This is a genomic window from Marinobacterium sp. xm-m-383, assembly GCF_013283255.1.
Classification (GTDB): Bacteria; Pseudomonadota; Gammaproteobacteria; order Pseudomonadales; family Balneatricaceae; genus Marinobacterium_E.
Window position 1 is genome coordinate 228,964 of sequence record NZ_WBYT01000004.1, and the last position, 57,025, is coordinate 285,988.

The 57,025-nt window shown below is 45.9% G+C and carries 57 protein-coding genes (2 of these 57 running past the window's edge); 39 read left to right on the forward strand and 18 right to left on the reverse strand.

Annotated features, from left to right (window positions below; genetic code table 11):
* From infB to pnp, 5 genes are all read left to right on the forward strand, one after another.
* Window positions 1–1,649, forward strand: the 3' portion of a protein-coding gene (infB, locus tag XMM383_RS08600) for a translation initiation factor IF-2 (RefSeq protein WP_173494992.1). The gene continues 859 nt to the left of window position 1, outside the view; 1,649 of the gene's 2,508 nt are visible here — the last part of the coding sequence; its start codon lies beyond the left edge, outside the window; it ends in the stop codon at window positions 1,647–1,649.
* 8 nt (window positions 1,650–1,657) lie between these two features.
* Entirely contained in the window at window positions 1,658–2,038 is a 381-nt protein-coding gene (gene rbfA, locus XMM383_RS08605) for a 30S ribosome-binding factor RbfA (protein WP_173480243.1), read from the forward strand.
* A gap of 1 nt (window position 2,039) precedes the next feature.
* Window positions 2,040–2,984 (forward strand): tRNA pseudouridine(55) synthase TruB, encoded by a 945-nt coding sequence (gene truB, locus XMM383_RS08610; protein ID WP_173480244.1) that lies wholly within the window; start codon window positions 2,040–2,042, stop codon window positions 2,982–2,984.
* A 102-nt stretch (window positions 2,985–3,086) separates the two neighbouring features.
* Window positions 3,087–3,356 (forward strand): 30S ribosomal protein S15, encoded by a 270-nt coding sequence (gene rpsO / locus XMM383_RS08615; protein WP_173480245.1) that lies wholly within the window; start codon window positions 3,087–3,089, stop codon window positions 3,354–3,356.
* A 180-nt stretch (window positions 3,357–3,536) separates the two neighbouring features.
* Window positions 3,537–5,648: a polyribonucleotide nucleotidyltransferase gene (gene pnp, locus XMM383_RS08620; RefSeq protein WP_173482972.1), complete on the forward strand. Its 2,112-nt coding sequence runs from the start codon at window positions 3,537–3,539 to the stop codon at window positions 5,646–5,648.
* 362 nt (window positions 5,649–6,010) lie between these two features.
* Here pnp and XMM383_RS08625 read toward each other — a convergent pair whose 3' ends face one another.
* From XMM383_RS08625 to rsuA, 3 genes are read right to left on the reverse strand one after another with little or no spacing between them, the layout of a single operon-like run.
* Window positions 6,011–6,694, reverse strand: coding sequence for a YciC family protein (locus tag XMM383_RS08625; protein ID WP_173480247.1), 684 nt, complete (start codon window positions 6,692–6,694; stop codon window positions 6,011–6,013).
* A 6-nt stretch (window positions 6,695–6,700) separates the two neighbouring features.
* The gene (locus tag XMM383_RS08630) at window positions 6,701–7,735 is read right to left on the reverse strand and encodes a methyltransferase (RefSeq protein WP_173494993.1); all 1,035 of its coding nucleotides are present in this window, start codon (window positions 7,733–7,735) and stop codon (window positions 6,701–6,703) included.
* A complete protein-coding gene (gene rsuA / locus XMM383_RS08635; RefSeq protein WP_173482970.1) occupies window positions 7,728–8,426 on the reverse strand; it encodes a 16S rRNA pseudouridine(516) synthase RsuA in 699 nt (232 codons plus the stop codon). The genes XMM383_RS08630 and rsuA overlap by 8 nt, the downstream gene beginning before the upstream one ends.
* Window positions 8,427–8,548: 122 nt before the next feature.
* On the opposite strand from rsuA, the gene XMM383_RS08640 reads away from it, so the two are divergent.
* A complete protein-coding gene (locus tag XMM383_RS08640; protein WP_173494994.1) occupies window positions 8,549–9,382 on the forward strand; it encodes a 6-carboxytetrahydropterin synthase in 834 nt (277 codons plus the stop codon).
* Here XMM383_RS08640 and panC read toward each other — a convergent pair.
* The 6 genes from panC to dksA form a co-directional block, all read right to left on the reverse strand.
* Complete coding sequence (gene panC, locus XMM383_RS08645; protein ID WP_173482968.1) at window positions 9,379–10,227, reverse strand: pantoate--beta-alanine ligase; 849 nt, start codon at window positions 10,225–10,227, stop codon at window positions 9,379–9,381. The genes XMM383_RS08640 and panC overlap by 4 nt on opposite strands.
* Window positions 10,228–10,230: 3 nt before the next feature.
* Complete coding sequence (gene panB, locus XMM383_RS08650) at window positions 10,231–11,025, reverse strand: 3-methyl-2-oxobutanoate hydroxymethyltransferase (RefSeq protein ID WP_173482967.1); 795 nt, start codon at window positions 11,023–11,025, stop codon at window positions 10,231–10,233.
* Between the two features lie 35 nt (window positions 11,026–11,060).
* Window positions 11,061–11,543, reverse strand: a complete 483-nt coding sequence (gene folK / locus XMM383_RS08655; protein WP_173494995.1) for a 2-amino-4-hydroxy-6-hydroxymethyldihydropteridine diphosphokinase — start codon at window positions 11,541–11,543, stop codon at window positions 11,061–11,063.
* A gap of 1 nt (window position 11,544) precedes the next feature.
* Entirely contained in the window at window positions 11,545–12,978 is a 1,434-nt protein-coding gene (gene pcnB, locus XMM383_RS08660) for a polynucleotide adenylyltransferase PcnB (protein WP_173482965.1), read from the reverse strand.
* 386 nt (window positions 12,979–13,364) lie between these two features.
* Window positions 13,365–14,234 carry a tRNA glutamyl-Q(34) synthetase GluQRS gene (gene gluQRS, locus XMM383_RS08665; RefSeq protein WP_173494996.1) on the reverse strand — a complete coding sequence of 290 codons (870 nt, stop codon included), beginning with the start codon at window positions 14,232–14,234 and terminating at the stop codon, window positions 13,365–13,367.
* 49 nt (window positions 14,235–14,283) lie between these two features.
* Window positions 14,284–14,715, reverse strand: a complete 432-nt coding sequence (dksA, locus tag XMM383_RS08670; RefSeq protein WP_173480256.1) for an RNA polymerase-binding protein DksA — start codon at window positions 14,713–14,715, stop codon at window positions 14,284–14,286.
* A 171-nt stretch (window positions 14,716–14,886) separates the two neighbouring features.
* On the opposite strand from dksA, the gene XMM383_RS08675 reads away from it, so the two are divergent.
* Complete coding sequence (locus XMM383_RS08675) at window positions 14,887–16,059, forward strand: aminotransferase class I/II-fold pyridoxal phosphate-dependent enzyme (RefSeq protein ID WP_173480257.1); 1,173 nt, start codon at window positions 14,887–14,889, stop codon at window positions 16,057–16,059.
* On the opposite strand, the gene XMM383_RS08680 is transcribed toward XMM383_RS08675, so the two are convergent.
* Entirely contained in the window at window positions 16,056–16,370 is a 315-nt protein-coding gene (locus XMM383_RS08680; protein ID WP_173480258.1) for a Rieske 2Fe-2S domain-containing protein, read from the reverse strand. The two genes, XMM383_RS08675 and XMM383_RS08680, sit on opposite strands and share 4 nt — an antisense overlap.
* Before the next feature lie 52 nt (window positions 16,371–16,422).
* On the opposite strand from XMM383_RS08680, the gene XMM383_RS08685 reads away from it, so the two are divergent.
* A complete protein-coding gene (locus tag XMM383_RS08685) occupies window positions 16,423–17,049 on the forward strand; it encodes a hypothetical protein (RefSeq protein WP_173483794.1) in 627 nt (208 codons plus the stop codon).
* On the opposite strand, the gene XMM383_RS08690 is transcribed toward XMM383_RS08685, so the two are convergent.
* On the reverse strand, window positions 17,013–18,557 hold the full coding sequence (locus tag XMM383_RS08690) for a bifunctional aminoglycoside phosphotransferase/ATP-binding protein (RefSeq protein WP_173483795.1): 1,545 nt from the start codon (window positions 18,555–18,557) through the stop codon (window positions 17,013–17,015). The two genes, XMM383_RS08685 and XMM383_RS08690, sit on opposite strands and share 37 nt — an antisense overlap.
* An 80-nt stretch (window positions 18,558–18,637) precedes the next feature.
* Between XMM383_RS08690 and mrcB the strand changes: the two genes are divergently transcribed.
* On the forward strand, window positions 18,638–20,974 hold the full coding sequence (gene mrcB, locus XMM383_RS08695) for a penicillin-binding protein 1B (RefSeq protein ID WP_173483796.1): 2,337 nt from the start codon (window positions 18,638–18,640) through the stop codon (window positions 20,972–20,974).
* Between the two features lie 62 nt (window positions 20,975–21,036).
* The gene (locus tag XMM383_RS08700) at window positions 21,037–21,621 is read left to right on the forward strand and encodes a type IV pilus biogenesis/stability protein PilW (protein ID WP_173494997.1); all 585 of its coding nucleotides are present in this window, start codon (window positions 21,037–21,039) and stop codon (window positions 21,619–21,621) included.
* A gap of 42 nt (window positions 21,622–21,663) precedes the next feature.
* Here XMM383_RS08700 and XMM383_RS08705 read toward each other — a convergent pair whose 3' ends face one another.
* The 6 genes from XMM383_RS08705 to XMM383_RS08730 form a co-directional block, all read right to left on the reverse strand.
* Window positions 21,664–21,978: a type II toxin-antitoxin system RelE/ParE family toxin gene (locus XMM383_RS08705; protein ID WP_173494998.1), complete on the reverse strand. Its 315-nt coding sequence runs from the start codon at window positions 21,976–21,978 to the stop codon at window positions 21,664–21,666.
* Complete coding sequence (locus tag XMM383_RS08710; protein WP_173480264.1) at window positions 21,966–22,223, reverse strand: type II toxin-antitoxin system Phd/YefM family antitoxin; 258 nt, start codon at window positions 22,221–22,223, stop codon at window positions 21,966–21,968. The genes XMM383_RS08705 and XMM383_RS08710 overlap by 13 nt, the downstream gene beginning before the upstream one ends.
* 117 nt (window positions 22,224–22,340) lie before the next feature.
* Window positions 22,341–26,087, reverse strand: coding sequence for a calcium-binding protein (locus tag XMM383_RS08715; protein WP_173494999.1), 3,747 nt, complete (start codon window positions 26,085–26,087; stop codon window positions 22,341–22,343).
* 283 nt (window positions 26,088–26,370) lie between these two features.
* Window positions 26,371–26,619 carry a hypothetical protein gene (locus tag XMM383_RS08720; RefSeq protein ID WP_173483800.1) on the reverse strand — a complete coding sequence of 83 codons (249 nt, stop codon included), beginning with the start codon at window positions 26,617–26,619 and terminating at the stop codon, window positions 26,371–26,373.
* Window positions 26,620–27,927 carry an HlyD family type I secretion periplasmic adaptor subunit gene (locus XMM383_RS08725; RefSeq protein ID WP_173495000.1) on the reverse strand — a complete coding sequence of 436 codons (1,308 nt, stop codon included), beginning with the start codon at window positions 27,925–27,927 and terminating at the stop codon, window positions 26,620–26,622.
* A complete protein-coding gene (locus tag XMM383_RS08730; RefSeq protein WP_371744232.1) occupies window positions 27,924–30,077 on the reverse strand; it encodes a type I secretion system permease/ATPase in 2,154 nt (717 codons plus the stop codon). Before XMM383_RS08730 ends, XMM383_RS08725 begins: the two co-directional genes overlap by 4 nt.
* A 1,173-nt stretch (window positions 30,078–31,250) precedes the next feature.
* Here XMM383_RS08730 and rfaH point away from each other — a divergent pair.
* The 3 genes from rfaH to XMM383_RS08745 all read left to right on the forward strand — a co-directional run bounded on the left by rfaH (window position 31,251) and on the right by XMM383_RS08745 (window position 32,633).
* Window positions 31,251–31,730: a transcription/translation regulatory transformer protein RfaH gene (gene rfaH / locus XMM383_RS08735; protein ID WP_173495001.1), complete on the forward strand. Its 480-nt coding sequence runs from the start codon at window positions 31,251–31,253 to the stop codon at window positions 31,728–31,730.
* Window positions 31,731–31,879: 149 nt separating this feature from the next.
* Window positions 31,880–32,152, forward strand: coding sequence for a DUF1778 domain-containing protein (locus tag XMM383_RS08740; RefSeq protein WP_173480269.1), 273 nt, complete (start codon window positions 31,880–31,882; stop codon window positions 32,150–32,152).
* The gene (locus XMM383_RS08745; protein ID WP_173480270.1) at window positions 32,142–32,633 is read left to right on the forward strand and encodes a GNAT family N-acetyltransferase; all 492 of its coding nucleotides are present in this window, start codon (window positions 32,142–32,144) and stop codon (window positions 32,631–32,633) included. Before XMM383_RS08740 ends, XMM383_RS08745 begins: the two co-directional genes overlap by 11 nt.
* On the opposite strand, the gene XMM383_RS08750 is transcribed toward XMM383_RS08745, so the two are convergent.
* The gene (locus tag XMM383_RS08750; RefSeq protein ID WP_173480271.1) at window positions 32,630–33,580 is read right to left on the reverse strand and encodes a tyrosine-type recombinase/integrase; all 951 of its coding nucleotides are present in this window, start codon (window positions 33,578–33,580) and stop codon (window positions 32,630–32,632) included. The genes XMM383_RS08745 and XMM383_RS08750 overlap by 4 nt on opposite strands.
* Before the next feature lie 142 nt (window positions 33,581–33,722).
* Between XMM383_RS08750 and XMM383_RS08755 the strand changes: the two genes are divergently transcribed.
* The 26 genes from XMM383_RS08755 to XMM383_RS08880 all read left to right on the forward strand — a co-directional run.
* On the forward strand, window positions 33,723–34,151 hold the full coding sequence (locus XMM383_RS08755) for a helix-turn-helix domain-containing protein (protein ID WP_173480272.1): 429 nt from the start codon (window positions 33,723–33,725) through the stop codon (window positions 34,149–34,151).
* Window positions 34,148–34,879 (forward strand): nucleotidyl transferase AbiEii/AbiGii toxin family protein, encoded by a 732-nt coding sequence (locus XMM383_RS08760; RefSeq protein WP_173480273.1) that lies wholly within the window; start codon window positions 34,148–34,150, stop codon window positions 34,877–34,879. The genes XMM383_RS08755 and XMM383_RS08760 overlap by 4 nt, the downstream gene beginning before the upstream one ends.
* Before the next feature lie 172 nt (window positions 34,880–35,051).
* Entirely contained in the window at window positions 35,052–35,384 is a 333-nt protein-coding gene (locus tag XMM383_RS08765) for a MarR family EPS-associated transcriptional regulator (RefSeq protein WP_173495002.1), read from the forward strand.
* A gap of 145 nt (window positions 35,385–35,529) precedes the next feature.
* On the forward strand, window positions 35,530–35,796 hold the full coding sequence (locus tag XMM383_RS08770; RefSeq protein WP_173495003.1) for a type II toxin-antitoxin system Phd/YefM family antitoxin: 267 nt from the start codon (window positions 35,530–35,532) through the stop codon (window positions 35,794–35,796).
* Complete coding sequence (locus XMM383_RS08775) at window positions 35,793–36,116, forward strand: type II toxin-antitoxin system RelE/ParE family toxin (protein ID WP_173495004.1); 324 nt, start codon at window positions 35,793–35,795, stop codon at window positions 36,114–36,116. Before XMM383_RS08770 ends, XMM383_RS08775 begins: the two co-directional genes overlap by 4 nt.
* Before the next feature lie 193 nt (window positions 36,117–36,309).
* The gene (gene metK, locus XMM383_RS08780; protein ID WP_173495005.1) at window positions 36,310–37,485 is read left to right on the forward strand and encodes a methionine adenosyltransferase; all 1,176 of its coding nucleotides are present in this window, start codon (window positions 36,310–36,312) and stop codon (window positions 37,483–37,485) included.
* A gap of 57 nt (window positions 37,486–37,542) precedes the next feature.
* Window positions 37,543–38,829 (forward strand): Vi polysaccharide biosynthesis UDP-N-acetylglucosamine C-6 dehydrogenase TviB, encoded by a 1,287-nt coding sequence (gene tviB / locus XMM383_RS08785; RefSeq protein ID WP_173495006.1) that lies wholly within the window; start codon window positions 37,543–37,545, stop codon window positions 38,827–38,829.
* 44 nt (window positions 38,830–38,873) lie between these two features.
* On the forward strand, window positions 38,874–39,902 hold the full coding sequence (locus XMM383_RS08790; protein WP_173495007.1) for an NAD-dependent epimerase/dehydratase family protein: 1,029 nt from the start codon (window positions 38,874–38,876) through the stop codon (window positions 39,900–39,902).
* Window positions 39,899–40,972: a dTDP-glucose 4,6-dehydratase gene (rfbB, locus tag XMM383_RS08795; RefSeq protein WP_173495008.1), complete on the forward strand. Its 1,074-nt coding sequence runs from the start codon at window positions 39,899–39,901 to the stop codon at window positions 40,970–40,972. The genes XMM383_RS08790 and rfbB overlap by 4 nt, the downstream gene beginning before the upstream one ends.
* Before the next feature lie 9 nt (window positions 40,973–40,981).
* The gene (gene rfbA, locus XMM383_RS08800; protein ID WP_173495009.1) at window positions 40,982–41,857 is read left to right on the forward strand and encodes a glucose-1-phosphate thymidylyltransferase RfbA; all 876 of its coding nucleotides are present in this window, start codon (window positions 40,982–40,984) and stop codon (window positions 41,855–41,857) included.
* 16 nt (window positions 41,858–41,873) lie between these two features.
* A complete protein-coding gene (locus XMM383_RS08805) occupies window positions 41,874–42,944 on the forward strand; it encodes a DegT/DnrJ/EryC1/StrS aminotransferase family protein (RefSeq protein ID WP_173495010.1) in 1,071 nt (356 codons plus the stop codon).
* A gap of 11 nt (window positions 42,945–42,955) precedes the next feature.
* Window positions 42,956–43,645: a WbqC family protein gene (locus XMM383_RS08810; RefSeq protein ID WP_217363629.1), complete on the forward strand. Its 690-nt coding sequence runs from the start codon at window positions 42,956–42,958 to the stop codon at window positions 43,643–43,645.
* 29 nt (window positions 43,646–43,674) lie between these two features.
* Window positions 43,675–44,637, forward strand: coding sequence for a glycosylase (locus XMM383_RS08815; protein ID WP_173495012.1), 963 nt, complete (start codon window positions 43,675–43,677; stop codon window positions 44,635–44,637).
* Window positions 44,638–44,662: 25 nt separating this feature from the next.
* Window positions 44,663–45,610 (forward strand): hypothetical protein, encoded by a 948-nt coding sequence (locus XMM383_RS08820; RefSeq protein WP_217363630.1) that lies wholly within the window; start codon window positions 44,663–44,665, stop codon window positions 45,608–45,610.
* Window positions 45,603–46,040 (forward strand): GNAT family N-acetyltransferase, encoded by a 438-nt coding sequence (locus XMM383_RS08825; RefSeq protein WP_173495014.1) that lies wholly within the window; start codon window positions 45,603–45,605, stop codon window positions 46,038–46,040. The genes XMM383_RS08820 and XMM383_RS08825 overlap by 8 nt, the downstream gene beginning before the upstream one ends.
* Window positions 46,033–46,776 (forward strand): bifunctional 2-polyprenyl-6-hydroxyphenol methylase/3-demethylubiquinol 3-O-methyltransferase UbiG, encoded by a 744-nt coding sequence (locus XMM383_RS08830; RefSeq protein WP_173495015.1) that lies wholly within the window; start codon window positions 46,033–46,035, stop codon window positions 46,774–46,776. The genes XMM383_RS08825 and XMM383_RS08830 overlap by 8 nt, the downstream gene beginning before the upstream one ends.
* Window positions 46,777–46,806: 30 nt before the next feature.
* The gene (locus XMM383_RS08835; RefSeq protein WP_173495016.1) at window positions 46,807–48,330 is read left to right on the forward strand and encodes a lipopolysaccharide biosynthesis protein; all 1,524 of its coding nucleotides are present in this window, start codon (window positions 46,807–46,809) and stop codon (window positions 48,328–48,330) included.
* On the forward strand, window positions 48,320–49,300 hold the full coding sequence (locus XMM383_RS08840; RefSeq protein ID WP_173495017.1) for a glycosyltransferase: 981 nt from the start codon (window positions 48,320–48,322) through the stop codon (window positions 49,298–49,300). Before XMM383_RS08835 ends, XMM383_RS08840 begins: the two co-directional genes overlap by 11 nt.
* The gene (wzy, locus tag XMM383_RS08845; RefSeq protein ID WP_173495018.1) at window positions 49,297–50,583 is read left to right on the forward strand and encodes an oligosaccharide repeat unit polymerase; all 1,287 of its coding nucleotides are present in this window, start codon (window positions 49,297–49,299) and stop codon (window positions 50,581–50,583) included. Before XMM383_RS08840 ends, wzy begins: the two co-directional genes overlap by 4 nt.
* Window positions 50,580–51,002, forward strand: a complete 423-nt coding sequence (locus tag XMM383_RS08850; protein WP_173495019.1) for an adenylyltransferase/cytidyltransferase family protein — start codon at window positions 50,580–50,582, stop codon at window positions 51,000–51,002. The genes wzy and XMM383_RS08850 overlap by 4 nt, the downstream gene beginning before the upstream one ends.
* A 14-nt stretch (window positions 51,003–51,016) precedes the next feature.
* The gene (gene asnB, locus XMM383_RS08855; RefSeq protein ID WP_173495020.1) at window positions 51,017–52,906 is read left to right on the forward strand and encodes an asparagine synthase (glutamine-hydrolyzing); all 1,890 of its coding nucleotides are present in this window, start codon (window positions 51,017–51,019) and stop codon (window positions 52,904–52,906) included.
* Window positions 52,903–54,012, forward strand: coding sequence for a glycosyltransferase family 4 protein (locus tag XMM383_RS08860; protein WP_173495021.1), 1,110 nt, complete (start codon window positions 52,903–52,905; stop codon window positions 54,010–54,012). Before asnB ends, XMM383_RS08860 begins: the two co-directional genes overlap by 4 nt.
* A complete protein-coding gene (locus XMM383_RS08865; RefSeq protein WP_173495022.1) occupies window positions 54,009–54,737 on the forward strand; it encodes a CDP-alcohol phosphatidyltransferase family protein in 729 nt (242 codons plus the stop codon). Before XMM383_RS08860 ends, XMM383_RS08865 begins: the two co-directional genes overlap by 4 nt.
* A 13-nt stretch (window positions 54,738–54,750) precedes the next feature.
* Window positions 54,751–55,278 (forward strand): hypothetical protein, encoded by a 528-nt coding sequence (locus tag XMM383_RS08870; RefSeq protein WP_173495023.1) that lies wholly within the window; start codon window positions 54,751–54,753, stop codon window positions 55,276–55,278.
* A 14-nt stretch (window positions 55,279–55,292) separates the two neighbouring features.
* Entirely contained in the window at window positions 55,293–56,444 is a 1,152-nt protein-coding gene (locus XMM383_RS08875) for a glycosyltransferase family 4 protein (RefSeq protein ID WP_254443121.1), read from the forward strand.
* A gap of 31 nt (window positions 56,445–56,475) precedes the next feature.
* A protein-coding gene (locus XMM383_RS08880) for an SDR family oxidoreductase (protein ID WP_173495025.1) crosses the window boundary here: on the forward strand, window positions 56,476–57,025 show its 5' portion. Its footprint extends 392 nt past the window's final position; only the first 550 of its 942 coding nucleotides appear in the window; the start codon lies at window positions 56,476–56,478; the stop codon falls past the right edge of the window.

Consider the following 57,025-nt stretch of genomic DNA (forward strand, 5'->3'; position numbering starts at 1 on the left):
TGGCAACCATCAACCAGCCAATCGACCAAGATACTGCGATCCTTGTGGTAGAAGAGATGGGCCACAAAGCGGTGCCTATGGTAGAGAACGCGATCGAAGATGAGTTGATGGAGTCGGTAGCCGCTCACAGCGGTGAGTCTGTGACACGTGCTCCGGTCGTTACCGTTATGGGTCACGTTGACCACGGTAAAACATCCCTGCTCGATTACATCCGTTCAACACGTGTAGCTTCTGGCGAGTCTGGCGGTATTACCCAGCACATCGGTGCTTACCACGTTGAGACTGACAACGGCATGGTGACCTTCCTAGATACTCCTGGACACGCCGCGTTCACCGCTATGCGTGCCCGTGGTGCCTCTTTGACGGATATCGTTGTTCTAGTAGTTGCCGCAGATGATGGTGTGATGCCACAGACTGAAGAGGCGGTTCAGCACGCTAAAGCGGCTGGTGTTCCTCTTGTTGTTGCGGTCAACAAGATCGATAAAGAGGAAGCGGATCCAGATCGAGTTAAGAACGAGCTGGCTCAACGTGATGTTATTCCTGAAGATTGGGGCGGCGATGTTCAGTTCTGTCCAGTCTCTGCTAAAACAGGTCAGGGCATTGATGAGCTGCTTGAAGCGATCCTTCTTCAATCAGAAATTCTTGAGCTTGAAGCAGTTCCAGATGCGCCAGGTACAGGTGTTGTCGTTGAATCACGTCTAGATAAAGGTCGTGGTCCGGTTGCTACGCTACTGGTTCAAAACGGTACCCTTAAGCGCGGTGATATCGTACTAGCTGGCCTTCACTACGGCCGTGTACGTGCGATGCTTGACGAAAACGGCAAGCCGCTAGAAGCGGGTGGTCCTGCGATTCCTGTTGAGATTCAAGGTCTAGACGGAACGCCAGATGCAGGTGAAGACTTCACCGTAGTATCCACCGAGAAGAAAGCGCGTGAAATCGCTCTATTCCGTCAGGGTAAATACCGTGAAGTTAAACTGCAGCGTCAGCAACAGGCGAAACTTGAGAACCTATTCTCGAACATGGAAGCGGGTGAAGTTAAGTCGCTTAACATCGTCCTTAAGACCGACGTTCGAGGCTCTCTAGAGGCGCTGACTAGCTCACTAGAAGATCTCTCTACCGATGAAGTAAAAGTGAACATCGTCTCTGGCGGTGTTGGTGGTATCGGTGAAACCGATGCTAACCTTGCGTTGGCCTCCTCAGCGATCCTAATCGGCTTTAACGTTCGTGCAGACGCTCAGGCGCGTGCGATTGTTGAGCGTGAAGAGATGGAGCTTCGCTACTACAGTGTTATCTACGACATCATCGATGACGTGAAACAGGCGATGAGTGGTCTACTCTCTCCTGAGTTCAAAGAGGAGATTGTTGGTATTGCTGAAGTTCGTGATGTCTTCCGTGCGCCTAAGATCGGTGCGGTTGCCGGTTGTATGGTTATCGAAGGTACAATCTTCCGTAATAAACGCATCCGTGTCCTACGTGATAACGTCGTTATCTACGAAGGTGAGCTTGAGTCACTGCGTCGCTTTAAAGACAACGTCAACGAAGTTCGTCAGAACATGGAGTGTGGTATCGGCGTGAAGAACTACAACGATGTTAAAGTCGGCGACCAGATTGAGGTTTACGACACAGTTGAAGTTCAACGTACCATCTAAGAGGTTGTATGGCTCGCGATTTTAAACGCACAGACCGAGTAGGGGACCAGATCCAGCGTGATTTGGCGACCCTTATTCAGCGTGAGATTAAAGATCCACGCATTGGAATGGTGACGATTAACCACGTCAAAGTAGCGAAAGACTTAGGCTATGCGGATGTCTACATTACCGTTCTCCCACTGGGTGAACAGGATGAGGCGGAAGCGACCAAGCAGAGTCTAGAGGTGCTTAAGCAGGCTGCAGGTTTCCTTCGTGCTGAACTGGCAAAAGGCATCTCACTGCGTGTCATGCCGGCGTTACGTTTCCATTATGACGAGAGCATTCATCGCGGTCGTCACCTAACGAGCTTGATCGAGAAGGCTCGCCGTCTCGAAGATAACGAGGGCTAACATGGCTCGACGTAAAAAAGGACGCCGCATTGACGGCGTCTTTTTGCTTGATAAGCCTCAGGGCATCAGCTCGAATGCTGCCCTGCAGAAGGTAAAACGTCTGTATGACGCAGCGAAAGCGGGTCACACAGGCGCACTAGACCCTCTAGCTACCGGTATGTTGCCCATCTGTTTGGGTGAAGCGACTAAGTTTTCACAGTTTCTTCTCGATTCTGATAAGCGCTATATCACAACGGCAAAGCTAGGGGTTCGCACTGACAGCAGTGATGCTGATGGCGAAGTGATCGAAACTAAGCCTGTTCCTGAGTTAGATCGAGACGCGTTAAACGATCTGATTCAAGCCAAATTCTCTGGCGAAATCGAACAGGTTCCATCGATGTTCTCGGCCTTAAAGCACAATGGCCAGCCGCTTTACAAGCTGGCGCGCAAAGGTGAAAAGGTCGAAGTTAAGCCGCGTCAGGTATGCATTTACGAGATCAAACTGCTGGATCTGCGTGCTGATGAGATTGATCTTGAGGTGCACTGTTCTAAAGGCACCTATATTCGCTCCATCGTCGAAGACCTAGGTCTGGCACTTGGCTGTGGTGCGCATGTCAGTATGTTGCGACGGCTTGCCGTGGCTACCTACGATCGAAGCGCAATGCTGACACTCGAACAGTTGAATGAGATTGCACAACATCGTGAGTCAGATCAGTCGTTAGAGTGCATACAAATGCGTTTAGATGCGCTATTATTGCCGCCCTGGAGTGCAGTGGAGTCATTGCCTTCAATCGAATTACCCGCAGATTTAGCAAATCGTCTTCTGCAGGGGCAACGTTTAGGGGAGTTATTCTCAGAGCGCGGCCTCGTCAGACTCTTTGCTGAAGAGCGATTCTTAGGTATGGCTGAAGTGGATGATGAGGGGCGATTACGCGCTCGTCGACTACTCGATACCTCTGAAAACTGATTTACCCTCAAGGGTATGACGCTTCACTGAAAATATGCTCGGTGTTGCGCGACTTAACCCGCAGTCTAGGCTGTGTGCATATTGCTAATAGGAGATAAAACAATGGCATTGTCTGTTGAAAAGAAAGCTGAAATCGTTGCAGCGTACGGTCGTGGTCAGAACGATACTGGTTCACCAGAAGTTCAAGTTGCCCTTCTAACTGCAAACATTGAAGGCCTTCAGGGTCACTTCAAAGCGAACAAGCAGGATCACCACTCACGTCGTGGTCTAATTCGTATGGTTAACCAGCGTCGTAAGCTGCTGGACTACCTTAAGAAGAAAGATGCTACTCGCTACGTTGAGTTGATCGGTCGTCTAGGTCTTCGTCGCTAAGAGCTAGATACCCAGTTAGGGCCATACTTAGTATGGCCCTTTCTACTTTTAAACCCTCCGCAAAACCAAATGATCTGACAGCCTGTACTCACTTGAGTTTACTGAATTCAACTGAGTACTGGCTTTAAAAGAGTGAAGATCAGGGGACGCGGAACATAGTTAATTACTAGGAGTTAATCGATGTTTAACACGGTTACTAAAACGTTCCAGTTCGGTAATGACACCGTAACGATCGAAACTGGTAAGGTCGCTCGTCAGGCGACTGGTGCAGTTATGGTTACTGTTAACGAAAAGACACAGGTTCTGTGTACTGTCGTTGGCGCAAAAACAGCGAAAGAGGGACAAGACTTCTTCCCACTTTCAGTGCACTACCAAGAGAAATACTACGCAGTTGGCCGTATCCCTGGTGGCTTCTTCAAACGTGAAGGCCGTCCAACTGAGAAAGAGACACTAACGTCTCGTCTAATCGACCGCCCAATTCGTCCACTGTTCCCTAAAGGGTTCATGAACGAAGTTCAGGTGGTGTGTACTGTGGTCTCTTCTGATAAGAATGTTGATCCAGATATCGCTGCAATGATCGGTACCTCTGCAGCACTCACCATCTCTGGTATCCCATTTGTTGGCCCAATCGGTGCAGCACGTGTGGGCTTCACGGAAGATGAAGGTTACATCCTTAACCCAACCTACGAAGCGCTAGCAAACTCTGAACTAGACATGGTCGTAGCGGGTACCAACGAAGCGGTACTGATGGTTGAGTCAGAAGCGAAAGAGCTTAGCGAAGATGAGATGCTAGGTGCGGTTCTATTTGCTCACCAAGAGATGCAAGTGGTTATCAACGCCGTTAACGAATTTGCCGCTGAAGCCGCTAAACCTAAGTGGGATTGGCAGCCAGCTGCTAAAAACGAAGCGCTGACTGATGCGATTACTGCTGCATTCGGTGCACAGGTTGAAGCAGCCTTCCAAGTAGCAGACAAGATGGAGCGTCAAGACACGCTTAAAGCACTTCGCGATGCCGCTGTAGAGCAGTTTGCAACAGGTGAAGAGGGCGCACCAGGCGCTGGTGAAGTCTCTAAAGTATTCGCGTCTATCGAGAAAGCAACTGTACGTGAACGTATCCTTAGCGGTCAGCCACGTATTGACGGTCGTGACGGTAAAACCGTTCGTCCAATCGAAGTGGAAGTGGGTGTTCTTAAAAACGTACACGGTTCAGCTCTGTTCACTCGTGGTGAAACTCAGGCAATCGTTACTTGTACACTGGGTACAAGCCGTGACGTACAGATCATCGATGCGCTTGAAGGCGAGCGTCGTGATCCATTCATGCTTCAGTACAACTTCCCTCCATACTCTGTTGGTGAAGCTGGCCGTATGGGTGGTGCAGGTCGTCGTGAAATCGGTCACGGTCGTCTGGCTCGTCGTGGTGTCTCTGCGGTACTTCCAACTCAGGAAGCCTTCCCATACACCATGCGTCTTGTTTCTGAGATCACTGAATCAAACGGTTCATCATCAATGGCCTCTGTCTGTGGCTCTTCACTTGCCATGATGGATGCGGGTGTACCAGTCAGTTCAGCAGTTGCCGGTATCGCAATGGGTCTGGTTAAAGAGGGCGATCGTTTCGCTGTCCTAACCGATATTCTGGGTGACGAAGACCACCTAGGTGATATGGACTTTAAAGTAGCAGGTACCGAAGCCGGTGTTACAGCACTGCAGATGGATATCAAGATCACGGGTATCACTGAAGAGATCATGGAGATCGCTCTAGAACAGGCACTGGACGCTCGTGTTCACATCCTACGTGAGATGGCGAAAGTGATCGGTTACGCTCGTCCAGAACTGGCTGACCACGCTCCTGCCATGACTCAGCTTAAAGTGAACCCAGAGAAGATCCGCGACGTTATCGGTAAAGGTGGTGCAACTATCCGCTCTATTACTGAAGAGACAGGCGCTTCAATCGATCTAGATGACGACGGTACTGTTCGTATCTACGCAGACAACAAAGCAGCTTCACAAGCAGCTGTTGACCGTGTTGTTGCGATCACTGCAGAAGCAGAGATCGGCAAGATCTACGAAGGTAAGGTTGTTCGCATCGAAGAGTTCGGCGCATTCGTTAACATTCTTCCTGGTAAAGATGGTCTAGTACACATTTCACAGATCGCTAAAGAGCGCGTGAACGCAGTAACTGACTACATCAACATGGATGACGTCATTAAAGTTAAGGTACTGGACGTCGATAACCGCGGCCGTATCAAGCTTTCAATGAAAGATCTTGAAGAGGACGAAACTGCAGAGAACTAATCACTGCTGATTCGCACTAAAAAAACCGCCTTTATGGCGGTTTTTTGTTGGTTCCATATCGAAGATGTGGCGATCTTTGCGGTGACTGGCCTTCAGCCTGTCATCCGCAGGTAGGCTTTACTCCTTTTCTGGAAAACGCTAAGAAAGCAGATGACAGGCTAAAGCCAGTCACTGGAGCGCTGATCTAGCTACGCAGTAGGGTGACTGGCCTTCAGCCTGTTACCCGCTGTTGAAATCGATCGGGGTTTCAGCAGAGCTGAATTCCCTCCTACAATAGGACTTCGCGATAAGCCCGCAACGGAGTCCTACTGTAGGAGCGAATTGCCCCGAAGGGCAAACCGCGAAAAGATGCTCCAACACCATTAGAGAACCGAAGGTTCATCCTCAACCGGTTCTTTGTCACGCCATGCGCGGTAGACGCGATAGGCGTAGATGGTGCCTAGGACATTTAGGAAGTCTAGGGTGACTGAGATCAGCATCGAGATCATGCTGCTTGGATCGACCATCGGCGATAGGATCACCTCTAGAATGAACAGGCCACCAAAGATCAGAGCCAGACCTTTGAACATGGTCCAGAACAGGCCGTCAGTGCCTTCCCAGCTCTCTTTCATCGAGTCGATTGGCCCTTTACCTTCAATGACACAGATGGCGTTAGCCAGGGCTAAGCGAACGGCTATATAGATACCGGGGGCGATCAGCAACATGAGTCCCAGTGCTGTTACCAATGCCGAAAGCACGAAGGTTAAAAATAGTCTGCCCCAGCAGCGGAATGCCATAAACCAGCTTTGCGTGGTTGTGATCGAACCTCCATCGATGACGGCTTGCATATAGAAGATGGTCGCCGCTAGGTAGATAGGAACAAACAGCATGTCCATACCGGTTAGCAGAATCAGCTGTGCCTGCATGTTGCTCGACTCATCCACTCCGGAAATAGTGCTCATCTGGATGATCATCAGAATGATCAGAAACGGCAGTTGAATGCTCAATAGAGCACTGAAGTTGGAACGGAAGAAGAAAAACGATTGTTGTAGATAATCTTTAGTCATAAAACTCTAGCGCTTAGGCTTAGTCAGTAAATAGGTGCAAAAATGTCCTGTATCTTGGTCAAGCTCGACAGACTCGAAGTAGCTTGATGCGATACGTTTCAGTGGTACATGCTGGTTCACGACGAAACAGGCTTTCCCCTCTGCTGCTAACAGTCTAGCGGCATTTCTCGAAAAGCGGTCAGTTAAATCGTAATCGATCCCAAAACCACTATGAAAGGGCGGGTTACATAGTATCAGATCGTACTCAGAGGCCAACTCTTCACCGGCATTGGTTAAGCAAACTTCAGCCTGAAAGTTCGCTGCTGCCAAGGTTGCTTGCGTCGCTTTGATTGCTGCTGCGTTATTGTCAGTCGCTGTGATGAAAGATGCTTGGCTACAGGAAGCGAGAGTAAGATAACCTGATCCACAGCCCAGGTCTAACACACGATCGGCTCCAATCGGTAGCTGACGATTGAGGATATAAGGTAGGCGCTCAATCAGCTGCTGGCTACCTTGGTCGATTTTTTTCCAACCATACACACCGGGCTTTGATAGTAGTGAGTATTCACTTACTTTTATAACCTCTCGGACTTGATGATAGTCTTGATCATCTAACGGTGTGCCTGTTGCCTGGCCTACTGTGAGTTCGACCCTCCAGCTATCGCCGCCCAATTTAACCTCAGAGCGATCACCGTTTAGGCATTTTTGGCCATTTTTGGCGTAGCTTTTGATTCCCTCGGATTTATCACCTAATAAGATAAGGCGAGCACCGGGCTTTAACTGCTCTGCCGCCAAATTGATGAGATGATTAACAACCGCCTTCTCTTTGCTAATGCGAAACAGAATAAAATCAGTGGTTAAGTCTGTAGGCCACTCAAAGTCAGAGAGCCTGCATTGCCAGCCTTGAGCGCAAAGTGCTTGCTGCTGATCAAAGCGATTGGTCAGAGCCTGCCAACCGGAGGCGGCTTGAAGTGATTTGGGGTTGAGGTTTTCATCAACAATCAGAAGTCCGTTTGGACTAGCCTGAACCTCCTGATTGATGAGCGATTCGAAGTTAGCCATTAAAGATGCTGGCTACCTCGTCGTCAGTGAGCTCTCGCCACTCACCCTCATAGAGATCATCATCCAGTGCGATCGGTCCAATCGATTCGCGATGCAGCTCTTCTACTTTGTTACCCAGTGCTGCGAACATGCGCTTTACTTGGTGGTAGCGTCCTTCGAACAGCTCCACTCTGGCTACCTGCTCAGAGAGAATCTCTAATTTTGCCGGTTTAGTGAGCTCTTTCTCACCATTAAGCTGAATACCGCGCTCGAATTTCTCGATGTAGCTCTCATCAATCGGGTCTGCCAAGGTCGCTTCATAGATCTTACCCAGCTTATGACGTGGCGAGGTGATACGGTGACACCACTGCCCGTTATCACTGAGCAGTACTAACCCTGTTGTATCAACATCTAACCGACCGGCAATCGTGAGGTTATCGACACGTGGAAGTTCGATAAGGCCCAGCACGGACGCATGATCACCCTCATCGTGTGAGCAGACATAACCCAGGGGCTTATTAAGCATGATGTAGCGATCACGCGGGGCTTCAATTTCGTAGCCGTCCAGAATGACTTCATCCTCATCAGCCACTTTGCGTGCGGGGTTCTTTTCAAGTTCGCCATTCACTCGTACCTCTTCGGCGTGCAGCATACGCTTCACCTCTTTACGAGAGAAACCGGTGGATTGAGCAAGGTACTTATCGAGTCGCATAGGAAGGGTTCACCTGAATTAAGATCATTGCATTATACCGGAGCAACCGATGGCTGCGAACAATCAGGTGATTTCTTATCCCGATTCGCTAAAATAGCTGCACAAACTGTTAGGAGTCGTGTGTGAAGCTATTTGTTGATGATCTTACCCATGTTGATTTTACCTATCTGGACGCGCAACGCGGTCTTGTGGGTGAATCCTGGGCTGTCCGTTTAGAGCTGGACGGCCAATTAAACGATGAGGGGATGATTGTCGATTTTGGCATCGTTAAAAAGCGCGTGAAACAGTGGTTTGATGCTGGCTTAGATCACTCGTTAGTGATTGCTGATAAGACACCTAACCTAAAGGTGACTTTAGCCGAACAGAACACGACTGTGGAGTGGCTCTACCCATCGGGTGAGCCCCTTCGTTGCAGCGCGCCACATCAAGCGTTTGAGATCCTTCCCGTGGATGCGATAGAGCCTGAACCCGTCGCTCGTTGGTGTGAACAGGAGTTATCTGCGATCTTTCCAACGGTCAGTGGTATCAAAGTGACCCTATACCCGGAAGTGATTGACGGTGCCTACTACCATTACACACACGGTCTACAGAAGCATGACGGTAACTGCCAACGTATCGCTCATGGACACCGCTCAAGAATCCACATTCTAGTTGATGGTGAGCGTGATCTAGCACTTGAAGCGCAGTGGGCAAAGCGCTTTGAAGATATCTACATAGGGACAGAAGATCACGTTGTCAGTCGCACTGAACAGTCTGTCGATTTTGCCTACCAAGCACCCCAGGGGACATTCAGCCTAACGCTTCCTACCTCAGTGGTCTACATGATCGACACGGAATCTACCGTGGAGTTGATCGCCAATCACCTGGCGCAAACCATTGCTGCAACCCTACCTGGCAAACAGATTGAAGTGCGTGCGTTTGAGGGGATTGGTAAGGGTTCGATCGCAACGGCTTAGCGATCGAACTCCAGATTATCAATTAGACGAGCGTGACCCAAATAGGCGGCCGCTAAAATCACCAATTGAGTGTCATCCGGTGTCGCCGGCTGAAGCGTATTGCGATTAACGATATGCACGTAATCACGACGGAACCCTGCCTCTTCTAGTGCTTCACTCGCTTTGACCTGTAGCACTGCAAACTCATTGCTACCCGCTTGAACCTGATCACGGATTTGGCTCAGTTGCTGGTAGAGCGCTGGCGCTGCAGCCAGTTCGCTGTCGGTTAGATAACCGTTACGAGAGCTCAGGGCTAAACCTGATTCAGCACGGGCTGTCTCTTCCCCAACAATCTCAATGGGCATCGATAGATCATCGACCATACGGCGGATCACGTGCAGCTGTTGAAAGTCTTTCCGACCAAATACCGCTAGGTCAGGTTGGACCAAATTAAACAGTTTGTTGACGATGGTCGTGACACCGCGGAAGTGTCCGGGGCGGCTAGCACCGCAGTAAAGATTAGAGACTTCTGGTACTTCAACAAAGGTCTGTGAATCACGACCCTTTGGGTAGACCTCTGCCTCAGCTGGCGCAAACAGCAGATCACAGCCAAACTCTTTCAGACTTGCCTGATCCTCTTCAAGGGTGCGCGGGTATCGTTCCAAGTCGTCAGCGTTATTAAACTGTAACGGGTTAACGAAGATCGATGAGACAACAAAGTCTGAAAGCTCGCGAGCCCGAATCAAAAGATTTAAGTGACCTTGATGAAGGTTGCCCATGGTCGGCACGAAGCCGATCTTTTTACCTGCAGCACGTGCTGCAGTGACCGCAGCTCGAAGCTCGGCAATGGTCGTAACGGTTTTCATAGATTATTCGAAACTGTGCTCTGGGCCAGGGAATGTGCCGCTTTTAACGTCGGCAACGTACTGTTCAATCGCCTCTTGGATCGAGCCAGCACCTTCCATAAAGTTTTTAACGAATTTGGGACGCCGTCCAGGTGTAATACCTAGCAGATCATGCATTACAAGCACTTGAGCATCGGTAAGATTACCTGCACCGATGCCAATCACTGGGATGTCGAGGTTTTTAGTGATTTCACAGGCCAGTAGGGTTGGCACACACTCTAACACCAGCATATCTGCGCCTGCGTCCTGTAAGCGCTGAGCGTCCTCAAGCATCAACGTCGCAGCATGATTGTCGCGTCCCTGTACCTTGTATCCACCCAATTTATTGACCGATTGTGGTGTTAAACCTAGGTGTGCGCAGACAGGTACGCCTTGGCGGCTGAGTGCTGAAATGGTGTCAGTTAACCAAGCACCGCCTTCCAATTTGACTATGTGAGCACCTGCACGCATCAGTTTTGCGGCACTCTCTTCCGCTTGCTGAGTGTTTGAGTAGCTCATAAAGGGCAGGTCAGACACGATCAGCGACCCTTGGTTGCCCATAGCCACCGCGCGAGTGTGGTAGGCCATATCGTCAACCGTTACCGGCAGTGTGCTGGATTCACCTTGCAGAACCATGCCCAATGAATCACCGACCAGTATCAGGTCTACGCCAGCACTGCTGGCGACATGGGCGAAGGTTGCATCGTAAGCAGTTAGAACCGCAAACTTCTCTCCCGCCTGTTTTTTCTCAATTAAACGGTGCAGGCTTGGTGTGCTCATTTAATCAGTCTCTCTATTCGATAAGATGCGCACTATTATAGTGCGATTGGTTCCAGTGTGCCCATAGGACATTCCAGCAAAATTTCGCTTAGGTGATCACCATTTGGTAGCACTAAATTGGGTTCAATCTCAGCGAGAGGGTAGAGGACAAAGCTTCTCTCACGCATAAAAGCGTGGGGTACAGTAAGTCGCTCAGTGTTAATGGCTTGATCACCAAAGAGTAAAATATCCAGATCTAAGGTTCTCGGCCCCCAGTGTTGCACTCGAACACGATCATGGGACTGCTCTATCGCTTGCAGTTCATCCAACAGTTGTTCAGCTTCTAAGCTTGTCTCGAGGCAAGCAGCCGCATTGATGTAGTCGGGTTGTCCAGGAGGACCCACTGGGTCGGAGCGATAGAGTCTGGAGTGCTCTACTAGCTTAGAGTTGGGAATCGCCTGAAGTTCTCGCAGAGCGTCAGCCACCTGCTGTAGAGGATTCTCTAAATTGCTGCCCAATCCAATATAGGCGCGAATCATCTTATGACTGCTCTTTTGGCTTACGATTAGGACGGCGACGGCGAGAGCGTTTGCGGCGCTCTTCAGCGGGTATCTGAGGACGAGCATTGGGTTGGCTGTTCTGGTATTCGGTCCACCAACCACTGATTCCGTTAAGATCTTCACCACTCTCTTCACGCAACACTAATAGATCGTAGCCAGCACGGAAGCGAGGGTGCTCCATTAGTTGATCGGCACGATCGCGGCGCATTAGACGGTGCTGCATCTCCCAGATTTCACGAATCGTCGTGGAGAAACGTCTTGGAATGGCAGTCGCTCGGACCTGTTCACCTAGGATCTGATTAGCGGCCTCGTGAAGTCGCTGTAGAGGCGGTAGGTCTTTATGTCCTTCAAGATCACGCATGCGATCCACCAGCGGGTACCAAAGCATCGCTGCAAATAGAAAAGCGGGGTTGACGCTCTTATCCTGAGCAAGACGGCGATCAGTATTGCGTAACGCATTGTTAACGAGCTGCTCGACTGGGTACTCATCGCTACCTAACATGCGATCAGTGGCCGGTAGAAGGTACTTAAATAGATCAAAACGGAGCAGTTGGCGAAGGCAGGCTTCGCCGTAGCCGGTTTGTAATAGCTTAAGTACTTCATCAAACATGCGAGCAGGAGCGACTTTGCTGATCAAGCCACCCAGTTTATGAATCGGTTGGGCGGTGTCGGGGTCGATATCAAAGCTCAGTTTTGCAGCAAAGCGAGCGGCGCGCAGCATGCGAACAGGGTCTTCACGGTAGCGCTCTTCAGCATCGCCGATGATGCGAATGCGTTTTTCCAGAAGATCTGGGTAGCCATTAGCGAAGTCGTAAACGGAGTTGTCTTCAACGTTGTAGTAGAGCGCGTTAATCGAGAAGTCGCGGCGCTTTGCATCCTCTTCGATCGTGCCGTAGACATTATCACGCAGCAGCATGCCAGAGGCGGCCTGTCGTGATTGATCCTTAGAGGTTGAAACGCTGTCGTGTCCGGCACGGAAAGTGGTGACTTCGATGATCTCTCGACCAAAACGGACGTGGACGATCTTGAAGCGGCGACCAATAAGTCGAGCACGGTTAAATAGGGGTTCTGCTTGCTCAGGGGTTGCGGAGGTAGCAACGTCAAAATCTTTAGGGTTTTTGCCGACCAGAAGATCGCGTACACAGCCACCGACTAGATAGCCATCGTAGCCGTTATCAAGCAAACGGTAGACGACACGCATGGCATTGTCATCCAGAGCGTGGCGAGGAATGTTATGGATCGACTCGGGAACAACGCGACGTTCACCTTCCGGCAAAATGGCTGTGACTAGATCATCCGCTTGGGTGTTTTCAATATTGGCTTCAGTGATCGGTGCCGCTTTAGTACGAAGCGCAAAATAGAGGCCAGCAATCGCGGCAATGCCCAAAAGGAACAGAACAATTTGAGAAGTCATTTAAAAACAGTTCGAGTCAAAATACAAAGGCGCTAGTCTACCAGTAGTTAGTAAGAATTAATAACCGGTCTGAAAATGTCTTATATAAAATGAATTTTAGAGGGGTAGGATTTGCGTTTGGGGGTTCGAGCGTGAGGCTGCCACCAATAATTTGGTGTTATTTTTATTGTCCCTTGCGGTGACAGTCCTCACGATCGAGTAATGCTCCATTTTTATTTTTATTCGGAGCAGGTATTTCGTCGGCACCTTTTGCTCTTGTTATTTTTATTTGAGCTAAGTATTGCGCCGTCCTTTCTTGTTGTTGTGGAGCGACTATAGGTAATCCATTAGCTCTATTCAACCCTAAAGTGAAAAAAATTTAACACTTCATACCAAAGTCTAAATAACTAGCTGTTTTTAATAACTTTTGGAACTTTTTGTATATCCCAAACGTCTAGTGCGAACTGAATAAAAGTCTCTACATCGCTCGGTGTATCGCACTTTTCATCAATCTGCCCAAGCCTAACCATCGCCTTTTTAAGTTGTTTAATGATTTCCAATGGTTCTGTTGGCAAGGCGCACGCAAAGGTCTGTTTCGATAGTTTTTGTCCATCAGCGGCTAACACCAACGGCAAATGAGCATATTTCAGCAGAGGGTAGTCCTGTGTGAGCTGCAGTGCTCGCTGTTTATGCGTTTCATCAAGCAGATCTGACCCTCTAACAATGTCAGTCACTCCCTGTTCATAGTCATCCAGTACGACTGCAAGCTGATAAGCAACAATGCCATCACGACGGTAGAGAATGAAATCACCAACCCCTTCTGAAGGAGTCGGCTGAGAGCCTTGAAGGAGGTCATCAAACCCTGAACATTGCTCCACTTTAAATCGGACTGCGGTTGGCTCTTTATTGGCAGGGTGCAGCAAACAGTACCGATCGTAATGCGGTAAGGCGTGCCGACTCTTTAAGTCCGTTCGGCTACAACCACAGCGATATGCCTGCCCTTGAGCGATGAGCGACTGAAAGAGATCAGTGTAGCGATCGATTCGGTCAGTTTGACGCATGACCGTTTTATCCCAATGGAGACCGTAGGCTTCTAGCGCTTCAAGAATCGCCTTTTCATGCGCCTGCTGACAGCGTGGTTGATCAAGATCCTCTATTCGGACTAGCCAAAGTCCATGATGCTTTTTAGCTTCTAGGTAACTGGCCAGCGCGGTTAGCAGTGAGCCTTCGTGAAGAGGGCCTGTTGGAGAGGGGGCGAATCGACCAATGTAGTTCATTGTATGAATATAAAGGACATAAAAAAGCGCGGTACAAACCGCGCTTCTATTATTTGCCTGTCTGCTTTTCTTTTATCTCTGCAAGCGTCTTGCAGTCGATACAGAGAGTTGCCGTTGGTCGAGCTTCGAGTCGGCGAATACCGATCTCTACACCGCAGGCTTCACAATAGCCGAAATCGTCTTCATCGATTGACTCGAGTGCTTTATCGATCTTGCGAATCAGCTTGCGCTCACGATCTCGTGTGCGAAGTTCAAGGCTGAACTCCTCTTCCTGGCTGGCACGATCGGCAGGGTCAGCAAAGTTGCTAGCCTCTTCCTTAAGGTGGTTGATGGTCATATCGACCTCTTCCATCAGTTCGCGCTTCCACTCTTTAAGAATAAGTCGGAAGTGATCCTTCTGCGCATCGTTCATGTACTCTTCTGAGTCTTTGATGTCGTATGGCGCAATGTGAGTAAAAGATTCAGTATTACTGCTTGGCATAGTGTCTGCCTCGTACCCTGTGATTGTATTATTGCTCTCGATTATTGGGTAATACGTTGGATCGAGAGAGTCCGTTTTTTAGTAAGTCAGCGAAGTTACCAGAACAGTATAAAGATGGCTAGTCTCTGTTGGTGTAACAAGTATACTGTGTCGATTCGATCGGGAGGTGATATGTCTAAGAGTTGGAGTCAGCGTTCGCAGTTAATTGAATCCTTTAAAGTGATGGATCTGCTTAAACACGCTCATGCGTTAGCCGATCAGGGGCGCTCTATCATCCATTTAGGGGCGGGCGAACCCGATTTTGGTGCGGCACCCCAGGTGATCGAGGAGGCAAAACGTCTGCTGGACACTACCCCTATGACCTACACACCGGCAGCAGGTATTTCGGCTCTTCGTGAAAAAATTGCAGCCTTTCACCAACAGCGTTACGGGCAGAAGATCGCCGCAGACAATGTGTTAGTCACAGCAGGTGCTTCAGCTGCACTGCAATTGACCTTTGCCCTGTTAGCCAATCGTGATCAAAAGATATTGATGGCCGATCCAGGCTACCCCTGTAATCGTCAATTTTTGCGCATAGTGGAGGCCCAAGCGGTCTCTATTCCCGTGGATCATGAACAGAACTACCAATTAACCGCTGAATTGGTTGAGCAGCATTGGGATGAACAGACTGCAGGCGTTCTTATTGCCTCGCCAGCTAACCCAACCGGAGCGGTCATCGATCCACAAGAGCTTGCCAATATTGCAGCAACGGTCTCTCGTTTAGGTGGCACCTTGGTTGTTGATGAGATCTACCACGGCCTAACCTACGGTGCAGAGACTCCCAGTGCCTTTAGCATCGATACAAACTGCATCGTGATCAACTCGTTTTCAAAATATTTCGGCATGACGGGCTGGCGCTTGGGTTGGTTGGTAGCGGATGCATCAGCGGTGGCTGAAATGGAGAAGATGGCACAAAATCTCTACATTTCTCCCACGACCTTGTCTCAGTATGCTGCGCTCAGAGCATTCGAACCTGATGCGATTGAACTGTTCGAGTTGCGAAGAGAGGAGTTGCAGCAGCGACGTGATCGCCTGTTAGAAGGGCTCAAGCGAATTGGTTTTAAAGTCCCTAGAACGCCAGCGGGTGCTTTTTATATCTATGCCGATGCTTCAGACTTGTGTGATGACAGCTTTAGTTGGTGCTGGGAGTTACTAGAGAGGGCGGGCGTGGTCGCGACGCCTGGTGCCGATTTTGGTGAGTATCAGGCGCACAAATTTGTTCGCTTCGCTTACACCACCTCTTTGGCCAATATCGATGAGGCGCTTAACCGAATTGAACAGTTTGTCAGCGACACTAGAGGTTAAATCGTTAACCTAATATTCCCGTCGATGATTTCAAAGGGGATCGCCTCTAACCGTTCACCTGGGCAGGGGCCCGCAATGCATTCACCCTCGTTTATCGTGAAAAGTGCGCCATGCGTGGCGCATTGGATGAACTGCTTTTCGACATCCAAGAAAGTGTCTGGTTGCCACTCTAGGCGAATTCCGCGATGGGGGCAGCTGTTTTTGAAAATTGAGAGTTGGTCGCCCTGTTTTACAACAAAAAGGGATAGGCCCTCCCGTTCAAAACCACGGCTTTCACCGTCGACTAAATCCGATACACTGCAGAGAATCATGGGTTACACCTAAAATTTTTCCAAATTTTAATGCTTTACAGAGAGAAACGGTATGCCTGTTCATCCCTTTAAACGTCACAAAGTCAGTGTCATTTTACAGGCCTATGACGTGGATCTGTTTGGCCATTTTTCTGAGTTAAGCCAGTCTCTCTCAAAGTTTAATCTTGATCCTGATATGAATGTTTCGTCTCTGCTTCTGCAGGCCGGTCACTCTTCGGGTGCTGATGAAGTCTTTTTCGAATCGCGCAGTGAAAGGGTAAAAACTCAGTTGTTACTCGAATCAATATTGCAGCGCCCCTTTAAAACGCTCTCGAGAGGAGAGAGGCAGCGTGTGCAGCTGGCCTGTGATTTGGTGAGTCGCCCCAATGAGCCCAGCCTAATATTAATTGAAGAGCCTTGCACTGCCATGGATGCGGAGTTTAAACGCCGGGCAGGGGAGCTACTTAGATCATTTAAAGAGGAGGGCTATGCGGTTGTTGTGACCCTTCAAGAGGCGAGTTTGGCTTCACGAATGGGGGATTACTTTTACTTACTTGGCACCCAAGACTCTGTTGTCGAGGGTGACCACTCTGTTCTAACGGTCGCTCACTTAAGGCAACTGTTCGAGGTGGAAGTCGAGAGTGCAGAGCCCACTGAGGAGGGTTATCCGCAGTTTACCGTCTCTGGTAGCAGCTTCTGATCAATCAAGTATTGAATGATCTTAAGGTGCGCATTCTCTTCGCTGGTATCGATGTGAAGGGCGATCTTCTCTTCCTCTTCACTTAATGGCTCAGCGACGCGTTTTTGCGCTTGCATCACTTCAATAGTTGCATCTGTTGGGTCTTCACGCTCTTCAGATCGTTTAGCCAGGCGCGCCTCGATGACCTTTTCTGGGGGTTCACAAGCGATGATTCGTGCTGGGCAGCCCAGCTCTTCGGCCAGTTGCAGAAACTGTCGACGTGAACGTTGGCGAATGTATGCGGCATCCAGAATCAGAGTCTGGCCCGCTTCTAACAGAATGCCAGAGACGCGCTTCATCTCTAGGAAAGTGCGCATATTCATGTCTGCACCGTACATCTCAAGGCTTTCACCTTCGCGAGACGCTTTGCGATAGATCTTTTTACGCTCAGCACTTGATCGTACACGAACACCGGAGATCAGCTCGGCTAATTTGCTAGAGATATGTGATTTACCGGAGCCGCTAATCCCCTGCATCATCACCAACATCGGTAGTGGCGCAGCCGCGTATTCGGCGGTCAGTTTAAGGTAGTGTTGGAACTCAGCAAGATTGGGTTTCTCGCCCAACATGGCGACTTTCGCTCGTACCATCGCGCGGTGCGCTTTGTAGTAGGGCAGTAGAATTAACCCTTCGTAATCGCCGGTGATCTCCATATAGCGGTTAAGACAACGGTTCGCCCAACGAGGGTGGCCGTTAGCCTCTAGGTCCATCAACAGGAAGCCAAGGTCCGACATCTTATCGATCCAACGGAACTCTAGGTTGAACTCAATGCAGTCAAACACGAGGAGTGAATCACCATCTAAGGTGATGTTGCCCAGGTGAAGATCACCGTGACACTCACGAATCGAGCCATCGAGCTTGCGACGACGCATTAAGGGTTCAAGCAGTTGGTAACGATCTTTAATGTGCTGCCAAAGACGGTCGAGCTCTTTGGCATCCTCTTCGGGAATAAGCGAACGATCGATGTCCCTGTAGTTATCTTCGGAAATGGCGGCAATACTGTCGGGTTCGCCCCATGGACTTCCGGGGGCAACAATGGGTGCGCGCTGATGGAAGTCAGCAATTTTATCAGCCAGTTTATCGATCCAGTTGGGGTCGAATTTGTAGACGTTTAGTAGCTCGGAGAGCAGTAGCCCTGAAGCAAACTCACGCATTTTGACGGCGTATTCGATCGGCTCACCTGTCGCTCCAATCACTGGATCGCTCTCAGTACCGCCGATAGCCACAACTTCAATATAGGTATTTTCAGAAAGACGTTGATTGAGGCGAAGTTCCTCCTCACAAAAGTACTTTCGCTTCTCAAGTGTAGTAAAATCTAAAAATCCAAAGTTGACCGGCTTTTTGATTTTGTAGACGAACTCGCCGGTTCTGATAAGCCACGCGATGTGCGTCTCAATCACTTCAAACTCGCTCACCTCATGCGGGTAGCAAGCTGGATTGAGTAGATTGTTTACCAGCGTGGATTCCATAGTTCGACTAAACTGCCCTTACTAAACATAAGCTGGCCTAACGAAATACGCACCAGCGGGTCGAAGATTATACTGAGAAGATGACAAAAAAGAGACATCAATCTAAGCAAACCAAAGCAAAATCGAGCCGCAGTTGGGCTAAATCGCTGTTTTGGTTTCTTTTTAAATTGGGTTTAGTCGCCACGGTTGTTGCTGCGGTGGGTCTGGTCTACCTCGATGCGCAGGTGCGTGAAAAGTTTGAAGGCAAACGCTGGTCGTTGCCGGCTAAGGTCTATGCACGCCCATTAGAACTCTACCCAGGCCAACGCTTGGACTCTGCTGCTTTGCAGCTTGAACTAAAAGCGCTGGGTTACAGCATTGGTAATCAGGTCAATCGCCCTGGCACAGCGCGAGTCAGTGCCAATCGAGCCGACATCTACACTCGTGGCTTTGATTTTCCTGAGGGCGCTGAACGATCAAAACGCGTCACCCTTAGCTTTCAGCAAGGCCAGATAGCCCGCCTGATGGATGCTAATAATCGCTCCATGACGCTGGCGCGTTTAGAGCCAGTGCTGATAGGGGGGATCTACCCCGGTGATAATGAAGATCGTGAACTGGTGCGTATTCAAGATGTGCCCAGTCTACTGCCCCAGGCCCTAGTTGCCGTTGAAGATCGGGCCTTTTACGATCATTTCGGCATCTCTTTGAAAGGCATTGCCCGTGCGATGTGGGTCAATCTTCGTGCGGGTCGATTTGTTCAGGGGGGGAGTACCCTCACTCAGCAGTTGATCAAGAACTTCTACCTGACCTCTGAGAGAACCCTCTCGCGTAAATTGCTTGAACTGCCGATGGCGGTTCTGTTGGATCTTCACTACGAGAAAGATGAGATTCTTGAGGCCTATCTTAATGAGGTTTATCTGGGACAGGATGGCGCGCGTGCGATCCACGGTTTTGGTCAAGGTAGCCTCTTCTACTTCGGCCGTCCCGCCGCTGAACTCGAGCTGCATCACATTGCATTGCTAGCTGGGTTGGTTAAAGGGCCTTCTTATTATGATCCTCGGCGTCACCCAGAGAGAGCTCTAAAACGCCGTGATCTGGTACTGAAACTGCTGTTGGATCAAGCGATGATCAGCTCCAATCAGTATCAACGTGCGATACAACAACCGCTTGATGTCATTAAACGAGGCACCCGTTTAAAAGGGGCTTACCCAGCCTACCTCGATGTGGTTAAACGTCAGCTTCGACAGGAGTATCGCGAAGAGGATTTGAATTCTGAGGGGATTCGTATTTTTACAGCACTGGATCCTTTAGTGCAGCAGAATGCGGCTTCTGCGTTAAGTGAACGTATCGCGTTGTTAGAAAAACAGTACGGCAAAAAAGCACAGCCTCTGCAGGGCGCAACGGTGGTTACCGATCCGCAAACAGGAGAGTTGTTAGCGGTTATTGGTGGACGTAATGCCCGATTTGCTGGATTTAACCGGGCCTTGGATGCTCGCCGCCCGATTGGTTCCTTAGTTAAACCGGCCACCTTCTTGGCCGCGTTAGAGAAGGGGTACACCCTAACGACACTGATCGAAGACAGCGCCTTTCAGATGCAGCAGCCGGACGGGTCGGTCTGGTCACCTGAGAACTTTGACGGCAAAGAGAAGGGCATGGTGCCCCTGTATGAGGCCATTTCGCGCTCCTACAATCTCTCCTCAGCACGTTTAGGTCTGGATATAGGAGTCGATTCGGTCATCGATATGTTGAAGCGACTAGGCGTTGATTCAGAGATCAAACCCTACCCATCGCTGCTATTGGGAGCGCTAAACCTGGCGCCTATTGAAGTGGCACAGGTCTATCAAACGCTAGCCGCGAATGGGTTTAGAATGCCGCTTCGCGCCATTCGTCGAGTGACCGATGCCTATGGGCAAGAGCTCTCTCGCTACCCCTTTAAGCTCAATCAAGTCGTTGATCCTAAACAGGTTCACTTGATTCATTACGCAATGCAATCAGTGGCTCGTGAGGGTACGGCTAGATCGCTCTACAGAACCTTGCCCGCCAACTTAAATGTGGCGGGTAAAACAGGGACATCCGATCAGCAGCGAGATAGTTGGTTTGCAGGATTTACCGGCAGCCGTTTAGCCGTTGTTTGGGTTGGCCGTGATGATAATGCGACCTTACCCTTTACTGGATCAGGCGGCGCATTAAAGGTGTGGACGGATCTGATGAAGAGAGAGCAGCCCGAACCCTATTTAGCTTTAAAACCGAGAGAGGTGGAGTATGTTTGGGTCGATGCAGCGCAAAATGTTCAAACCGAACAGCAGTGTGAGGGGGCTCGTTCAGTTCCCTACATTCAAGGCACAGAACCTGTACAGCGAGTCAGCTGTGGTGGCAAACGCAAACCTGGGGAGGCGATTAAATCGCCATTAGACTGGTTCAAAGGTTGGTTTAATTAGATTTTCTGCAATCAACTGATTATTCTTAGTGCGTCTTAATCTTGAGAACATCGAGTCGGTTCATGAATCTGTACCAATCTTTATCCACTTCAGCTGTGCTGACCTTGCTGGTCGGTTGTGCAGGCCCAAGCCCTTACCTCACTCCGGTAGAGGAGCGTGATGTGTCGCCACGCAATGCAAAGGTTGCACCCGGCGCGGTTGTTCCGGTGGAACCCCGCGGTGATGTGAATGTTGCCCCCATCTACGATGTGCCGAACTTCGCACCAACTCAACCTTCACAACAACCCGCTCAAATTGCTCCCTCTGAGCCGCTCGCGATTGATGAAAGTTCCAACTCAGCAACAGTGTCGTTGCTCGCTGAAGCAAAACAGGCTGCGGATAGAGGTGATCTGGCAGCTGCTGAATCCCAAGTTGAACGCGCACTGCGTATCTCACCGCGCGATCCACAGGTCTATTTGCATTTAGCGTCTATTAAACGCCGCCAGTTGAATCTGATTCAGGCAGAGCAGGTTGCGCTAAGAGGTGTTGCCGTTGCAACGGGACTTCCCGATTATCAGCGCAAACTCTGGCGTGAACTGGCATTGATTCGCGAACAGGCAGGGGATGCAGCTGGCGCCGCTGCTGCACGCGCAGAAGCTACTCGATAAGTTGGAGCGGTCTTATTAAGGCCGCGATTTTATTTGAATGACTTATCGGTTATGAGTGTTAAGCCCTAGCATTAACCGCCTTAAATCGCGTTCTTGTCGTATCACCCTAATTACGAAGACATTTTCTTTCTCGATTCTGTAGACGATGCGTGAGGGTGGAGTGATCACTTCCCTGTAGTTTTGTAATGGAAGCTCAGGTAAGCGGCGACCTGATTCAGGATATTGTTCCAGTCGCCTGACGCTAGACAGTATTCTCTGCACTAACTGCTTTGCTGCGGCTCTGTCACTAATAGCAACATACTCTGCTAATTCTGAAAGGTCATCGATCGCTTTTTCTGTCCAGATTAGCTTAGCCATTTGTCCAACTTGGCTTCTACTTCAGCTTGAGTATGAACTTTGCCTTCAGCAACGTCTTTTTCACCAAGCGCAATCGCTTCAAGCAAAGCCAATCGGTTTTGCATGTACTCGTAATCTTCTACGTCTACTAGGTAGGCCGAAGGCTGTCCATGTTCTGTAATCAAGATAGGCTCCTTGTTGACGTGCAACTCACTAAGAATTTTAGTCGCGTGCCTTTTAAGGTTGGTTACTAACTCTGTTTTCATAGATAACCCCTGAGTTTTAAGTGATACAATTGTATCACTTTATCTAAATGGAATTCATCTCAGGGGTAACTTAAGGGGGCTGACCTTTCGGTCTGACCCCCTTATCGAGTATCAATATCACTCACTATGCCAGGCAGTCGCTAAGGTGTTGTTGAGGGTGTTTCTATCCTCCAACGTCACCTCTTCTTCATCGAGTGCATCAAACTGGGCAATTGCATGAATGATGGCGTTGATATCAGCCATATCAGCCCAGCCATCTTCAGTTTCTATCCTCTCAATGCCATCTTTATTAGCCGATTGAATAGTCACCTCGGTGCTGGAATCACGGTCTTTTATCAGTAGCGAATCATTAAGCATCTCCAACTGAAGACGCTCCCAATTGATGCCTTCCAATACAAGCGTATCACTCCCACTGCTATCCACTATTTGGTCTGATCCATCATCCGCTCGAATAATGTAAGTATCATCGCCTTTTCCGCCTTCCAGCAGGTCATCCCCTTTACCGCCGGTTAACTGGTCATCGCCATTGCCGCCCATAAGCCTGTCTTGGCCACTGCCCCCAAAGAGATGATCCGTGCCGTTGTCGCCTGATAGCTTATCGTTTCCGGATCCACCATAAAGTTGATCCGACTCGTTGCCGCCAAACAGGTGGTCCGAACCGCTACCGCCATGCAGACGATCTTCTCCCTGATCACCAAATAGTTCGTCATCGCCGGAATCGCCATAGATGAGATCGTTGTTCTGATCTCCGTGGATAAGATCATCACCGCCACCTCCGGATATAGTATCGTCACCACCATGACCACTGATGACATCAGCAGAGGCTAAGCCTTGGATATGATCATCGCCGTTGCTGGTCGCAAGCGTCTGCTGGGCAATGTCCGATAGATTCATCTGTTCACCGTTACTGAACTCAATCAATTTGATGGTGTCGAGTGAGATAAGATCGCCATTAAAGAAGGATTTGACGGTAATTAGATCCCCCGGCTGCCCTGTTTCGATTAAGAGATCATCGTTGATCCGGCTGATATCAACTTGCTTTTTGCTAATAGTGGAATCAAACAACACCCTATCGATGGAGTCACGGTCGCGGTTGTTGATCACATCTTGACCGTGACCTCGGCTAAAGAGGTAGGTGTCTTTGCCTTTACCTCCTTGCAAAACGTCAGCCCCTTCACCACCTACTAACAGGTCACCTCCTTCACCTCCAGATAAGTGATCATCTCCACGGTTACCTATTAAATGGTCGTCACCACCGGCGCCCTCTAGGTATGCATTGGCCTCTGTTCCAAGCAATGTATCATCCCCCTCAAGTCCATAGAGCCTATTGGAGTCGAGTGATTGGTAGAGGCTGTTAAGCTCAAAAATAGAGTGCTGTGTTGAAACCCCCTCCGCATTCACTAGTTCAATTGTTTCAATCAGATTGGGTGTGATAATACCTTTGTCATAGACCTGTTTGATGGTGATCTGATCTCCCTTCAATTGACCGTTTTGGTCTGAGAATTGGATCAGTAGATCCTCTCCAGAAGTTCCAATGCGTCGAAGAGTTAGCTGATCAGATTGCTCTATTCCAACGATGCGAATTGTGTCTCTGCCGGAATGTTCAATGTAGGTGTCTTGCCCATCCCCTTGAGTAAATAGGTAAAGATCATCCCCGGAACCACCGTAAACTGTGTCATTACCTTGATTGCCATGAAGTGTATCCGCCAGATCGGAACCGAATAAATAATCGTCGCTGTTGCCGCCTTTCGTCGAAAAGTGAGTGATCACTTCTGATAGATTAAGAGCTTTGCCATCATAAAAACGTAGGGTTTCAATGGTGCCCTCCTGAAGGCTGCCATCAAAGTCGAATACGTTTTCTAACCGAATAGCAGCGCCACTTTTTGCGCCATCTTCATTCAGCAGATGAATGTCGATGTGACTGATGCCTCGCTCAAATAGAAGGTTATCGGCCGAAATACCCTCGCCAAACAGAAGCACATCGTCCCCTTGGCTGTCATAGATTTGATCAGAGCCGTCTCCAATGCTGTAGTGGTAAATATCATTACCCACGCCGCCAAAGAGTTGGTCGTCGCCTAAACCACCGGTGATAAGATCATCATCATTTGAGCCTGTCAGTGTCTCAGAAGCATCTGTACCTGTAATCTGTGAATCAATAAGCCATGGGGCAAGAGTGGGGTGCTCTTTCAGATCATCTATTACAACGTCATAAGCCGGTGACAGGCTCGATAGCTGCTGCACTGTTTTGAAGAGTAAGTTGGCTTGTGACAGATCGTTTTGATCGATAAGGCTTTGCAGATGGGCTTCGAAATTGGCGGTATCTGGAGCGAACTGACCGGTGCTTGAATCAAATTTAACCCCAATCAACTCAAAAGCCTCGGCATAGTGGGTTTGGGCGTTGAGCTGCCCTTCGACATAGTCGCTAAACGCTTTGAATTGTGCGATCAAAACCGGCGCCGCGCGGCCATGTGGATTAGGGTCATGTTCGCCCCAGCACCAAGTGCCGACATAATCTTTTGCCGTTAACTCTTCTAACGCCTCAAGCTGTCGAGCATCCATGACGTGCCCATAAATTCGGCTGGGGTCACGACTGTAAGGATCGACGTCGGATACACCTGTCCACTGGTAGATGATCTCATTAACCAACGCAGATCGTGCAGCAGAGTCGGACTCCTGAATAAACTGGTCAATCATCGACTTAAGGTCTGTATTGTGTGCCATCACCTGTTGCAGGTTGGCAACATAACCCCAGCCTTTAATATCAGGGTAGTTGATTAAGTCATCTGCTGTTTGAGAGGAACCCTGATAGGTGGAATGCGTTTCATCAGTTTGAAACCAGACATCGATCAGCTCATTGGAAGGGCTATTTGTATTTGCAAACGAGCTCGTTTGAATGAAGTGGTTGCCTTGTTGTTGCTGTGAATCTTCAGAGTAGTCTAGGTTGATCGATGTGATTCCGAGCTCTTCTAGAGTTTTCAGTTCAAACTCTTGAGTTTGTCCATCTAAATTGAGGTCTTGCCAGACTTTAAGCGCTTGAAAATCTCGATCGAACTCATCGATGACCCCATCGAAATTGGAGTCGTACTCTTTTAGAGCCTCAAACCCATTGGCGGCCTTGTCTCCGTTAGATAGCTGGGTGTTATTACCAAACAGCTCGGTTCCGTCATCGATTTTGCCGTTGTTGTTCAGGTCGATGGCCAACATGCCATCATCAGGTGATACCCATCCAGTTTTTTCGGCAAAACCATCGCCAGCGTGATCGAAATAGACGCCTTGATCAATTCCAATAGTTTCGACGCCGTCGCCGTCCAGATCTAAAACGAGCGGTGAGGTAATCGATTCTGCATTGGCGAAACTGGGTGCTTCAACATATTGATCATTCGCTGCAAACTCCCAATCATTCCAAGTGAGTTCAACATCAGGCTGATGCAAAATCATGTCAAAGATAGGATCAAGAGCCCCTTGTTCAGCTAAGTGCTCTCCTAAATCAGTAGCTAATGGGTAACTGGTTAAAATAGAACCCAAAAGACGCGTCTGTGGAGTAGGGATTGCATACAGTATTGAGCCAAGTGTAGATATATAGTCTGATAAATTTGCTGTTCCTTCTTTGTGTTTATCTAATGTATCCGCTATGGAAGATGCAAAAGTTAAGCTGGCGAAATGGTGTTGTATAACCTTAAGAAGGGTGGATTTGTTGTTGTCTGGAATTGTATCTATCGTTGCGCCGATAAGGGCTATACCAGCCGCAGCAGCTTGTAGCGGTGTACTGTCCTTGCTCTCAAAAATACCTATAGCATCATCAAAACTTTTAATTGATTTAGCTAGCTCAAAAACATCCAGTAGTTCCTCGCGAAGATTGCTCATAGTAAAAGTCCTTTTTTACTTTGTTTAGTTTTTTATAAATTGTGTACTACTAGAAATACCCAGGTAGCCACTAAGATTTGTAGTAAGAAGAAAAGAATTTTCCCTAAAGTATTGATTCCAATTACCTTCCACTTAGTTAAGTAGATAGATATCAGCATCACAAAAAGGGTCATAAAAAACACCTTTGTATTGTGCTCTGGAGGTACAAAAAACATAGATATAAGGGTTATGACAAACGTTAGCTTCCATATCACAACATCTTTAACCGTTATGTTTTCTGTATTCATACCATCACCTTCAAAACACGCACCATCAATACAGGTATCAACAGGCCAATGAAAAATGGATTGGCGAAATCCACCCATCGTCCTACTTTGATTTTTTTATATTTGATGTAGCTACACAATCCGACAGCAGATGCTGTTGCGGCAGCGTAGAGGTTGAAGTTATCGGGTCTTATGAATACTAATAAGATCAGAAAACCCATAATGATTGAGGTGGTCCATTTCAGAATGGATAACAATTTTTTCATCTATCGCTCCTCTATTGAGTCAGTTTTCATTCTTAGTAACGGTGAAAGTAGATATTCGATGATCCTCCTTTTGCCTGTTTTTAATTCCGCGCTGACGCTCATCCCGGGTTGCAGGGTGTGGGAATTGCCGTCGATTTCTAAGGTTTCTGAGAAGAGTTTAAGTTCTGCAGGAAAGAGTAAAACGCCTTGTTCATTTTGTTGTGCATCGGCGCCAAGGTGAACGATCTCAGCATCGATTACGCCGTATTTTGTGAACGAGAATGCATCCACTTTAATTTCGGCGCGTTGGCCTGTTCGAATAAAGCCCACATCGCTGTTTTGTAGCCAGGCTTCGACTCTTAACGATTGATTCAGTGGCACAAGATTCATCAGAGTCTCAGCACTGGTAGCGACAGCGCCAACCGTGAACGCGTTGAGATCACTGACGATCCCGTCAATGGGTGCGCGAATGTTATGCTGCTCGATGAACCACTCTAATTGAGCGATATCCCCATATAGAAATCTGGCGGCCTCTTGCAGTCGATGCAGTTCATTCAACGTTTGCGCTTTGCTCTCTGCTTTAAATGCTTGGATCTGCTTTTGAATTGAAACGGCCTGGCTCAAGGTTGAAGCTACGTCCAGTTGTACAGCTCTTAGGCTACCCTCCACTTCAATAAGCCGTTGGCGCTGGGTGAGAAGAGCGCTGTTTGATGCAGCACCGTTGTTAACCAATGACTCAATCGCATCTGTCTCTGCCTCAACAATTGAGTAGAGTTGTGACATTGAATCGAGTTGCGTTTTAGCCTGTGAATGACTCAATTCTGAGCTGCGCAGTTGCGCGTTTAACTGTTCAACTTTTTGGGTATAACTCTCTATCTGTTCTGAGAAAAGCGCCTGTTGAGGGTTAGAGGATGACAAATACTTGACGTTGCCGTTCTCTAAATACTCAGCAAAGTGCCGGGTGCGTTCTATCTCGTGTTGCTTAAACTCATATTGCTCCAGCCTCTGTTGGAGTTGATTAAAGGGTTCCGTGGCATCCAGTTCAATGAGGGTTTCACCGGCTTGAACCTCATCACCATTGGTGATGTGGATGGCATCGATTTTCCCTGTGATAGACGATTGAACTCGTTTTGTTTGTCCAGTTGGAATGACTTTTCCAGATGCCCTTGCCACAATGTCGACCTCACCAATAGACGCCCAGGTGAGCCCTGACATCATCAGCAGGGCGATTAAGTAGGCAGTTACCCTCGGCCATTTCTTGGGTGGCCGTTCTTGAATCAGTAGCGCACCAGGTAAAAAATCGTGCAGTTCTTTTGATGTCAGCTTCATGCGATGGCCTCCTTAAATTCTGATGGTTGATCGGCCGATTGAAGACGAAACATTTCGGCGTAGCGACCGTTTAATCTCAACAGCTCTTGATGGGTGCCAGACTCAGCTAACTCGCCTTGATCAATTACAATAATTCGATCGCAGTGTCTTACTGTGTTTAGGCGGTGCGCGACGGTGATGACGGTGCGCCCTTTGCAGATCAAGTGCATCTGCTGACGGATTTTCTCTTCTGAAATGTAATCGAGCGCGCTCGTTGCTTCGTCAAAAATCAGAATTTTGGGATTGCTGATCAGGGCTCTCGCTATCGCGATTCGCTGGCGCTGCCCCCCTGAGAGGTTGCTGCCACGCTCACCCACCAAGGTGTCATAAGCGGCTGGAAGCTCAGTGATAAACGCGTGCGCACCGGCCAGTTTGGCGGCTTTGACAATGGTTTCTAGCGATTCACCGGGTGTGCGTATCGCAATGTTGTCGCGCACACTTTTATTGAATAAAAAGCTCTCTTGTGGAACGACGCTGATATTGGATCTAAGCCAATCAGTGTTGACCTGTGCTAAATCAACACCATCAATGAGCACCTTTCCTAAGTTGGGTAGGTAAGTCCGTTGAATCAGCTTGGTCAGTGTGCTTTTGCCAGAGCCTGAAGCGCCGACAATACCGATCGATTCTCCGGCGTTGATCTCAAGGTTGATCCTATTCAGAACCGTGGGGCTATTCAGACTGTAGCGAAAACTGACGTGTTGAAAGGCAATGGAGCCTTGCAAGCTAGGGAGAGACGCTTGGCTTGTCTGAGCGTCAGACTCAGAGGGCGTATTGAGTATATCGCCGAGACGTTTCAAGGATATACCCGCTTGTTGGACGTCTTGCCAGAGTTGAACCAGTTTCAAAATGGGTGCACTGACTCGACCCGCGATCATATTAAATGCGATCAATTCACCGATGGTTAACTGATTGTCCATGACCAGAAGGGCACCAAACCAGATAATTAACACCGTGGTGAACTTGCTAATAAATTGAGCAATTTGAGTCGCGATATTACCTAGGTTTTTAGCTTTGAAGCCGATGCTCGTTGCCTGGGCAATCTGCTTTTCCCAGCGTTGCTGCATCTTTGGTTCAAGTGCCATCGATTTAACGGTATCAATGCCCGTGATCGATTCAACCAGAAACGCCTGGTTTTCGGCACTGCGTTTGAAACTCTCATTTAAGCGATGGCGCAAAGTGGGTGTGATGAGTATAGATAACAGCAAGTAGCAAGGAAGTGAGCCAAGAACGATCCACGTGAGCGTTGGGCTAAACATCCAAAGCACAGCGATGAACAGCAGAAGAAAGCTAAGATCAATCATCAGGGTCAAAGCACCCCCCGTGATGAACTCCCTCAGTGTGTCTAACTCTTTTATTCTGGCTACCGTATGTCCCACTTGGCGTGAATCGAAATAGGCCGCAGGTAAGCGCATGACATGGTTAAAGAGCTTAGCGCCAAGCTCAACGTCAATTCGGCTGGTGGTATGGACCATCAGGTAGTTGCGAACGATGCCCATCACCAATTCAAACATCAGCAGTGCAGCAAATCCGATGGCCAGAATATCGAGAGTAGTGAAGCCTCTATGCACCAACACCTTGTCCATAACGATTTGAAAGAAAAAGGGCGTGGCTAAGGCAAATAGCTGAAGGAATACAGAAATTATGATGACTTCGGTAAAAATCCCTTTGTGTTTAATCAGGGAAGGGATAAACCATTTCAGATCAAATCGGCAATCAGAACCTGAGGCTTCTCGCTCTTTAATGAAAATAATTTTGCTATCCCAGAGCTGATCAAACTCTGCCAAATTGAGTTTTCTAGGTGTGGTCTCGCCAGGCTTGATGACTAAGCAAAACCAATCATGCCCTTTTTGATTAACTCGAAGAAGGGTTAGGTATTGCCCATCGGAGATAGGAGCTGCAACGGGCATGAATTCATTATTTAAATCACTGATTTTGCAGTTTTTTATCCCTGCTTTTAGGTTAAGTGAGTTTAGCGCTCTTATAAAATCCGTTTCTGTCAGTGTGGATTTGGATGTTTGCCATTGGTGGCGCAACTGCTCTGTATCACAAGCTTTATGTCTAAGCTTGGCTAAGGTCGTAATGCTGTATATGGCTGATTCAAATTGATTCACAATAACGATCCCTCCGTGGACACCTCATTAAGGTTTAGCAGAGGAATTGAAAATGTGCGTAATAATTTTTTCTTTTTATTCCACTAATTAGTCTTAGCTTTGCGACGGCCATCATTTTTAGAAAAAAACGACAAATTTTTTTAGTTTTTTAAAATCTGCTTGAAGACCAATATCCATAGGGGTTTGAGAGAGATGCTGCTCTGGGTTTGTGTAAAAAATTCGAACTTTTTTAAACTTTTTTTCATTTTTTATTACGCAAAAATTTAAATCTTGTTCTATACCTATATACATCCCCGACGGAATGGGGATAACGAGAGAGATCTCGAATCGGTTTTCCACCTAACCAATTCATCCAGGATAGTGGATTAGTTAGTGAGCTCCCCCTTCGCTCTGGAGAGCTGATTGAAATCGATATGTTGATCGATCAAGGATGATCCGATGCATGCAAATACCCAAAGGGATTTGGGTTTGGAGAGGGATCTTCGGCAATTGCCAAAATCCAACATCGATTAATGAGATGGAATTTATTAAACGATGCTAATGGTCTCGAAGGAGTGAGATCATCGAGAGGGATCTCGGGTTTCGGCCAAAATCTGATGCGCCGCGAAAAGAGGGAGTTTTTCAATGCGCATCAACCATATATTTAACCGTGTTATGAGGGCGGTTAAGGGTGCCGCAGGATGGGCACAGCAGGGAGGGATCCCTGAACGATAGACTCTGACTCTGTAGTGTTCCCTAGCAGGCACTACAGTTTTACAGGAATGAGTCCCTTCGATTGAGTCTGTCGTTTAATGTCCAGTGATGTGATCGGCTAAGGATGGCAATGATGCATTACACACAAACCTCAACGGAGTGAGGTTTGGAGAGGGATCTCAAGTTTCGACTAATATCTGTTGCGTGGCGAAAAGAGGGAATTTTTCAAAGCGCACACTATTTTGATTTAGTTACCTAGGTAGCTAAAGGAGCCAAAGGAGTGGCTCACATGGGAGTGATCCCAGTAAAGTGAACTGCAATGGAGTGTTGTTTGCTTTACAAACACTTCAAAGGATTGAAGTGATGAGAGGGATCTCAGGCAAATGCCAAAAATCTTACGCGCCGCGAGAAGATGGAATTTCTCAAGGCGCGTTCTTTTTTGTTTATAATGCTTTTAAGAATAGTTCTTGAGACAAAGTCATGTACAACTGGTTCGTCATTCAATCAAAGCCTGGTCAACTGTTTAAAGCCCAAGTTGAGCTTGAACAGCAGGGTTTTGAAACCTACCTGCCGCTGTTTAAAACTGAGCAGATCAAACAAGGAAAACGAACAGAAATCGAGACACCGCTTTTTCCAGGTTATCTATTTATTTATCTTTCCAAAGAAGAGAGCAATTGGCGCCCCATTCGATCAACACGTGGCGTGGCTAAACTTATTAGCTTTGGAAGTGAGCCGGCTATCGTGCCAACAGCTGCCGTCAATGCCATTCGAGCTCAGTTAAGGCACATCGATTCTGAAAAGCAGTTCACCAAAGACGATAAGGTTTCTATCAATGATGGGCCATTCAAAGACCTGCAAGCAGTGTTTTTAGAATACGACGGTGAACAAAGAGCGTTTGTCTTGCTCGAGTTATTGGGGCGTTGGCAGAAGATGTCCGTAGAGCTGTCAGTACTTAAATAAAATTCATCATTTCTAATTTCGCTTTTTGGAGGTTTGGATTTTCAAAAAGTAGTTAATTTGGATAATTCTGCCAAATCATTCGTGTTGACAATCGATATACGAGGTATTTATTCTTTGTGTATCGTTTGTACATACAAAGAGGTCTTGTTATGCGTGCTGCCGCTATAAATCTTCGTGCACTGCCTGAGCAGCGCGACTTGATTGATCATGCTGCCAATATGTTGGGTAAAAACCGGTCTGACTTTATGCTTGAAGCTGCTTGTGAGCGTGCACAGTCCGTTCTTCTGGACCAGGTTCATTTCTCCTTGGATGCGGAAAAATTTAAACAGTTTACAGATCTTCTGGATACACCTCCTAAACCCAATGCGGGCCTGAAGCGTTTGTTGGCTTTAGATCCCGTGTGGAACACAAGTGAAGCTTGATCTGCTTGCTCCCCAGCCGTTGGCATCCCATCACACCTATGCAGATTTTTGCTGTGTTGAGCGTATCCTTGATGACTGGTTAAAACGAAAAGCGTTGGTTAATCAGGCAAGTGGGGCCAGCCGTACATTTGTTGCTACTGACAGTGATCAGCGTGTATGGGGTTATTATGCGATGGCCGCTGGCGCCGTATCACATCAACTAGCAACTGGTAACATAAGAAGAAATATGCCAGATCCAGTGCCAGTGTTGGTGCTAGGAAGGCTTGCCGTTGATCGTCGCGCTCAAGGTATCAAACTTGGCGGTTCGCTTCTTCAAGATGCATTTAATAGAGCTATTAATGTTGCTGAGAATACAGGTGTCCGTGCTTTGCTTGTGCATGCGTTGAGCGAATCTGCTAAACGCTTTTACGAGTATTATGGTTTTAAAGAGTCACCAGCCGATCCATTGGTGCTGATGCTGAGGCTAAATCAGGCTTCTTAATTTTTCGAGCGGGTCACTTCCCAAACCGGCGTACACTCCTCAATTTGAAGTTCGGCTGGGTTTACGTTATCGACCCAACTCTGCAGATACCTTAATGTCGTTGTCTCTTTTCGCCATCCGCCACGCAGCATAATCTTCTCTAACGGCACGCCTGCATTCAACATATCCAGAGCAGCGCCTACTCGAAACGAGTGGCCGCTTAAGTGTGGCAGATCTCTACGCCTAGCCCTATATTGCAGATCGACCAGAATAATATTAATGGATGCCGGGTTGAGTTTGTCACCCAAGGTTTTGTTGTCTTTGCGGATGGATCGCAGAATACGCCCCTCTGTAGCACCGATTCGACGCTTCCATTTATTTATCTTGGTTGCTAGTAGATCGCTTATAGGGATGAGTTTGCCATCGCCCAACTGATCGGTTTTAGAGCGTTTAAGGTTTAACGCAAAGTGACCGTTTGGAAGTGTCTTTAAGTCCTCGAAACAGAATGAACAGATCTCTGAGGAGCGGCGCATGGTCTCATAACCGATTCTAAGCAGAAGTTCATTGCGCCGACCGGCTAGAGAGGAGTCACATTTTTTTAAAAGTTGCTCTAAAAGATCGAGTGTCAGCGGGTGCGCCTGTTTCTGCTGCCTACCGATTTTTCGATGCATCTTTTTCAGAGCAATTTTAACTTCTGGTGTTTTGGTAGGACTACCAAAGCCAGAGAAAAAGCAGATGGATCCCAACGTGTCTATACGGCGTCGAATCGTTGCACTCTTCTGACGTTCGGACATATCGGCGATGTAGGCTGCTAGATCTGAAGCTTTAGGGGGTAGAGGATCTAAACCATTGGATATTGCCCAGTTAGCAAAGTGCTTAAAGTCACTGCGATACGCTTTGAGGGTGTTTTCAGCAAAGGCACCATCGAGTTGTGCCATCAAATCATCTAAAAATTGTTTTACGTCCATCACTTACCTCCCTGTATCGTGATGTTTTAAGTGTAGACGCAAAGTGTGGATACTGTTTTAAAAAGTTCATAGATAAAAATGTATCAAAAATTTATCAAAAACACTATATTGTAAAAAATATGAAACAAAAATGGTGTTTTAAGTGGACGCTGAAAATATTGGGATAGCAATAAAGCAAGAACGAAAACGCTTGAACGTAACCGCTGAAGCATTGTCAGGTGCTTCGGGTATTTCAAGAGTTACATTGCATCGAATTGAGAAAGGTGAGGGAGCATCAAGCTTGAATAGCTATCTCGCTGTAGTCGATGCGTTAAATCTTGAGCTAACGTTAGCCGAGAAAGTAAAAGAGGGGTCTCGCCAGCTCAATCCAGATGACTTTATCCCTGTCATCATTCGACTTAAAGACTATCCAGAACTTAAAAAGCTCTCTTGGCATATAACGGGTAGAGACTACCTAAAACCTTTCGAAGCACATGCCATTTACGAAAGGAACTCCCGTCACTTTGATGAAAATGAAATGGCAGAATCAGAAAAGTTATTGATGGCAAATTTAAATAGAGCGTTTTCATGAAGACTTGCGATTACAATTTTAAAAGACCCCACCATCAACTTATTGCTAAGGTGCTTGAGGCGATTAATACAGATCTCTTTGATATGAGTGAGTGCTTTTTTGGTGGAGGAACGGCAATCGCCCTTGCTTATGGGGAATACCGAGAATCTATTGATATAGATTTTGTGGTCTCTAGCAAGGAAGGTTATCGCGCATTGCGAGAGGTAGCGAAAGGACACCAAGTGGGATTGGGTCTGTTTAAAGAGCACCAAGAAGGGTTAGCTATAGATCGAATGCGTATGGATCAGTATGGAATACGTATGGTGGTGAGTATTAACGAAAGTGCATTGATAAAATTTGAAATAGTGAATGAGGGTAGAGTAGAGATTCAAAAGCCTGGTGTAGTCTCGAGGATATGTGGAGTATCCATATTGAGTAGGCTTGATATGGCGACTACAAAATTACTTGCTAATTCAGATCGTTGGGCGGATCGCGCGGTTTATTCTAGGGATATTATTGATTTATCGATGTTGGGACTATCAAAGAAAGAGCTTGGTCAGGCCATCTCCAAAGCTGAAACAGCCTATGGATCCTCAATTATGCAAGATTTGAAAAAGTCACTTACCTACCTAACTGAAACACCGAAACGACTCGATCAATGTATGGAGGCAATGAGTATCGATCTCCCTAGAGCTGTGCTATGGCAAAAATTGAAAAAGTTAGAGCGAGATTCCGCTAATTGTTTGTAACATCTTATAGGTAATTCGGTTCCTGAGTGCCTTATTAAAGTCTGCATATTAGATCGATATAACTAACAATGCTTTGTAAAGGTATTGCAACATTGTTAGTCTATGTTCATAGATTGAACGAACGTTTTAAATGTAACCGCACTGTGGCAAGCAGGGGCGGTAGCGTGCCTAAATGACCCAAAACAGCGATACCCTTGAATACGATTACCGGGTTCTTCAGTTAATAGAAGAGCGCCCAGATATTTCACAGCGCGAACTGGCTTCGCAGCTGGGGGTGAGTGTGGGTAAAACCAACTACGTATTGTCTGCACTCATAGTGCGTGGCCTGGTTAAAGCGGAAAACTTCAAGCGTTCAAATAACAAATCCGGTTACTTGTACCTTCTGACTCCCAAAGGCATTTCAGATAAAGGGGTTATTACTGCGCGATTCTTAAAACGGAAGGTGGAAGAGTACGAGCGTTTAAAGGCTGAAATAGCGGACATTCAATCAAGAATCGAAGAGTGAGTGTTGAGAACTAAAAATCAAAATTGGGTACGAGGTGTTGCTTTAGAGTGGTTTTTCCCTGGGCAAAACCATGAGATGCACATTCGACAAAACATCGCTTTCGCATCTATAATGACGCATATTAAGTGTTTATATGGTGTCTATTATGGATATAACTAAAGATATTCGACCGCTAACTGAATTTAAGCGAGATACGGCTAACTTTGTAAGTCATTTAAAAGATAGCGGTCGACCTTCCATCTTAACCGTGAATGGAAAGCCTGCCCTTGTGGTTATGGATGCAGATGCTTGGCAAGAAGCACAGGATCAACTTGAATACGCGCAAAGTGTGGCAGGAATTCGTAAAGGCCTATCTCAAGCCCTAGATGGTGACGGACTTGAGGCGAGTGACTTTTTTACGACGTTAAAATGAAGCATTACGCTGTCGTTATTACGCCATTTGCTGGGGAAAACATTCTTGAGGCTTTCAGGTGGTATCAGCTTGAAAATCCTGTTTATGCCGCGAAATGGAAAAGTGGGCTTGAGGAAAAAATTCTAAGCCTGGAGATATTTCCTGAATCGCATCCTTTGGCGCCTGAAAACTCCGAGTTCGAAGAAGAAATCCGACAATTACTGTATGGAAAAGCTAGCCCTTGGAGAGTTCTTTTTACTGTTCTAAATTCCAAGGTTTACGTTCTCCATGTGCGACATGGTCAAAGAGATTATTGGCGACCTGGTGCTAGACAGTTTTAACCGATTGGTTGAAAAGTCTTTAGGCTAAGACCTTAATGAGTGCGCGATACGGGGCCCTTATCGCAATCTAAAGTAGGTTTAAATAGATTGGTTTAGTGTTAGTACAACCCTAAGGTTACACTAAGGGTGTTGGGGCTAGTAAAAAGTTAATGTTTTATAAATTAATGTTTAATATCAATAGGTTGCCTATAATATGAGTGAGTATTCGATCTTCACTTCTGAATCAGTTTCAGAAGGTCATCCAGATAAGATTGCGGATCAAATATCAGACGCTATTCTTGATGCAATAATTGCAGAAGATAAATATGCACGTGTTGCGTGTGAAACGATGGTTAAGACGGGTGTTGCTATTGTCTCTGGTGAGATTACCACCTCCTCTTGGATCGATCTTGAAGATCTAGTGCGCGGTGTCATCAACGATATCGGCTACACCTCATCTGACGTGGGTTACGATGGCAACACCTGTGGTGTGATCAACATCATCGGTAAACAGTCTGTCGATATCGCGCAGGGTGTTGACCGTTCACGTCCGGAAGATCAGGGTGCAGGCGACCAGGGTTTGATGTTTGGTTATGCATCAAACGAGACTGACGTTCTTATGCCAGCACCAATCACATTCGCACACCGCCTTGTTGAGCGCCAAGCTGAAGCGCGTAAATCAGGTCTTTTAGGCTGGTTGCGTCCAGATGCTAAGTCTCAGGTTACTTGCCGTTACGAAAACGGAAAGCCTGTAGCGATTGATGCAGTTGTTCTTTCAACTCAGCACAACCCTGAGATCTCTCAGAAAGATCTTCAGGAAGCGGTTCAAGAGCTGATCATCAAACAGGTACTTCCAGCAGATCTTCTGCACGCTGGCACTAAATACCACATCAACCCAACCGGTAAATTTGTTATCGGTGGCCCTGTAGGCGACTGTGGTCTAACGGGTCGAAAGATCATCGTAGATACCTACGGTGGTATGGCACGTCACGGTGGCGGTGCATTCTCAGGCAAGGATCCTTCAAAAGTAGACCGTTCGGCTGCATACGCGGGTCGTTATGTAGCTAAGAATATTGTTGCTGCAGGCCTTGCAGATCGTTGTGAGATTCAGGTCTCTTACGCAATCGGTGTTGCAGAGCCTACGTCGGTATCTATCAATACCTTCGGTACTGGCAAGATCTCTGATGAGAAGATCATTCAGCTCGTTCGTGAGCACTTCGATCTTCGCCCTTATGCGATCACCAACATGCTAGATCTACTGCACCCAATGTACCGCCAGACAGCGGCATACGGTCACTTCGGTCGCAACCCATTTGAGATGACGGTCGGTAACGATACCTTTACTGCCTTCCCATGGGAATGCGTAAAAAAAGCTGAATCATTAATCTGAAATATCATGTGTTGCTAACGAGCAATGCCAAGGTAATTCACTAAAGAAGTTAATAGAATGAATTTAGACTGTGAATTTATAGATAAGAAAATTGCCATTATTGGCTTAGGTTATGTGGGTCTGCCATTAGCAGTAGAGTTTAGTAAAAAATTCAGCGTTTTGGGGTTTGATATTAACAAAGCAAGGGTTAGTGAGCTTCAAGCAGGAACTGATACAACATTAGAAGTCAGTGAAACGGAGCTGGCAGCTGCTAAACAATTGCAATATTCCTGTTCGGTTGAAGAGTTAAAAAGTTGTAACGTTTATATCGTAACTGTACCTACGCCTATTGATAAATATAAACAACCTGATCTGACACCTTTGTTAAAAGCCAGTGAAATGCTGGGCGGTGTTATCAATAAGGGTGATGTCATTGTGTATGAATCTACGGTTTATCCTGGCGCTACCGAAGAAGACTGTATTCCAGTGGTTGAGCGGGTGTCTGGCTTAACCTTTAATAAGGATTTCTTTGCCGGTTATAGCCCGGAACGTATTAATCCTGGTGATAAAGAGCATCGGGTAACGAATATTCGTAAGGTAACAAGTGGTTCAACGGAAGAAATTGCCGATTTTGTTGACAGCTTGTATACCTCTATTATTACTGCCGGCACCCACAAAGCGTCAAGTATCCGTGTCGCGGAAGCCGCAAAAGTGATCGAAAATACCCAGCGTGATGTCAATATTGCCTTGATCAACGAATTATCAGTCATTTTTAACAAGTTGGGCATTGATACGTTGGAAGTGTTAGAGGCTGCCGGAACTAAATGGAACTTCCTACCATTTCGTCCGGGGCTGGTCGGTGGCCATTGTATTGGTGTTGATCCTTATTATTTAACCCATAAAGCGCAAGCGGTAGGTTATCACCCAGAAATGATCCTGGCCGGTCGCCGTTTAAACGATGGTATGGGGGGGTATGTTGTCTCTCAGCTGGTTAAACGCATGGTCAAAGAGCGTATTCAGGTTGAAGGCGCGAAGGTGTTGGTCATGGGTTTGACCTTTAAAGAAAATTGCCCGGATCTGCGCAACACCAGGGTGGTTGATATAATCACCGAGTTGAAAGACTACAATATTGAGGCTGATATTATTGACCCATGGTGCTCCACAAAAGAAGCAGAGCATGAATACAACCTGCAATTAACTTCGGATTATAAGCAAAACTATTACGATGCCATCATCCTGGCGGTTGGTCACGATGAGTTTAAGCAAATGGGCGCTGAAGAAATTCGTAAACTTGGTAAGGTTACCCATGTTCTGTATGACTTAAAATACGTACTCGCTAAAAACGATGTAGATATGCGTTTGTAATCTTCTGGTATCAGTATTTGCCGTTAATAGCTTGGGTATTAAAAATGACGCGTTACGAAGAAATTAAGCAACAACTGCAGAACAATCCGAAAGTTTGGTTGATTACCGGCGTGGCTGGTTTTATTGGTTCTAATCTGTTGGAAACCCTATTGAAGCTAAATCAAACAGTAGTTGGGCTGGATAACTTTGCCACCGGCCATCAGCGTAACCTTGATGAAGTTCAGGGATTAGTTACACTGCAGCAATGGCAGAAGTTTCAGTTTATTGAAGGTGATATTAGGGAATACTGTACCTGCGAACAAGCGGTTAAAGGTGTCGACTATGTGTTACACCAAGCAGCTCTTGGTTCCGTGCCACGCTCAATTGCTGACCCCATAACTTCTAACACAACCAACATTACAGGCTTCCTGAATATGTTGCAGGCAGCAAAAGAAGATGGGGTTGCAAGTTTCACCTATGCAGCCAGTAGTTCAACTTACGGTGATCATCCGGCATTACCCAAGATTGAAGAGAATATCGGGAATCCACTTTCGCCCTACGCTGTTACTAAATACGTCAATGAGCTGTATGCCGGTGTCTATGCCCGAACCTTCGGTTTTAAAACAATTGGCCTGCGTTACTTCAATGTATTTGGTAAACGACAGGATCCAAATGGCGCTTACGCAGCAGTGATTCCTAAATGGACAGCCTCGATGATTCAGGGCGAAGATGTGTTTATCAACGGTGATGGGGAAAGCAGCCGGGATTTTTGTTACATAGAAAACACTGTGCAAATGAATATTCTGGCTGCCACTGCACCAGACGATGCTAAAGACCAGGTGTACAACGTAGCAGTCGGCGATAGAACCACGCTGAACGATTTATATCGTTCCATCAAAGCGGCACTGGCAAGCAATGGTATAGAAGTATCTAAGGCGCCAGTTTACCGCGATTTCAGGGCCGGTGATGTACGCCATTCACAAGCGGATATAAGTAAAGCAAAAACTAGGCTGGGCTACATGCCACAATACCACATCCTACAGGGAGTCGAACTTGCGATGCCCTGGTATCAAAGATTCTTGGGGCGACTATGAGAATTTTAGTAACAGGTGGTGCAGGTTTCATAGGTTCCGCTGTACTGCGACATTTGATCAATGATACTGAGCACCAGGTGTTGAATTTAGATAAACTAACCTACGCAGGTAATCTTGAATCATTAGCTGCTGTATCAGCATCTAGTCGCTATGAATTCATTCAAGCAGATATCTGCGACAGGCAGACACTTGATTCTGTCTTTGTTGAATTCCAGCCCGATATCATCATGCACCTCGCAGCTGAGAGTCATGTGGACCGTTCAATAGAAGGGCCTTCAGAGTTTATTGAGACAAATATTGTTGGCACTTATCAGTTGCTGGAGGCGGCTCGCACTTATTGGTCACAGCTTGAGTCTTATAAAAAAACGAATTTCCGCTTTCATCATATTTCTACTGATGAGGTTTATGGCGATTTGGAAGGTGCTGGTGATCTGTTCACCGAAGCAACTCCTTATGCGCCAAGCTCACCATACTCTGCGTCTAAGGCGGGCTCAGATCACTTGGTGCGTGCCTGGTATCGCACTTTCGGTTTGCCGGTTGTTCTTACTAACTGCTCAAATAACTATGGCCCGTACCACTTTCCTGAGAAGCTAATACCCCACATGATCTTGAATGCACTGGCCGGTAAGCCCCTGCCGGTTTACGGCAAAGGTAATCAGGTCCGTGATTGGTTGTTCGTTGAGGATCATGCACGTGCCCTTGTGTTGGTAGCAACAACTGCGAATGTAGGAGAAACATACAATATCGGTGGTCATAATGAAAAACAAAACATTGAGGTAGTACGTACAATATGTGGCCTACTAGAAGAACTGCATCCTGAAAAACCGTCTGGAATCATCAACTATAAAGACCTCATCACGTTTGTTGAAGACCGTCCTGGACATGATCTGCGTTACGCGATTGATGCTAGTAAGATTGAGAGAGAACTAGGTTGGAAGCCGCTAGAAACATTTGAGACAGGACTTCGTAAAACAGTAATTTGGTATCTTGAAAATCGTGATTGGTGGTTGCATGTTCTGGATGGCGACTACCGTCTGGATCGAATTGGTGAAGGTAAAGGTTTGGTATAAGGATTAATGATGAAAGGTATTATTTTGGCTGGTGGGTCTGGTACTCGACTATATCCAATCACAAAAGGCGTCTCTAAACAGTTGCTTCCCATATATGATAAACCGATGATCTACTATCCATTGTCGGTACTTATGCTCTCCAAAATTCGCGAAATATTAATAATTTCAACACCAGAAGACCTTCCTCACTACAGGCGTTTATTGGGTGATGGCTCCCAATTTGGTATTTCCCTTGAATACGCTATTCAAGAAAGTCCCGAGGGCTTGGCACAGGCGTTTATCATTGGGGAAGAGTTTATCTCAAATGACTCTGTTTGCTTAGTATTGGGCGATAATGTCTTTTTTGGTGCAGATTTCTCTCCAAAACTGATTGGAGCAGTTCACAGGGTGGAGCAAGGAGTCGCTACGGTTTTTGGCTATCAGGTTAAGGATCCCGAGCGTTTTGGAGTGGTTGAGTTCGACTCTAATAATAATGCAATCAGCATTGAAGAAAAACCGCTAGCTCCCAAGTCTAATCATGCAGTTACAGGCCTCTATTTTTACGATAACAACGTTATTGAAATCGCTAAGACTGTAAAGCCAAGTCACCGTGGGGAACTAGAGATCACTTGCGTAAATAATGCCTACCTTGAGCAGGGTAATCTATTTGTTGAAACTCTAGGGCGCGGTTTTGCATGGCTGGATACAGGAACGCATGAGAGCTTGCTTGAGGCATCGCAGTTTGTTGAAACAGTCGAAAAGCGACAGGGTTATAAAATCGCCTGTTTGGAAGAAATTGCTTTTCATAACGGCTGGCTGTCAAGGACCGATATACTGGCCAGTGTCGAAATAATGGGTAAAGGGCAGTACGCCGCTTACCTCAAAGGACTGTTGGCAGAAATATGAGGTTAAAAGCTTAATTATGATCCCTGTTATCAAGCCATATCTTCCAAGTCGCAAAAAAGTCGATGCATACATCGACTCGATTTATGAGACTAACTGGCTTACAAATAATGGCCCGCTCGTACAAAAACTCACTCAGCGCTTAGCCGATTATTTGTGTCTAGATTCGCGGTGTTTGGTGTTGGTCGCGAATGGTTCGCTTGCCTTGCATCTGGCATATAAAGCACTTGAAATAAGAGGTGAGGTTATCACCACGCCATTTACTTTTATCGCCACGGCCAGCACCCTAAAATGGGAAGGGCTAGAGCCAGTGTTTTCAGATATCGATAAAGAAACCTGGAATATCGACCCAAATTTGGTCGAAGATAAAATTACGCCAAATACTTCAGCAATAGTCCCTGTACATGTTTTTGGTAACCCGTGCGATGTGGCCGCGATTCAAACCATTGCCAATAAACATAAGTTAAAAGTCGTATACGACGCATCCCATTGTTTTGGCACAACACTTAACTGCGAATCAGTTTTAAAGCATGGTGATGCAAGTACCATTAGTTTTCATGCAACGAAGTTGTTTCACACTGTTGAGGGTGGGGCGGTCATAACAAAAACGCCTGAGCTGGCAGAAAAAATCCGTAAAATGATTAATTTTGGCATTCTTCAAGATGGCTCCATTGGCATCCAAGGAACGAACGCAAAAATGAGCGAGTTTCATGCTGCGGTAGGCTTGGCCGTGCTTGATGAAATTGAGAATATTCAAAGCGAACGAAAAGATATATGGGAAGGCTACAGGGAAAAACTCGGCCAAAGATACCAGCTTCAAAGGCGCCACCCTCTTTCAAATAATAATTACGCTTATTTCCCGCTGGTAATGGAGAGCGAAGATGCGGTTATAAATATGATCGGGGAGTTGGCAGCAAGAGGCATTCAATCAAGGCGCTATTTTAATCCTTCGTTGGACACTGTAGAACTCTACGAATTGAACAATGATTGCTCAATCTCTAGAAATATCTCAAGCCGTATTCTATGTATCCCTAGTTGGCAATATCTAGAGAGTGATATCAGAGAGGTTCTTTGTGGGGTATTAGTATGAAGGTAGGGATCATGCAGCCTTATTTTTATCCTTATATAGGGTATTTCCAATTAATGAACGTTGTTGATGTTTTCGTGCTATACGATGACATTCAGTATGTTAAACAGAGCTGGATAAATCGAAATAGAATACTTATCAACGGCGAATCGTCTTACATTTCTATACCATTAAAAAAAGCTTCAGATTATCTGCATGTAAAAGATCGTAGGTTGGCAGCTACATGGGATAAAGATAGCTTAAAGTTGGCACGAAAGCTGGCTGCAGCGTATTCGAAGGCTCCTTACTTCAAGGAGATTTATGAGCCGCTGGAAAAAGCTATAGCGAATGGTGAAACAAACCTATTTAACTTTCTTTTTGAAAATTTGTTGGGAGTTAAAGAGCTTTTAAGTATTGATACGAAGCTGGTGGTAAGTTCTGAAATAGGAGACTTCACAGCCTTGCAGTCTCAAGATAAAGTTATTGCAATCTGCGAAGCATTAGGGGCATCGCAATATATAAACCCAATAGGTGGTATTGATCTTTATAACAAAAATGACTTTTCGCGAAGAGGGATGGAACTTACATTTATCAGATCTATTCCAGAAGAATACACTCAGTTTAGAAAACCATTTCAACCTTTTTTGTCGATTATTGATGTGTTGATGTTTAATTCCATTGAACAGGTCAAAGAACTAATAAACACCAGTTATGAGTTTGAATAGCTGCCAAGTGAGTTAGGGAGTATTTATTAATGTTTAATTGGAAAAAGTTGGGCAAGATCTTTGATCCCACTAAAGTAGGTGATAGGCCTTGGTTGAAGGAATTTGCCCAGGCGCCGGCAACACTCGTTTTTGATGATTTCGTTCGAGTTTATTTTTCCTGTAGACCTCCTGCGGATAGCCAAGGTCAATATGTGAGTTACTCGGCGTTCGTGGATTTGGATAGAAAGGACCTATCAATAGTCCTTCGAGTAAGTGAACAGCCGATCTTGGAGTTAGGGGGGGTTGGGGAGTTTGATCAGTTTGGCACTTATCCCGTTTCGGTTATCAGGTTAGAAGATCGGGTTCGTGCTTATTATGCAGGATGGATTCGTTGTTCTAGTGTTCCATTTAACACTGCAATTGGTATGGCTGAGAGCTTGGATTCAGGTGTGACGTTTACAAAGCAAGGTAAAGGTCCGATTATTTCGTATAGCCCTGACGAACCATTTGTTATGAGTGGCCCAAAGGTGAGATGTTTTGACGGGCAGTATGTTCTATTTTACATAGCAGGACGCAAATGGGTCGTTGATAACGAGAGGCCTGAGCCGGTATACAAGATAAGAATGGCAACTTCCAGAGATGGTGTGCATTGGCATAAGAATAATAAGGATCTAATCGAGAGTCGGCTTGAAGACGATGAAGCTCAAGCTAGCCCCGATGTGTTCTTTGCCAACGGAAGGTATCACATGTTTTTTTGTTATCGTCGAAGCAAAGGGTACCGCAGTCACGAGAACGGATACCGAATTGGTTATGCTGTTTCTGAGGATATGGTTACTTGGTCAAGAATGGATGAAAGAGCGGGTATTGATGTTAGCCCGGATGGATGGGATTCAGAAATGATTAGTTATCCCCATGTTTTTGAGTTAGATGGAAGCGTCTACATGATGTACTTGGGAGATCAGGTTGGCAGATTTGGTTTTGGCCTAGCGAAGCTCGAAGGGAGGCTTTGCTGATATGTGGTCAATTACATGTAAACCAATGGGTAAGATCTTTGATCCGCGCGATCATAAGTTGCCGCTTGGTTGTGAAGAGTTCGCGCAGTCACCCCAAACACTGATTTTTAGTGATAGGGTGCGCGTATATTTCTCGACAAGAGTGAGAGAAGAGAGCGGCATGTATTTGAGTCATGTTGCTTACGTCGATCTGAGTAAAGACCTGAAATCAGTAATGTCAGTATCACAAGGCTCTGTTATACCTCTTGGTGACCTGGGTTGCTTTGACGAGCACGGTATCTTCCCTATAAATGTAATAAGGCATCACGACGAAATATACGCTTACACATGTGGGTGGAGCAGAAGGGTCGCGGTTTCAGTAGAGACTGGGGTAGGTTTCGCTATAAGTACAGATGAAGGTCGTACTTTCAAAAAGTTAGGTGCTGGACCAATCTTAAGCTCTAGTCAAAATGAGCCTTATTTAGTCGGCGATGCATTCGTAAAGGTGTTCGATGGTCTATTCCATATGTGGTACATGTTTGGAGTAGGGTGGAAAAACTTTGAAGGGCAGGGCCAGCCAGATCGCATATACAAAATAGGGCACGCGACTTCCAAAAATGGAGTTGATTGGTGCAAAGATGAGGGCAAGCAAATTGTTCCTGATAAACTGGGTGAAGATGAAAGCATGGCGTTACCCACGGTAATCGAGTATGACGGCCTCTATCACATGTTTTTTTGCTACCGTGAGTCTTCTGACTTTAGGACAGCCTCTGGTCGTGGTTATAGGATTGGTTACGCATATTCAACTGACTTGAGTAATTGGAACAGGGATGACGGGAAATTACGGCTTTCAGAGTCGTTAAGTGACTGGGATGGTGAAATGCAGTGCTACCCCCACGTTTTTGAGCTTGATGGTAAGGTTTTTCTTTTGTACAACGGCAACCAGTTTGGACGATACGGATTCGGCGCGGTAGAGCTCGTTTTTAATGATTAGTTTCGATCATAATCGAGCGAAGATCGAGGAGATAGTTTTACATTTAGAGGCTTGTGATGACTCATATGAACCACCACTAAGTGAAAGAGTTGATCTAAAGGGCTATGCGGCCAAAATTTTTTTCAATGCTGATCGGTTTGAAGCTTGGTCAGATGGAACCTTAGTGGGCCTGGTTGCTTGCTATATGAACAATCAGGAATGTGGTTTTATTACCGATGTGAGTGTCCAGAGTAGTTGCCGGGGCCTGGGCATAGCCGACAAATTACTAAAAAATTGCTTTGAACTAGCGCGAGGCAAATGCCTTTGTAAAATAATATTGGAAGTAAATGAAAATAACCATAAAGCGAGATCGTTATATTTAAAACTGGGTTTCGTAAGCATTGCAAGGAAAAAAAAGGTGCTTCAAATGACAAAGAGTGTGAATGAATAATATGAGAGATTATAACTTAGAACTAAAAGACACGGCTGATCACAAATACGCTTATAGCTTTGACTTTGATATCATGCACTATTACATGATGCGAGCTTTTGAACCTTTTTTAAAAAATGGCAAATTTTTGGAGCTAGGAAGTTTTAAGGGCGACTTTACGTCTCGAATCGTAAAGGTGTTCGATGACGTAACATGTGTCGAGGCTTCTAATGAAGCGATCGCTGCGGCCAAGCGGAGACAAGAGCTAAGCAGTGTGAAATACGAAAACGCGCGTTTTGAAGATGTTAGCCTTCCCACTACCTACGACAACATAATAATGACGCATGTGCTTGAACATATCGATGACCCGATAAAAGTTTTGGCAAGGATCAACAGCGAATGGCTTTCGGATAACGGCCGCTTCTTCCTTGTCTGCCCTAATGCGAATGCGCCTTCTCGTCAAATAGCAGTGAAGATGGGGCTGATTACTCATAATTCAGCTGTAACACCAGCAGAACATGAGCATGGTCATCGCATTACCTATACCCTAGATACGCTAGAACGTGATGCTCGATCTGCAGGTCTCAAAGTTATCAAGCGAGAAGGTATCTTCTTCAAGGCATTAGCTAATTTCCAATGGGATCGCTTATTGCAGACCGATATTATATCGAAAGAGTATCTTGAGGGTTGTTACCAGCTAGGGCAACAGTATCCAGACCTCTGTTCAAGCATAATGCTGGTTTGTGAGAAAGGTTAAGCCAATAAAGCTGGCGGTAGCGATAGTGCAATGAGCGTAAAAGCAAACTTAATCGCGAGCTATGCGAATCAAATTTACTCGTCTTTGATAGGAATCCTTATTCTTCCTGTCTACATCGACTACATGGGAGCCGAAGCGTACGGTCTTATTGGTTTTTTTACCATGTTAACCGCGTGGTTTACGCTTCTAGACATGGGTTTGACTCCGACGGTAATGAGAGAATCGGCGCGTTTTAGAGGGGGAAGTTGTTGTTCTGAAAATTATGCGTTGCTCGTTAGGTCCTTTAGTCTCTTGTTTCTGTGTGTTGCGTGTTGCATCTTTGTTGGTGTTTGGTTCTCGTCTAGTACGTTAGCGCAAAACTGGCTTAATGTGGCAACGCTGCCTTTGGATGATGTTGCTTTTTGTATTGTCGTGATGGGGGCGATTATTGCCTTGCGATGGTTAGGCGGGTTGTTTCGCGGTGTCATCAATGGTGCCGAAAAGATCGTTCTGTTGTCATTTCTTAATTCGGGTTTTGCAACATTAAGGTTTGTTGTTGTATTGCCCGTAATCATGTTTATAAGTGCTGATCCGGTCACTTATTTCTCCTTCCAGTTAATTGCCGCAGTTTTAGAGTTTTTGGTGCTATTTCTTTGTGCTAACAGTATTATGCCAAAAGCTGATGGACGAGCTTGGTATGTGGGACGATTGTCATTTCAACCAATTAAGGCTTCTATTAAGTTTTCACTCAGTATCGCCTTCACATCGATAGTTTGGGTTTTGGTTACGCAAACAGATAAGTTGGTGCTTTCGAACCTAATGTCTTTAGGCGATTATGGTTACTATTCTCTAGCTGTTCTCGCGGCCAGTGGGATATTAGTTTTAAGCGGCCCAATTGCTTCGGTGTTGATGCCTCGTCTAGCTAATCTGGAAGCTAAAGGAGATCATGAGGGATTTATTGCCATGTATAGAGGTGCAACTCAATTCGCAGCGATTGTCAGTGGAGTCCTAACGTTTTTGATTTTCTTCTTCGCGGATGAGTTGCTATGGGTATGGACAGGAAATCCAGATGTGGTGGCTAATTCAGCAGATATCCTAAGGATCTATGGGCTTGGTAATGGAGTGCTAGTTGTTGCCGCCTTCCCCTATTACATGCAATTTGCCAAGGGAGATGTGAAGATGCATCTATATGGCAATATGCTGTTCTTAGCCGTACTTTTACCTTTGGTAATTTGGGCCACGAAAGAGTATGGGGCAATGGGGGCTGCATGGGTATGGTTCGTGTCGAATTTTGTATTGTTTTTATTTTGGCTTCCCTGGGTGCACATGCGCTTTTTCCAGGATCTTAATCTTAGCTGGTTTACGGTTGATACTTCTTTGATACTGGCTGCTGTTGGTGCTTCATTGTATTTTTTGTCATTGATTGACTTTGAAACTAGCAATCGTTTAGTTCTTTTTCTGGGGCTAGCAGTTATGGCTTTTTGCGCGTTAATTGTGGGGGGGATTGCTTCAAGTAATGTGCGAGCGGCGTTGCGCCGATGGAAAGCTAGAGGGGAAATTGTAAGTGCAAGGTGAGGTAGTCGTTAGCGTTTGTGTTGTTACATATAATCAAGAACAGTATATCGAGCAGTGCCTTGAAAGTATCGTCAATCAAAAGACCAATTTCAGATTTGAACTAATTGTTGGGGAGGATTGCTCGCCGGACAACACCGCTAAAATTGTTCAGGAGATTGCGGCTAAATATCCCGAAGTTGTAGTCCCGATAGTTCGATCCGTTAATGTTGGTGGACACAAAAACTTCATGGACGTTTTCGAAAGGGCTAGGGGCGAGTTTATTGCCTATTGTGAAGGCGATGATTATTGGGTAGACGAAAACAAACTTCAAAAACAGTATGATGCACTGCGACGAAATCCGAATGTAGATCTATGTTTTCATCCCGCCGTCAAAATTGCTAATCAAGCAATAGTTGGCACAAGGAATTTCTATTTTAAAGAAGAAAGAATAATTCCGGCAGACAAGGTCATAAAAGGGTTAGGCGCCTACATGCCCTCTCCATCCCTGTTTCTAAGAAAAGATAAACTGATTCCGTTTCCTGATTGGTTCATATCCGACGCCCCAGTTGGTGACTCTTTTATTCAGGCTTTGTGCAGTATGCGCGGAGGCGCTCTATACCTGCCTGAGCCGATGGCTGCATATCGAGTTTTATCGAGCGGATCAATGTCTCAAAGTAACAGAGATCGAATAAGACCCTATGAAGAGATTAAAAGCCGGTATTTATCATACCAGCGGGCTTATAAAAGTTTAGCTTCTGAAGCAGGATTCGGGCTAGAGGGTTCGATAAAGTGTGCGACAGCGAAGTGCTTGTATGAGTGCCTAGTATCAGCGATACGTGTAGATAGAAGCTTGTCAAAGGAGATATCTCAGAGTATCGAGTCGCATCTACTTCAATCACACTTCCGTTCTATTGTAGTTTTTCTATCGCAGTTTGATCTTGCAATACCTTTTTTATCTCGATTAATTACGATTAAAAGAAGACTCCAATGAAGCTTTCTCTCTATAAGGTTCCTTACCACTATTATTGGCTAGCTTTAATTCTGTTCTGCAACATTTGGAGTGCAAGCTATACGGCTTCAACTGGTCTTATGATGGGGGATCTTAAAGGGCGCGTTTTCGACAGGCCTGACTTATTATTAGTGAGTTTTATCTGCATAGCAGCTATTCACCTATTTTTCATGGTTTTTTGCTTCCAGAGCGCAAACAGGTTAAAGCTTGTTTATTTAGTTAAGCCGGTGCAAAGAGAATCGGTAGACGTCGGTACGTTTTTCAATCTGTTGATGACGGGGTTAAATATACTTTTTATCATTTTTTGTTTGAATAATGATGCCAACATGGCAGGGCGCGAATCCGAAGTTAGTTCCCCGTTTAAGTATTTCTGGATATTCTTCCCTCCAGATTTGATCTTCATATTGTCATGCGCGCACTATTCGCATTCGAAATATTTTAAAGCCAATTTTTTAACCTATGCGGCAAGCTCCATAATTAGAGGCTGGTCCGGAGTGCTCCTACTCTTAATCTTTATTGGCGGTTATCTTCTATATAGTAAGAGGAAGTTAACCTTATCCAAAGTAGTCATGGCTGTGATTGGTGTTGCCACCTTGTACCCCTTTATTTTGACTGCGAAATGGGTAATTAGGGGAGGTGAAGGTGATTTTGTGGCTGCATTTATAAGTAGCTTGGCCGACAGCAATATTTTAGAGCTTTATTTGCTTTCAATTCAGCAGATAGTTGGAAGGCTTGAGTTGACTGGTTTGTTCGCTCATACACTTGCTCACGGAGAAATGCTGAGAGAAGGTTTTGATGCAGGAATGTTCGCGCCATTCTGGTATGAAGGACTCTTCGGAAACATTTATCAGGTTCTCGTGAATGGTGGTCGCGCTCTTGAAATGGGGACCTGGGTTCTCGGTACGGAAATGTTTGATCATAGCAATAGGGTTGTAGGGCACTCCGTAACAAATTTATCGTTTTTTTCGTGGTTTGTAATCGCTCCACTTCACTCAGTTTTCTATTTTATTTATCTATCTTTCTTGTTCTTTTTTATTGTCTACTTTAATAGGATGAATGGTGACACAGGTTTATCCCGCGCAATTATATGGTTCTTTTTGCTAGGCGCACTCTTTCCTCCGTGGATTAGCTCATTAGTCGGCATGGCATATTGTTGTATTGTCTTTTTGGTGTTGAGATTTGTTATTCAGAAGCTAGTTAAAATAAAGTTTCGCTGGAAGAGTGGCGAGAGTCAGAAAATAGAATTTCTAGAGAGGTTAAAATGATAGTTGGATATACGTCAGGTGTTTATGATCTTTTTCATATAGGGCATCTGAACTTGTTAAGAAATGCCCGAGCCATGTGTGACAAATTGGTAGTTGGGGTTACAACTGATGAGTTGGTCTCCTACAAAAACAAAAAAGCTGTAATCCCGTTTGAGGAACGCCTAGAGATTGTGCGGGCTAATCAATATGTAGATGCAGCTATACCTCAATCTTCAATGAACAAGTTTGAAATGTGGGAGAAATTGCGTTTTGACGTGATGTTTGTTGGCGATGATTGGTTTGCATCTGATAAGTGGAAGGAGTTTGATGAGCAGTTTAAGTCAGTTGGCGTAAAAATCGTTTATTTCCCTTATACGAAAGGTGTTTCATCTACATTACTCAACGAGGTTCTCTTAAAGATCCGAAGTGACAGTCTTTAAACAGGGTAATAGTTTTGTGTGGTTTTCTTGTTAGTCCTTCAGCGGTTTGTAGTCGGCAAGTTTTTGAAAATTCTTTGTCTTTAATGTCCCATCGGGGGCCTGACGACTCAGGTATTGAAGCTATTGATCAGTTTTATTTTGGTCATAGGCGCTTAAGTATTCTAGATCTTTCCGCTTCGGGCCATCAGCCGATGCAAAGTGAAGATGGTTCGCTGGTTATTGTTTTTAATGGTGAGATCTACAACTTTGTTGAGCTACGAGAAGGGCTTCAAGAAAAGGGTTACCGCTTTAAGTCAAACTGCGATACCGAAGTGTTGTTGAATGGCTTCCATTGTTACGGAAAGCGTTTTCTCGATAAGTTGATCGGTATGTTCGCGTTCGTTATCTATGATAAGCGCGACAAAAGCTTTTTTGCAGCGAGAGATCGGTTAGGCATTAAGCCCTTTTTTTATACTCAAAGCGCACATGGGTTCTTATTTTCCTCTGAAGTGAAGTCATTGGTCGCACTTGGTGAGATTTCGTATGACTTCGATGAAGTGGCTTTTGCCCGGTTCTTTTCCTACCGCTATCCGTTGACAGATAAAAGCTTTTTAACAGGCATTCAGCAGTTACCGCCTGGCCATTATCTCGAGGCAAAAGGGTCTGACATAAAGATTTCGTGTTATTGGGATTGTGATGAGTTTATAGCTCAACAGTCGCAAGACCTAGGTGAGGAGTACTATCTAAAGCGGTTAACCGAGTTGTTTCAGTCGGCTGTCAAGTACAGAACGATTGCAGATGTTCCCGTCGGGGCCTACCTTTCTGGCGGCGTTGATTCTAGTGCTGTGGTCGCGCAAATGGCGGGGCTATCTAGGGAGTCTGTCAAAACGTTCACGATCGGTTTTTCTGATGAGCGCTTTAACGAGTTTTCGTTCGCTCATGAAGTCGCAGAACAGTATTCCACAGAGCATCAAGAGATATTGGTTTCCCTTGCTGATTATATCGACAACATGAGAGAAGTTGTGAGGGTAAAGGATGCACCGCTAGGCGTACCAAATGAGGTTCCTTTGTTTTTGATGTCGAAGGAGCTGAAAAAGAAAGTTACGGTCGTTTTGTCCGGCGAAGGTGCAGACGAGATTTTCGGAGGATATGGTCGGCTTTTTAGATCTGCGGATGATTATGAGGTTCTGGCGTCAAACGAGCAAAGGAATACCGAGAGCTTCTTAAAGAAGTATGGAAAGCACACATTCTCCAGTCGAATCGAGCATTTCAAATTTCTCTACAAATACGTACCAAACGAAATCACTGAAAGCTTGTTTAGCTCGGACATAGATTTCTCAGAGCTTAATCATAAGGCCGATCTTCCATTCGAAGCTTTGTTTGAACGAACGAGTAAATTTTCTTATGCAACTCAGATGATGTATGCGTTTGAGAAGTTACATTTGCCAGGGTTGTTGCAAAGGGTCGATGCTACAACAATGGGTGCGAGCGTAGAGGCGAGAGTGCCGTTTGTTGATCATAGACTTGTAGAGTTCGCTTTCACCATTCCTGAGAAATATAAGCTCAAATGGCGAGATGACGTTAATATTAAAGATGCGTGGGGGCTTTGTGGTTCTGATATTTCGGAACGTTTTGATACCCCGAAGTATATTCTTAAAAAGGCTTTCGAGCCCAAACTATCCTCGAATATTCTTTATAGAAAAAAAATGGGTTTCCCTGTGCCCATAAAACAGGTGCTCGGAAAGATGGGGGAGCGACATTTAAAAGAAAAGCTGGTAAATGGCCCACTCGTTTCTTCAGGTATTTTTTCTTCGACCGGGATAACAAATGCAGTAGACAAGTGTTTTAGAGATAGTGCGTATAACCCAATGGTCGTATGGATGTTGCTGAGCCTAGATACCTATATGGAGTCGGTATCGCGGTGACTATTAATGTGCTTCGAGTCAGTACTTTTCCAACAGTGGTTAGGCCGGGAATGGGACTTCACCCATATAAGGTATGTGGAGCAGAAGATACCAAAACCGTTTTTTTAGCACCTTCTACAAGCGAAGAAAGGCTTCCTCTTCCTCATAGCACTGAACTGGTTGAAGCTGCGTTTATCAGCGAGCCTAGACCAAGAAATGCGACTGCTTTCAGGAGGATCTGGTTTATATTGAATCGCTTGTACAGGATTATAAGCTTTTCTAGTGTGAGTCTGTTTTTGATGTTAACCAGGCGTTTCGACATCGTACACATCCATTCCCCCATGTTTTGGCCGATTGCGTTTTATGCATGGGTTTTGCGAAAAAGGGTATGCATTACATTTCATGGAACGGATTTTCATAGAATAAAAGCTTCGAGACTTTATCGCATGGGTGCGTTCGTGTTCGATCAGGTTTTTATCATTTCCCCTGATATGCGGGAGGTGTTGGTAGCGGTTCATGGAGAAGATAAAATCGTAAACACCTATAACGGCGTAGACACCGATTTTTTCAACGATAAAGACTTATCGCGAGAAAAAAAGATAATTGCTGTTGGCAGTTTGAAAGATGAGAAAGGCTTTAAGTATCTGATAGAGGCATATGCTTTGATGACAAAGCAAGGCTCGCAGTTTTCTGATTACAAACTAATTCTCGTTGGAGAAGGCGCGCTTAGAGAAAGTCTAGAGGAGTTGGCTAGCCAGCTTGGAGTAGAGAACGAAGTTAGTTTGATTGGTCATAAAGGGCAAGAAGAATTGTTGGCTCTGTACAATGAGAGTGAAATTTTTGTTTTGTCGTCAGTATCTGAAGGGTTTCCGAAAGTCCTGCTTGAAGCGATGGCTTGTGGTTGCAAGGTGGTTGTGACGAAAGTCGGGTGTGTAGAGTCTATTCTTCCTAGTTACAGGTTTGTAGTTTGTCCGGCTAACGCCGAGCAATTAGCGAGTTCGTTGGAGTCATGTATCGCGAGTTTTGATGAAGATGTCGACCGAGATATTTTGCGATCAGTGATAACAAAGCATTCTTGGGATAAGGTTCAGACACAATACAGTGATAAATATAAGGGCTTGTTATGATTTCGTTAGCCGAGGTGCGCACGTCTTGCGCTAGAAAAAATGATCTATCAAATAGACGGTTGCACTTTTTCGCTTCTCGTTTTTCTATTTATTTCAGTTGGCTTTTCATTAATTTGGGCTTGTCTGCCAACCAAGTAACCGGTCTTTTTTTCTTCGTAGGGTTCATCGGAGGGTTATGCTTTTTGAATCCAGAGCCCATTTTTGTGTTCGCAGGTTACGTTTTATGGCGGTTGCACATTATTTTTGACCTATGTGATGGGGATGTAGCCAGATACACTCAAAAGTTTTCCATAAATGGAGCGTACTGGGATTACATGATCCACTCAATTCTTTACCCACTTTACTTCGTCGGTGCATGCGCGTCAGCATATATGCGTTATGAAGCAGATCACTTTTTATATATAGGTGCATTTGGTGGAATTATCGTCAGCCAAATTCTTTCTGTTAAAAATAACTACTACAGAGCGATGTTGTTTAACAAACTGGAACTAGTAAAGGGCGAATCAAGTGATTCGGTAGCTAAGCGAAATTTGTTAAAAGAGCTGACTCTGCACTTACTAAGTTTTGAGGGGTTTCTGTTTGTTTACGTCCTTACAGTGCTGCTTGGCTTAGGCGAAGTAGCCGAGGTTTTGGTTTTTGCTTTTTATCTCTTGGTTTTTTTAGCGTTGATTGCCGCCAAATTTTACTTGTTTAGCGTCAAAGGTAATTATTCCAAAAGAGCCTGAAGGATTTTTCGTCGTGAACACAGAGATCGCGATAAGCTTGTTTCACCTTGTGGCAAATATGCGTTACGGATTAGTGGGAGAGCGCAGTGATGAGAGTTTGTTTACGCTCGGTTATGGGACTTGTTCAACTAAACACTCAGTTTTGGCGCGACTTTTGGAGCTTTCGGGGTATCAAGTCCAACGCTATTGCGTGAAGGTTAACCTAAAGTGCCTAGAGCAATATTTGCCTCGGGACTTAGCCAGTCTCGGCAGAGATGTTTTTGACTACCACAATTTTCTCAAGATCAATATTAATGGCAGTTGGTTAACTCTGGACGCCACATTTGGGGCATACGAGCACTCTATGGGGATGCCGACGAATATTTGTTGGGATGGGAGGAATAATTGTAAGCTGCTGTTTTCGGGAGCTATGGACGCTCCAATTCAAGTACAGGATTTGTATGCCGAAAAAGAAAGATTGATAGCATCGCTAAGTGAGCATCAACGAATTGATTGGAAGCTGTTTTTCACAAGCTTATTGCAGTATTTAGAATCAAGGTAGATAGCAAGGCAACCATGTCAACATCCTCACCCAAGACGGTTTTTATAGTCGCGAATACTCTGTTCACAGTAATTAATTTTAGATCCGAATTAATTGCATTGCTTCAGTCAAGAGGGTACAGAGTTGTTGTTTTGTGTCCAAGTTCCTGCTCTTTATCACCCGAAGACGAAAGCGTCGCAAACCAGCTGAATGAGATGGGTGTTGAGCATGTAGCAATTAGTCTTTCTCGCCAAGGTTTAGATGTATTCGCGGAACTTAGATTGGGTCGTGAACTCTATAAAACATTTAGATCTTATCGTCCTTATGCTGTATTGAACTACACCATAAAACCAGTAATTTATGCCTCACTAGCGGCAAAATTGGCTGGCGTCCCGGTAATTTCTTCGAACATCACGGGTTTAGGGTATGTCTTTACGGATAACTCTCTTAAAGCGAAAGCTCTTAAGACAATAGTAAAACTGTTATATCGAGTATCTTTGTGGGTGAACACGGTTGTTTTTTTTCAGAACAAAGATGACTTAAAAGTATTTGCCGAATCCAAAATGGTCAATAGCAATAAAGCCGTGCTACTGAATGGATCAGGAGTAAATCTCTCATTCTTTAAATTCAACCCTGACAAATCCGTTCGTAAAGGAGGGTGTACCAAAGTATTGTTTATTGGTCGTCTCCTTAAAGATAAAGGTATCCGAGAGTTACTTGACGCGGCATATCTCTTGAGGCCTGAAAACATAGAGATAATCCTGGTTGGAGGTCTTGACGATAATCCAAACAGCATAGGCATCGCCAGCGTAAATAAAGCAGTGAGTGATGGTGTTGTTCGGTACGAGGGCACTGTACCAGATGTAAGAGGCCTTTTAGAGGAGGCAGATGTATTTGTTCTACCTTCATATCGGGAAGGTACGCCAAGGAGTACCTTGGAGGCTTTAGCTTCTGGGTTGCCGATTGTCACAACCGATGTCCCCGGTTGCAGAGAAACAGTAATAGATGGATATAACGGTTTTTTGGTTGAACCTTATAGTCACGAAGCGTTGGCGTCAAAAATCTTGGAGTTACACCAAAATCCGAACCTGTTCCATGACATGAGGTTGAGAAGTCGCGAGATGGCAGAGAAAAAGTTCGATGTGAATGCGATTAATGAGCGTATTGTTAGTGCTTGTAATTTATAAAACTTTCCATCGATAGGTTCTTAGTCTTTCGATGAATATTTTACTTACGGGAGCAAATGGTTTTATTGGTCAAGCCATATATAAGGCATTGGAAGATACTTGTTGTATAACTCCTTCAGTCCGCAAGCTCATGCCTAAAGATCAGGACTTTAAGATTTTAGATCTTTCAACTCGAAGCGGCTGGGACGATGCTCTAGTGGATAAGAGCGTTGTTATTCACTGCGCTGCTCGTGCGCATGTGTTGAATGAGAGTTTAGAAAGCCCTCATCTAATTTATGAAAAAATAAACGTTGAAGGCACTAGGGAGCTAGCTAGGCACGCGGCAAGAAATGGCGTGAAGCGGTTTGTCTTTTTGAGCTCAATTAATGTTTTGGGAAAAAGTACTGAGCTTGGAATGCCTTTTTTTAGTAGTGGTTTAGTTAATGCTAAAGACGAATTTTCGGTATCAAAATTAAAAGCTGAAGAAGCATTAAAAGCCATCTGTGCCGAAACGGGCATGGAGTACGTCATTATCCGCCCGCCCTTGGTTTATGGCTCAGGCGTAAAAGCCAACTTTCTTTCTATGCTCAAATGGATTGCTC

What these genes read in the sequence shown, in the direction of transcription:
- XMM383_RS08715 (WP_173494999.1), bottom strand. Translation starts at nt 26,087, where the DNA reads ATGAGCAATCTTCGCGAGGAACTACTGGATGTTTTTGAGCTAGCTAAA.
- XMM383_RS08775 (WP_173495004.1), top strand. Translation starts at nt 35,793, where the DNA reads ATGAAGCATTACGCTGTCGTTATTACGCCATTTGCTGGGGAAAACATT.
- folK (WP_173494995.1), bottom strand. Translation starts at nt 11,543, where the DNA reads ATGATTCGCGCCTATATTGGATTGGGCAGCAATTTAGAGAATCCTCTA.
- rfbA (WP_173495009.1), top strand. Translation starts at nt 40,982, where the DNA reads ATGAAAGGTATTATTTTGGCTGGTGGGTCTGGTACTCGACTATATCCA.
- XMM383_RS08705 (WP_173494998.1), bottom strand. Translation starts at nt 21,978, where the DNA reads ATGGCTAAGCTAATCTGGACAGAAAAAGCGATCGATGACCTTTCAGAA.
- XMM383_RS08850 (WP_173495019.1), top strand. Translation starts at nt 50,580, where the DNA reads ATGATAGTTGGATATACGTCAGGTGTTTATGATCTTTTTCATATAGGG.
- XMM383_RS08720 (WP_173483800.1), bottom strand. Translation starts at nt 26,619, where the DNA reads ATGAAAAAATTGTTATCCATTCTGAAATGGACCACCTCAATCATTATG.
- XMM383_RS08690 (WP_173483795.1), bottom strand. Translation starts at nt 18,557, where the DNA reads ATGGAATCCACGCTGGTAAACAATCTACTCAATCCAGCTTGCTACCCG.
- gluQRS (WP_173494996.1), bottom strand. Translation starts at nt 14,234, where the DNA reads ATGAACTACATTGGTCGATTCGCCCCCTCTCCAACAGGCCCTCTTCAC.
- tviB (WP_173495006.1), top strand. Translation starts at nt 37,543, where the DNA reads ATGAATTTAGACTGTGAATTTATAGATAAGAAAATTGCCATTATTGGC.
- panB (WP_173482967.1), bottom strand. Translation starts at nt 11,025, where the DNA reads ATGAGCACACCAAGCCTGCACCGTTTAATTGAGAAAAAACAGGCGGGA.
- XMM383_RS08765 (WP_173495002.1), top strand. Translation starts at nt 35,052, where the DNA reads ATGACCCAAAACAGCGATACCCTTGAATACGATTACCGGGTTCTTCAG.
- XMM383_RS08825 (WP_173495014.1), top strand. Translation starts at nt 45,603, where the DNA reads ATGATTAGTTTCGATCATAATCGAGCGAAGATCGAGGAGATAGTTTTA.
- XMM383_RS08830 (WP_173495015.1), top strand. Translation starts at nt 46,033, where the DNA reads ATGAATAATATGAGAGATTATAACTTAGAACTAAAAGACACGGCTGAT.
- XMM383_RS08820 (WP_217363630.1), top strand. Translation starts at nt 44,663, where the DNA reads ATGGGTAAGATCTTTGATCCGCGCGATCATAAGTTGCCGCTTGGTTGT.
- XMM383_RS08630 (WP_173494993.1), bottom strand. Translation starts at nt 7,735, where the DNA reads ATGGCTAACTTCGAATCGCTCATCAATCAGGAGGTTCAGGCTAGTCCA.
- metK (WP_173495005.1), top strand. Translation starts at nt 36,310, where the DNA reads ATGAGTGAGTATTCGATCTTCACTTCTGAATCAGTTTCAGAAGGTCAT.
- XMM383_RS08675 (WP_173480257.1), top strand. Translation starts at nt 14,887, where the DNA reads ATGTCTAAGAGTTGGAGTCAGCGTTCGCAGTTAATTGAATCCTTTAAA.
- rfaH (WP_173495001.1), top strand. Translation starts at nt 31,251, where the DNA reads ATGTACAACTGGTTCGTCATTCAATCAAAGCCTGGTCAACTGTTTAAA.
- XMM383_RS08875 (WP_254443121.1), top strand. Translation starts at nt 55,293, where the DNA reads ATGTCAACATCCTCACCCAAGACGGTTTTTATAGTCGCGAATACTCTG.
- panC (WP_173482968.1), bottom strand. Translation starts at nt 10,227, where the DNA reads ATGAAAACCGTTACGACCATTGCCGAGCTTCGAGCTGCGGTCACTGCA.
- XMM383_RS08770 (WP_173495003.1), top strand. Translation starts at nt 35,530, where the DNA reads ATGGATATAACTAAAGATATTCGACCGCTAACTGAATTTAAGCGAGAT.
- XMM383_RS08790 (WP_173495007.1), top strand. Translation starts at nt 38,874, where the DNA reads ATGACGCGTTACGAAGAAATTAAGCAACAACTGCAGAACAATCCGAAA.
- XMM383_RS08740 (WP_173480269.1), top strand. Translation starts at nt 31,880, where the DNA reads ATGCGTGCTGCCGCTATAAATCTTCGTGCACTGCCTGAGCAGCGCGAC.
- XMM383_RS08760 (WP_173480273.1), top strand. Translation starts at nt 34,148, where the DNA reads ATGAAGACTTGCGATTACAATTTTAAAAGACCCCACCATCAACTTATT.
- rpsO (WP_173480245.1), top strand. Translation starts at nt 3,087, where the DNA reads ATGGCATTGTCTGTTGAAAAGAAAGCTGAAATCGTTGCAGCGTACGGT.
- XMM383_RS08810 (WP_217363629.1), top strand. Translation starts at nt 42,956, where the DNA reads ATGCAGCCTTATTTTTATCCTTATATAGGGTATTTCCAATTAATGAAC.
- mrcB (WP_173483796.1), top strand. Translation starts at nt 18,638, where the DNA reads ATGACAAAAAAGAGACATCAATCTAAGCAAACCAAAGCAAAATCGAGC.
- XMM383_RS08625 (WP_173480247.1), bottom strand. Translation starts at nt 6,694, where the DNA reads ATGACTAAAGATTATCTACAACAATCGTTTTTCTTCTTCCGTTCCAAC.
- wzy (WP_173495018.1), top strand. Translation starts at nt 49,297, where the DNA reads ATGAAGCTTTCTCTCTATAAGGTTCCTTACCACTATTATTGGCTAGCT.
- XMM383_RS08710 (WP_173480264.1), bottom strand. Translation starts at nt 22,223, where the DNA reads ATGAAAACAGAGTTAGTAACCAACCTTAAAAGGCACGCGACTAAAATT.
- XMM383_RS08835 (WP_173495016.1), top strand. Translation starts at nt 46,807, where the DNA reads ATGAGCGTAAAAGCAAACTTAATCGCGAGCTATGCGAATCAAATTTAC.
- rbfA (WP_173480243.1), top strand. Translation starts at nt 1,658, where the DNA reads ATGGCTCGCGATTTTAAACGCACAGACCGAGTAGGGGACCAGATCCAG.
- XMM383_RS08815 (WP_173495012.1), top strand. Translation starts at nt 43,675, where the DNA reads ATGTTTAATTGGAAAAAGTTGGGCAAGATCTTTGATCCCACTAAAGTA.
- XMM383_RS08725 (WP_173495000.1), bottom strand. Translation starts at nt 27,927, where the DNA reads ATGAAGCTGACATCAAAAGAACTGCACGATTTTTTACCTGGTGCGCTA.
- rsuA (WP_173482970.1), bottom strand. Translation starts at nt 8,426, where the DNA reads ATGCGACTCGATAAGTACCTTGCTCAATCCACCGGTTTCTCTCGTAAA.
- XMM383_RS08700 (WP_173494997.1), top strand. Translation starts at nt 21,037, where the DNA reads ATGAATCTGTACCAATCTTTATCCACTTCAGCTGTGCTGACCTTGCTG.
- XMM383_RS08805 (WP_173495010.1), top strand. Translation starts at nt 41,874, where the DNA reads ATGATCCCTGTTATCAAGCCATATCTTCCAAGTCGCAAAAAAGTCGAT.
- XMM383_RS08680 (WP_173480258.1), bottom strand. Translation starts at nt 16,370, where the DNA reads ATGATTCTCTGCAGTGTATCGGATTTAGTCGACGGTGAAAGCCGTGGT.
- truB (WP_173480244.1), top strand. Translation starts at nt 2,040, where the DNA reads ATGGCTCGACGTAAAAAAGGACGCCGCATTGACGGCGTCTTTTTGCTT.
- XMM383_RS08685 (WP_173483794.1), top strand. Translation starts at nt 16,423, where the DNA reads ATGCCTGTTCATCCCTTTAAACGTCACAAAGTCAGTGTCATTTTACAG.
- XMM383_RS08750 (WP_173480271.1), bottom strand. Translation starts at nt 33,580, where the DNA reads ATGGACGTAAAACAATTTTTAGATGATTTGATGGCACAACTCGATGGT.
- pcnB (WP_173482965.1), bottom strand. Translation starts at nt 12,978, where the DNA reads ATGACTTCTCAAATTGTTCTGTTCCTTTTGGGCATTGCCGCGATTGCT.
- pnp (WP_173482972.1), top strand. Translation starts at nt 3,537, where the DNA reads ATGTTTAACACGGTTACTAAAACGTTCCAGTTCGGTAATGACACCGTA.
- dksA (WP_173480256.1), bottom strand. Translation starts at nt 14,715, where the DNA reads ATGCCAAGCAGTAATACTGAATCTTTTACTCACATTGCGCCATACGAC.
- rfbB (WP_173495008.1), top strand. Translation starts at nt 39,899, where the DNA reads ATGAGAATTTTAGTAACAGGTGGTGCAGGTTTCATAGGTTCCGCTGTA.
- XMM383_RS08865 (WP_173495022.1), top strand. Translation starts at nt 54,009, where the DNA reads ATGATTTCGTTAGCCGAGGTGCGCACGTCTTGCGCTAGAAAAAATGAT.